Origin of the sequence: Melioribacter sp. Ez-97, from assembly GCF_051488665.1 — a bacterium.
GTDB lineage: Bacteria > Bacteroidota > Ignavibacteria > Ignavibacteriales > Melioribacteraceae > Melioribacter.
Genome location: NZ_JBPSEG010000002.1, coordinates 173015 through 230685 on the forward strand (window position 1 = coordinate 173015; position 57671 = coordinate 230685).

General features: G+C 42.1%; 39 protein-coding genes and 3 tRNA genes (2 of these 42 running past the window's edge). 5 read left to right on the top strand and 37 right to left on the bottom strand.

Translation table 11 applies throughout. The features are described 5' to 3' along the window. Positions 1–711: the 5' end (the start) of a glycogen synthase GlgA gene (gene glgA, locus ACSSWA_RS03115; protein ID WP_437355125.1), read on the bottom strand. Its footprint begins 777 nt before the window's first position; only the first 711 of its 1488 coding nucleotides appear in the window; the start codon lies at positions 709–711; the stop codon falls past the left edge of the window. 123 nt (positions 712–834) lie between these two features. Between glgA and hutI the strand changes: the two genes are divergently transcribed. Genes hutI through ACSSWA_RS03135 form a run of 4 tightly spaced genes read left to right on the top strand, consistent with a single transcriptional unit; the run spans position 835 to position 4973 of the window. After that, positions 835–2085, top strand: coding sequence for an imidazolonepropionase (gene hutI, locus ACSSWA_RS03120; protein WP_437355126.1), 1251 nt, complete (start codon positions 835–837; stop codon positions 2083–2085). 2 nt (positions 2086–2087) lie between these two features. Further along, positions 2088–3104: a glutamate formimidoyltransferase gene (gene ftcD / locus ACSSWA_RS03125; RefSeq protein ID WP_437355127.1), complete on the top strand. Its 1017-nt coding sequence runs from the start codon at positions 2088–2090 to the stop codon at positions 3102–3104. 16 nt (positions 3105–3120) lie between these two features. Beyond that, on the top strand, positions 3121–3750 hold the full coding sequence (locus ACSSWA_RS03130) for a cyclodeaminase/cyclohydrolase family protein (RefSeq protein ID WP_437355128.1): 630 nt from the start codon (positions 3121–3123) through the stop codon (positions 3748–3750). Next, positions 3747–4973, top strand: a complete 1227-nt coding sequence (locus tag ACSSWA_RS03135; RefSeq protein ID WP_437355129.1) for an exo-beta-N-acetylmuramidase NamZ family protein — start codon at positions 3747–3749, stop codon at positions 4971–4973. Before ACSSWA_RS03130 ends, ACSSWA_RS03135 begins: the two co-directional genes overlap by 4 nt. Here the strand turns inward: ACSSWA_RS03135 and ACSSWA_RS03140 are convergent, their stop codons facing one another. The 16 genes from ACSSWA_RS03140 to ACSSWA_RS03215 form a co-directional block, all read right to left on the bottom strand. Further along, positions 4974–6638, bottom strand: a complete 1665-nt coding sequence (locus ACSSWA_RS03140) for an Ig-like domain-containing protein (protein ID WP_437355130.1) — start codon at positions 6636–6638, stop codon at positions 4974–4976. Beyond that, positions 6614–7660, bottom strand: a complete 1047-nt coding sequence (gene mltG / locus ACSSWA_RS03145) for an endolytic transglycosylase MltG (protein WP_437355131.1) — start codon at positions 7658–7660, stop codon at positions 6614–6616. Before mltG ends, ACSSWA_RS03140 begins: the two co-directional genes overlap by 25 nt. Continuing rightward, positions 7660–8739, bottom strand: coding sequence for a tRNA (adenosine(37)-N6)-threonylcarbamoyltransferase complex transferase subunit TsaD (gene tsaD, locus ACSSWA_RS03150; protein WP_437355132.1), 1080 nt, complete (start codon positions 8737–8739; stop codon positions 7660–7662). The genes mltG and tsaD overlap by 1 nt, the downstream gene beginning before the upstream one ends. After that, on the bottom strand, positions 8691–9602 hold the full coding sequence (locus ACSSWA_RS03155) for a proline dehydrogenase family protein (RefSeq protein ID WP_437355133.1): 912 nt from the start codon (positions 9600–9602) through the stop codon (positions 8691–8693). The genes tsaD and ACSSWA_RS03155 overlap by 49 nt, the downstream gene beginning before the upstream one ends. Positions 9603–9612: 10 nt before the next feature. Further along, the gene (gene coaE, locus ACSSWA_RS03160) at positions 9613–10215 is read right to left on the bottom strand and encodes a dephospho-CoA kinase (RefSeq protein WP_437355134.1); all 603 of its coding nucleotides are present in this window, start codon (positions 10213–10215) and stop codon (positions 9613–9615) included. Positions 10216–10292: 77 nt separating this feature from the next. Next, a complete protein-coding gene (gene rny / locus ACSSWA_RS03165) occupies positions 10293–11840 on the bottom strand; it encodes a ribonuclease Y (protein WP_437355135.1) in 1548 nt (515 codons plus the stop codon). Positions 11841–12103: 263 nt separating this feature from the next. Continuing rightward, complete coding sequence (zapA, locus tag ACSSWA_RS03170; protein ID WP_437355136.1) at positions 12104–12403, bottom strand: cell division protein ZapA; 300 nt, start codon at positions 12401–12403, stop codon at positions 12104–12106. A gap of 31 nt (positions 12404–12434) precedes the next feature. Continuing rightward, positions 12435–12743 (bottom strand): hypothetical protein, encoded by a 309-nt coding sequence (locus tag ACSSWA_RS03175; RefSeq protein ID WP_437355137.1) that lies wholly within the window; start codon positions 12741–12743, stop codon positions 12435–12437. After that, positions 12743–15136: a phenylalanine--tRNA ligase subunit beta gene (gene pheT / locus ACSSWA_RS03180; RefSeq protein WP_437355138.1), complete on the bottom strand. Its 2394-nt coding sequence runs from the start codon at positions 15134–15136 to the stop codon at positions 12743–12745. The genes ACSSWA_RS03175 and pheT overlap by 1 nt, the downstream gene beginning before the upstream one ends. 13 nt (positions 15137–15149) lie before the next feature. Then, positions 15150–16139: a phenylalanine--tRNA ligase subunit alpha gene (gene pheS / locus ACSSWA_RS03185; RefSeq protein WP_437355139.1), complete on the bottom strand. Its 990-nt coding sequence runs from the start codon at positions 16137–16139 to the stop codon at positions 15150–15152. A 69-nt stretch (positions 16140–16208) separates the two neighbouring features. After that, positions 16209–16556 (bottom strand): 50S ribosomal protein L20, encoded by a 348-nt coding sequence (gene rplT, locus ACSSWA_RS03190; protein WP_014854749.1) that lies wholly within the window; start codon positions 16554–16556, stop codon positions 16209–16211. A 13-nt stretch (positions 16557–16569) separates the two neighbouring features. After that, positions 16570–16764, bottom strand: a complete 195-nt coding sequence (rpmI, locus tag ACSSWA_RS03195) for a 50S ribosomal protein L35 (RefSeq protein WP_014854750.1) — start codon at positions 16762–16764, stop codon at positions 16570–16572. A 12-nt stretch (positions 16765–16776) separates the two neighbouring features. Next, positions 16777–17283, bottom strand: coding sequence for a translation initiation factor IF-3 (gene infC / locus ACSSWA_RS03200; protein ID WP_437355140.1), 507 nt, complete (start codon positions 17281–17283; stop codon positions 16777–16779). 32 nt (positions 17284–17315) lie between these two features. Then, a complete protein-coding gene (gene thrS, locus ACSSWA_RS03205; RefSeq protein ID WP_437355141.1) occupies positions 17316–19253 on the bottom strand; it encodes a threonine--tRNA ligase in 1938 nt (645 codons plus the stop codon). 43 nt (positions 19254–19296) lie between these two features. Beyond that, positions 19297–19370, bottom strand: a tRNA-Val gene (locus ACSSWA_RS03210). 152 nt (positions 19371–19522) lie between these two features. Further along, positions 19523–19608, bottom strand: a tRNA-Leu gene (locus tag ACSSWA_RS03215). A 175-nt stretch (positions 19609–19783) separates the two neighbouring features. Between ACSSWA_RS03215 and ACSSWA_RS03220 the strand changes: the two genes are divergently transcribed. Beyond that, a tRNA-Ile gene (locus tag ACSSWA_RS03220) sits at positions 19784–19857 on the top strand. A 598-nt stretch (positions 19858–20455) separates the two neighbouring features. Here ACSSWA_RS03220 and ACSSWA_RS03225 read toward each other — a convergent pair. The 20 genes from ACSSWA_RS03225 to ACSSWA_RS03320 all read right to left on the bottom strand — a co-directional run. Further along, positions 20456–21583, bottom strand: coding sequence for a PKD domain-containing protein (locus ACSSWA_RS03225; protein WP_437355142.1), 1128 nt, complete (start codon positions 21581–21583; stop codon positions 20456–20458). A gap of 9 nt (positions 21584–21592) precedes the next feature. Next, positions 21593–23002 carry a glycoside hydrolase family 28 protein gene (locus ACSSWA_RS03230; RefSeq protein ID WP_437355143.1) on the bottom strand — a complete coding sequence of 470 codons (1410 nt, stop codon included), beginning with the start codon at positions 23000–23002 and terminating at the stop codon, positions 21593–21595. 232 nt (positions 23003–23234) lie between these two features. Next, entirely contained in the window at positions 23235–24506 is a 1272-nt protein-coding gene (locus ACSSWA_RS03235; protein WP_437355144.1) for an L-rhamnose isomerase, read from the bottom strand. A 25-nt stretch (positions 24507–24531) separates the two neighbouring features. After that, positions 24532–25572, bottom strand: a complete 1041-nt coding sequence (locus tag ACSSWA_RS03240) for an L-rhamnose/proton symporter RhaT (protein ID WP_437355145.1) — start codon at positions 25570–25572, stop codon at positions 24532–24534. 19 nt (positions 25573–25591) lie between these two features. After that, positions 25592–25906, bottom strand: coding sequence for an L-rhamnose mutarotase (gene rhaM / locus ACSSWA_RS03245; protein ID WP_437355146.1), 315 nt, complete (start codon positions 25904–25906; stop codon positions 25592–25594). A gap of 9 nt (positions 25907–25915) precedes the next feature. Then, entirely contained in the window at positions 25916–27157 is a 1242-nt protein-coding gene (locus ACSSWA_RS03250; RefSeq protein WP_437355147.1) for a glycoside hydrolase family 88/105 protein, read from the bottom strand. Positions 27158–27198: 41 nt separating this feature from the next. Then, the gene (locus ACSSWA_RS03255) at positions 27199–28542 is read right to left on the bottom strand and encodes a hypothetical protein (protein ID WP_437355148.1); all 1344 of its coding nucleotides are present in this window, start codon (positions 28540–28542) and stop codon (positions 27199–27201) included. Between the two features lie 25 nt (positions 28543–28567). After that, positions 28568–31918 carry a DUF6250 domain-containing protein gene (locus ACSSWA_RS03260; RefSeq protein WP_437355149.1) on the bottom strand — a complete coding sequence of 1117 codons (3351 nt, stop codon included), beginning with the start codon at positions 31916–31918 and terminating at the stop codon, positions 28568–28570. 160 nt (positions 31919–32078) lie between these two features. Continuing rightward, entirely contained in the window at positions 32079–32843 is a 765-nt protein-coding gene (locus tag ACSSWA_RS03265) for a polysaccharide deacetylase family protein (protein WP_437355150.1), read from the bottom strand. A gap of 295 nt (positions 32844–33138) precedes the next feature. Next, positions 33139–34617, bottom strand: a complete 1479-nt coding sequence (locus tag ACSSWA_RS03270; RefSeq protein WP_437355151.1) for a glycoside hydrolase family 88 protein — start codon at positions 34615–34617, stop codon at positions 33139–33141. An 81-nt stretch (positions 34618–34698) separates the two neighbouring features. Further along, a complete protein-coding gene (locus ACSSWA_RS03275; RefSeq protein ID WP_437355152.1) occupies positions 34699–37011 on the bottom strand; it encodes a T9SS type A sorting domain-containing protein in 2313 nt (770 codons plus the stop codon). Positions 37012–37104: 93 nt separating this feature from the next. Then, positions 37105–40020 carry an exo-beta-1,4-galactosidase gene (locus tag ACSSWA_RS03280; RefSeq protein WP_437355153.1) on the bottom strand — a complete coding sequence of 972 codons (2916 nt, stop codon included), beginning with the start codon at positions 40018–40020 and terminating at the stop codon, positions 37105–37107. 76 nt (positions 40021–40096) lie between these two features. Further along, a complete protein-coding gene (locus ACSSWA_RS03285; protein WP_437355154.1) occupies positions 40097–42487 on the bottom strand; it encodes a glycosyl hydrolase 115 family protein in 2391 nt (796 codons plus the stop codon). 217 nt (positions 42488–42704) lie between these two features. Beyond that, positions 42705–45569 (bottom strand): glycosyl hydrolase, encoded by a 2865-nt coding sequence (locus tag ACSSWA_RS03290; RefSeq protein WP_437355155.1) that lies wholly within the window; start codon positions 45567–45569, stop codon positions 42705–42707. Between the two features lie 33 nt (positions 45570–45602). Then, entirely contained in the window at positions 45603–47243 is a 1641-nt protein-coding gene (locus ACSSWA_RS03295) for a right-handed parallel beta-helix repeat-containing protein (protein ID WP_437355156.1), read from the bottom strand. 60 nt (positions 47244–47303) lie between these two features. Beyond that, positions 47304–49415, bottom strand: a complete 2112-nt coding sequence (locus ACSSWA_RS03300) for a TIM-barrel domain-containing protein (protein WP_437355157.1) — start codon at positions 49413–49415, stop codon at positions 47304–47306. Between the two features lie 57 nt (positions 49416–49472). Further along, a complete protein-coding gene (locus ACSSWA_RS03305) occupies positions 49473–52526 on the bottom strand; it encodes a T9SS type A sorting domain-containing protein (RefSeq protein WP_437355158.1) in 3054 nt (1017 codons plus the stop codon). A 262-nt stretch (positions 52527–52788) separates the two neighbouring features. Beyond that, complete coding sequence (locus tag ACSSWA_RS03310) at positions 52789–54513, bottom strand: T9SS type A sorting domain-containing protein (protein WP_437355159.1); 1725 nt, start codon at positions 54511–54513, stop codon at positions 52789–52791. A gap of 116 nt (positions 54514–54629) precedes the next feature. Further along, positions 54630–57590 carry a TonB-dependent receptor gene (locus tag ACSSWA_RS03315; RefSeq protein WP_437355160.1) on the bottom strand — a complete coding sequence of 987 codons (2961 nt, stop codon included), beginning with the start codon at positions 57588–57590 and terminating at the stop codon, positions 54630–54632. 41 nt (positions 57591–57631) lie between these two features. Beyond that, positions 57632–57671, bottom strand: partial view of a rhamnulokinase gene (locus tag ACSSWA_RS03320; protein ID WP_437355161.1) — the 3' portion only. 1454 nt of this gene lie beyond the right edge of the window; the window shows 40 of its 1494 coding nt (coding positions 1455–1494); the start codon falls outside the window, past its right edge; it ends in the stop codon at positions 57632–57634.

Consider the following 57671-nt stretch of genomic DNA (forward strand, 5'->3'; position numbering starts at 1 on the left):
TTTTGCGTACGTTTCGCTAACGGTATTAATTTTATCGGCGAATAAAATTCCGCCTTTAAGGAAATTGATTTTTTTATTGTGGAGCAATCCCTTTTCGGTTGCCAATTCATCGGGCAAATCCGTTTTTTCGAACGACGACAACGGAAATTCGCCCTGTTGAAATATATTGTGAATTGTTAGCAGTGTTCTTGTCGAAGAAAATTGCGGTTCGTCTTTGTAAATTGTTTTCATATAAACGGGCACCAGTCCGCTCTGCCAGTCGTTGCAATGAATAACGTCGGGAGTCCAACCGAGTTTAAGCATCAATTCGAATACGGCTTTGGTAAACAAAATAAACCGCTCGTCATTGTCGGGAAAATCTTCTCCTGTAATCGGATCGGCATAAAGGCTGTGGCGATTGCCGAAATATTCCGGATTATCGAGAAAATAAATTTGGACGCGCGCTTTCGGTCCAACTAAAAAGGAAGATCTCAGCGAAAATACGACTTCTTTTCCGGCTATATTAACCGGAATATCCTTTAATCTAACCACCTCGTGAATCTTGAATTTACGTTCGTCGATTGCTCCGTATTTGGGCAGTATGATTCGAACATCGTGACCCATTTCCTGTAAACGCTGCGGCAAAGCAGAAGATACGTCGGCTACTCCGCCTGTTTTTACAAATGGAACTGCTTCGGGGGTTACGAAAAGGATTTTAAACTTTGAAGGCATTTTGGTAAGATCCTTTGTTTTTTATTTTCGAAAAATACGAAATTTTATGCCCTTTAACAAAAAATTAGAAATAGACGACTTTATTCTCTATATTAATTCAAACAAAAAATCAGGTGTTTTTTGATGAAAATCCTCCTTAAAAATCCGGGTCAAATTGTAACCGTCAATACTGCGGGCAGAAACTTCAAAACCGGCAAGTCGATGAACGAACTCGAAATTCTTGAAGACCATTCCGTATATATCGAAAATGGAATAATCAAAGACATTTTGCCGAATTCGTCAGTAAATAAAGTAAAAGCCGATGAAGTAATCGACGCGAGCGATTTATTGGTCTTACCCGGATTCGTAGAATGTCACACACACAGCGCATTTGCGGGAAACCGTTCGAACGAATTCCTGATGCGGCTTTCCGGAAAATCTTACGAAGAGATTGCCGAAGAAGGCGGCGGAATTATTTCGACCGTTAATTCGGTCAGACAGGCTTCGTACGACGAACTGATACGGCTTCTGGCTCCCCGTATTAAGAAATTTATTTCACAGGGAGTTACGACTCTCGAAATCAAAAGCGGTTACGGATTGAGCTATTACGACGAGATCAAACTGTTACAGGTTATAAATTATTACAAAAAGAATTCTCCGATCGACATAATTCCCACATTCCTCGGCGCGCACACTTACCCGCCCGAATATAAAAACGATCACAGGGCATACTTGAAATTAATCGTAGAAGAACTTTTGCCTTATATCCGCAAAAACGATCTGGCGGAGTTTACGGATGTCTTTTGCGAAAAGACTGCATTCAGCCCGGAAGAAACCGATATGATTTTTACGAAAGCTAAAGAACTCGGATTTAAACTCAGACTTCACACAAATCAATTTCACAGTATCGGAGGTATCGAAGTTGCGCTCAAACATTCGGCGCTCTCGGTCGATCATCTGGAAGTAATTAACGAGGAAGAAATCGAAAAAATTGCAAAGTCCGATTTAACCGCTGTACTATTGCCGGGCGTATCGTTCTTCCTTGATTATAATTACGCGCCGGCAAGAAAATTAATCGACCTCAACGCCACAGTAGCGCTGTCGACCGATTTTAATCCGGGCAGCTCGCATATTGCAGATTTCCATCTTATGATGAGTCTGGCGGCATTAAAGATGAAGATGACGGCGGGCGAAATAATTTCAGCTGCGACAATAAACGCAGCCAAAGCCGTCGGAATGAATAAATTTCTCGGCAGTATTGAAATAGGTAAACAGGCAGACTTTGCCCTGATGAACGCAAAGGATATTTCGGAAATAATTTATAACATCGGAAATAATCTCAACGTAATGACAATTAAAAAAGGAAAAATAATTTACAAACGCGAAACGGAGTAATCATGAAAATAATCGAATGCGTTCCAAATTTCAGCGAAGGCAAAAACAAAGAAACATTCGAAGCAATTAAATCGGCAATCGATTCGACAGACGGCGTTAAATTGTTGAATCTCGAGCCGGACGCAGATTATAATCGCGTAGTCGTAACAATGGCAGGCAGCGACGAAGGGATATTGAACGGAGCCGTCAATGCAAGCTTGGCAGCCGCCGAACTTATCGATATGAGAAAACATAAAGGCGAACATCCGAGAATCGGAGCTATCGACGTTGTGCCGTTTATTCCGGTATCCGGCAGCTCTATGGATGAATGCGTCAAAATTTCGGAGATGTATGCTGAAATAATTTCCGCTAAATTAAACGTTCCTGTTTATCTCTACGAGAATTCTGCCCGTAAACCTGAAAGACAAAATCTTGCAAATATCCGGAAAGGAGAATACGAAGGACTGGAAGAAAAATTAAAGGATCCCGAATGGCAGCCGGATTACGGACCGGCGGTTTTTAATCCCAAATTAGGAGCCATCGTAACGGGAGCGCGTTTCTTCCTTATTGCATATAACGTCAATATCGATTCGACGGACTTAGCGTATGCAAAAGAAATTGCCGAAGTATTGAGAGAAAGCGGTTACCCCAAACGGGACGAAAATGGTAATGTTATCAAAAAAGACGGGAAGACCGTAAGGGTTCCCGGCAGTTTAAAATCGGTTAAAGGCATGGGCGTGGCTCTCGAAAAATTTAATCTTACTCAGGTTTCAATGAATCTTACAAACTATAACGTCACTCCGATTCACGTTGCATTCGAAGAAGTTAAAAAAGAAGCTGCACGATTGGGCGTCAAGGTAAAAGGAAGCGAAATTGTCGGTCTCGTGCCGAAAGAAGCGCTTTTAATGGCGGGCAGATTTTATACCGGCAACAAAACCGAAGACGAAAAAGAATTAATAACCGCCGCAGTCGAAAATCTCGGTTTGAACGCTTTAGCTCCTTTCAAACCCGAAGAAAAAATAATCGAATACATGATATAAAAAAGAAGGATTTAATATGGATATCAAAAAAACCGTAGAACAATACCTCAATGAAATTTCGTCGTCGTCTCCCACACCGGGCGGCGGAAATGTATCGGCATTTTGCGGAGCCCTGGCTTCGAGTCTCGGAATAATGGTATGCAATTTAACCATCGGCAAAAAAAAGTACGCTGACGTACAAACTGATATCGAAGAGGCAAAAGAAAAACTTCAGACATATCAAAAAAATTTTTTAATACTCGCAGAAAAAGACAACGAAGCTTTCAACAGAGTTATGGACGCTTTCAAGCTTCCGAAGGAAAATGAAGAACAGACGGAGACGCGTAAAAAAGCGATCCAAGACGCAACGCTCGAAGCCGCGGCAATACCGATGGAGGTTTTGAAAAACTGTTCGGCCGTTTTTATTCACATCAAAACCGTGGCTGAAAAAGGAAACAAGAACTCGATATCGGACGCGGGAGTTGCCGCTACGTTAATAGGAGCGGCGGCTAACGGCGCTTATTTGAATATATTGATCAATGCAAGTTCGCTAGAGAATAAAACAATTGCTCGCGAAATCCTGAAAAGCGCCGACGCGCTGATCGACGATATCAATCATAACGTTAAATTGACAACCAACATTATTAAAGACTCGCTTATTCAATGAAAAAAATATCGTTTCTTTTTTTTCTTTTTATATTAAAATTCGCATGCCCGGCTCAGCATGTTCTGCCGGGCATCGACGTATTAATCAAACACGATTTCGCCCAATTATCCGGTAAAAACGTCGGACTGATTACAAATCCCACGGGCGTCAACAAAGATTTAATTTCAACCGTCGATATTTTCCTGAATAGCGAAAAGATTAATCTGGTTGCCGTTTTTACTCCGGAACACGGATTGTACGGCACGAAAAGCGCAGGCGAATTGGTCGATTCCGAAAGCCACAAAAAAATTAAGGTTTATTCCCTCTACGGCGAGACCAAAAAGCCCACGCGGGAAATGTTGAAAGACATCGACGCGCTTGTATATGATATTCAGGATGTCGGGCTGCGGTCGTACACGTACATATCGACGCTCGGATTGGCAATGGAAGCCGCAGCCGAAAACAATAAGGAGTTCGTTATACTCGACCGCCCCAATCCATTCAACGGCATTAAAACTGAAGGCGCTCTACTGGATACGCTCTTCAAATCTTTCGTCGGTTTTTTTCCTATACCTTATATCTACGGACTGACGCCCGGCGAACTGGGGCGTTTTATCAACGGAGAAATCTTAAAGCCGAAAGGTAAAGAATGTAATCTGAAGGTAATTCCAATGGAAGGCTGGAACCGGGGAATGAGTTTTGAAGATACGGGATTACTGTGGACGCCTACCTCCAATCACGTGCCCGATTCTGAAACGCCCTATTACATGGCAGCCACGGGAATACTCGGCGAACTTAATGTAGTTTCGATCGGGGTGGGATACACGCTGCCCTTCAGAACAATAGCCGCCGGGTGGATCGACCCCGAATTGCTTGCGGCAAGGATGAACGCTCTCAATTTACGCGGCGTTAAATTTCGCCCTATTTCATACAAGCCGTATTACGGCAAATGGAAAGATACCGTTTTAAACGGAGTGCAAATATATATCACTGACAAAGACGCAGCCGAATTATTAAAAATACAATTCTATTTTATGGAAATTCACAATGAACTATATCCGGGAAAAAAACTTTTTTCACTCGCCGATTCTTCGCGAATAAAAATGTTCGACCTGGTGATGGGTACAGACAAAATTCGAAAAGCATTTACAAAAAATTACAAAGTAAACGACATAAAAGAATTACTAAACGAAGGGCTCGATAAATACAAAAAAGATATACGGAAATACCTTATCTACAAATAATTATTTACAATACAAATTCAGATCGCCCACAGGCCAGCGCGCTCTCAAATTCAATGTATCGGGATAATAATTGAATCTTTCGGCAAATTTGAACGGTTTAACGCTGCCGTATGAATAACCGCCGTCCCCGTCCTTGTCGACAAAAAGCCACATTATGTATTTACCGGGAAGCACTTTATTTACCTCAAACTTATTGGCATCCGTTTTTTTCAAATAGCTTTTTCCGGACTCAATACTTTTTAAAACAACATAAATATCCGAAGTATCGGAATTGCAGACGATATTGCCCGATACGGCGGAAAATTCAAGGTCGCTTGCGGTCGTAAAATTAACAGTCAGAACTGAATCGACAGTGTTGCCGGCTATATCGGTAATTTTACCGAGATCGATTTTCATTTCATATTCCGTCGCCTGACGAAGTCTCGATTTTACGATTATGTTAAAAGTTGCATCGTCTATCTTTTCGATCCTGTAAGAAAAAACGTTCCCTTTTTTATCGGAAAGAACCGCAATGCTGTCGGGTAAATTAAATCCTTCATCGAATTTGCATTTAACAACCGGATTTTCGTAATCGATTTTATTTTCCGGATAAGCTCCTTCAATACCGATAAATGCGGGGGCTGTTGTATCGGCTTGCGTGACGGGAGTAATCGGAATTATATCATACTTAGTCAAGTTTCCTTTCAAATCCGGTATATTTTCAGCGACAAGAAAAGTCCTTCCGTTTACGGGCAAAGTATCCTTCAGCGAAATATAAAATTGATTCTTCTTACCCCGCCCCTTATAAAAGAAGCGCGAATAATACTTTTTATTCGTCAGCGAATCGACCAGATAAAAATTACCGGAATTTATTTTTGAACTGTCGACGGCTTCGTTAAATTCTATTAAATATTTATATCTGTCAACGGCTCCGGCATTCGATAGTTTTGGCGGAATCGTGTCTCCCAGAGTCAACATAAAATCGAGATCGTTTACTTCGGTATTTTCGTCGCTTAAAATTACTCTTTTGTATTGAACGCCGTAATAATCGTCGTTAATCTGATATTTCAGATCGTTCAGTTTATCTTTAAGAGCGATAATTCTATATTCGCCGTTTCCCAAACCGAGCAGTGTGTATCGTCCGTTTTTGCCCACCTGGGAAATATAATCGGGTTCTTCAGCGGATATGTCGACCGTATCAGACGCGTCTTTGTAAGCCAGGATCATTACTCCCGAGGGGTCGTCGTCGTAAACTTTTCCGGCTACTTTCCCAATGTCGATCGTATTGCCCGTTGAAAAAGCAAAAGTAAACGGTTCGAGCATTTTATTCCCTTTATTGTAATCCTCCACTTCGGCGCCGATTGTAATTGTATAAGTTGTATTCCTCTTAAGCGTATCTCTAAGCTCGAGGCGTAAAGTTTTGCCGCTCCAGTCGTATTTAAAAGGATATTTCAAAGGCGGCGAAACAAAAATCGCGTTTCGTACGGAGTTTTTATTAATATATTCGCTGAATGTAATCTCAATAGTATTGTCATTAAAATTTGTAGCGCCGGAGGGAGGATAAACTTTTATTACAGACGGCGGCATAGTATCTTCAGGACCGCCGCCGGGCGGCAGTTGATTTGCGCAACTTTGCAATATCATCAACGTTATCATTAATATTAATTGTTTTGACTTCTTCGCCATCGTCTGTATTCCAGTACGTTCCGTTCGTGCTCTCTTTGCGTTGTAGCAAATTTATGCCCGCCGTTGCCGTCGGCGACAAAATAATAAAAATTATGTTTCTCCGGATAAAGAGCCGCCATTATAGCGTCTTTCCCGGGATTATTTATCGGTCCCGGCGGCAATCCCGGATGTTTATATGTGTTATATTCAGACTCAATCTCCAGATCTTTGTAATATACTTTTTTATTCCTTCTGTGACGAATCAAAAATTGAACAGTAGGATCGGCTTGCAGCAGCATTCCCCTCTTCAGGCGGTTATGATAAACGCCCGAAATAGTTTTGAATTCCGAGAAGTCGTTCGATTCAGCGTCGATAATCGAAGCGAGCGTAAGAATTTCATGTTTGTTCATTCCCAATTCTTTCATCCGCTTTTGAATTTCGGGATCGTCAAAAATCGAATCCATTTCCGATTTTAATTTTCTCAATACGGTTTCGGCGTCGCTGTCGGGATAAAAATAATAAGTTTCAGGAAGAAGATAGCCTTGCAGCGATTCGACATCTTCTCCGATTCCGAGCGAGCTGAGGAACGATCTGCTTTTGCTCAGTTCCATCACCTTTGCCGAATCGACGCCCAGTTCCCTTTTCAATAGCGACGCCAGGTCTTTCAACCAAATACCTTCCGGAATTGTTATCTTTACCTGTTCGACCGGACTGCCGTTGATAAAGAGTTCAATCAGGTCGAGATAGCTTAGTCCGTTCGGAATTTTATATTTACCCGCTTTAATTTTTTTGTCAGCGCCGTAGATAAAAGCCGCGGCTTTGATATTGAACTTTCCTTTTATCACCCCTTTCGAATAGAGAGAATCGACCACCTCGTTGAGAGTAGCGCCTCTCGGAATAACCAATTCAACCGGTTCATCCGAATCGAAATAATTAGGCGAGAAGAACGTAAAGACAAGTACCGAGAGCGTAAAAGCAAATACGGCTGCGATAAGATATAATTCGTTGTTCGAAAAGTATTTCTTCGGATTTATTTTTTGCATTACTCCGCGCCCGAGTATTCTTTAAAGAAAGGATTTTCCTTCAAACCGGGATAGGCATTAAAGTCGAAATTAAAACGATAACCGCCTTCGTAAAGTTTCATCCCTCTGTAGGCAATCATTGCGGCGTTATCGCCGCAAAATTCCAATGACGGGACAATAAATTTTATATTGAATCTATTCGCCGTTTCCGCCAAGGCATTCCTCAGATATTTGTTTGCGGCAACTCCTCCGACCAGAGAAAGCGATTTGGGATTAAATTCAGACAAAGCGATTTCCGTCTTCTCTACAAGCGCTCTTACGGCGGCGTCCTGAAATGATGCGGCTACCAACGGGATATCGTCCTCCGGCGCCTTCCCTGCGCCGCCGTATTTTTTTTCGAGAAACCTCAGCACAGCGGTTTTCAATCCGCTGAAAGAAAAATCGTATTTATTTTTGCAACGCGAAACCGGAAAATCGATCAATTCTTCTTTATACATTTCCGCATATTTTTGAATCAACGGTCCGCCGGGATAACCCAGACCGAGCATTTTCGAAACTTTGTCGAAAGCTTCGCCCGCAGCGTCGTCGACTGTAGTTCCGAGTTTTATAATTTCGTAATCGTTATTTACCAACAACAACAAAGTATGTCCGCCCGAGACCACAAGGCAGAGGTAAGGAAACTCGGGTTTCTCTTCCATCAGGAACCCCGAAAATATATGACCCTCGATATGATTGACAGGAATAAACGTTTTACCAAGCGAATACGCCAATCCTTTCCCGAAATTAAGTCCGACCAAAAGAGCTCCAATCAATCCTGGCCCCGCGGTTGCGGTTATTACATCCATATCATCGAGCTTCAAGCCTGTTTTATCGAGAGCTTTTTTGATCAATGGCATTATAATTTGCAAATGCGCGCGGCTCGAGAGTTCGGGCACAACGCCGCCGTAATCGGTATGAAAATCTTGCGACGAAATTAGATTAGCCGTTAATTTCCCGTCTGTTATAACTGCAACTGAAGTTTCGTCGCACGACGTTTCAATACCCAATACATTCATTTCGATACCGTATTTGGCATAAAAATACTCTTTGTTATATACCATGCCACCGTCGGATTTTCCTGCAGGCGTCTGATTGAATAGTTATACCAGTGTTTGCCGAACGGCACGTAAATTCTAATAGCGTCGCCGTTTGAATTTATTCTGTCTCTCAATTTTTCTTTAACTCCGTAGAGCATCTGAAATTCGTATTTGTCTTTGCCTAGATTTTTCTCTTTAATCATCTCATAAGCTTTATTTACCAGGAAATCGTCGTGAGTGGCAATGCCAACGTAGTTCCCGTTGTCGAGCAGATACTCGAGTATTCTCAAAAAGTTTTTACGGATTTCCTCTTTCCCTTTGTAAGCGATTTCCTCCGGCTCAATATAAATTCCTTTGCACAGCCGGTAATTGGCGTCTTTCATCTCCGGATGTTTAATGTCTTCCATAGTCCTTTTTAGATAAGCCTGAATAACGATGCCTACGTTTGAATATTTTTCTTTTAATTTTCTGTAGACGTAAAAAGTGTCGTCCGTGGTGGAAGAATCTTCCATGTCGATTCTTACGAAATTGTTGTAAAGTTTTGCCCTCTCGGCTAATTCGGCAATTTGTTCGTAACAAAATTCCCTGTCGATATTCAGTCCCATTTGAGTTGGTTTAACGGAGATATTCGATTTCAATTTGTGTTTTTCGATGGCGTCCAGAACTTCTAGATATTCTTTTTTTGCCTGAACGGATTCTTCTTTATTTGTAACCGATTCACCGAGAACGTCCATAGTTGCAATAATCCCTTTGGAGTTGAGTTCTTTAACAACTCTTACTCCGTCCACTAAAGATTCGCCGGCGATATAGCGATTTGCAAATTTGCGCACTACTGCTTTTGGCAGCAGCTTCACAAATTCTACAATTGCACGATTGATGGGATTCACTTTTTCACCTTTATGATTGTGTCATTGAAATCAGCTTAAGTACAAAATCCAATTTTTTTTGTAATTCTTCAATTGTCGAATTGTTCTCAATCACAAAATCGGCTCTCTTTTTCTTCTGCTCGTCCTTCATTTGATTTTCCATCCGTATGATTGCTTCATCTTTCGACATTCCTCTTTTCATCGCTCTTTCGATTCGTAATTTTTCCGGTGAATAAATCAGGATTACAAAGTCGAACAGATCTTCCATACCGGCTTCGTACAAAAGCGCCGATTCGACAAATACAATATCATGTTTGCCGAAATATTTTTCAGCCAAATCAAGAGTGGCTTCGATTGTAGGCGGATGCACAATCGAATTAACTTTAGACAACAATTCCTGCGAGTTGAAAATCTTTTCGGCAAGCAGTTCTTTGTTTAATTCACCGTTAATATAAATTTCGTTTCCGAAGAGTCGAATCAATTCATTTTTAATCGAAGGATCGTTTTTCATTAAATCTTTGGCGAGAGCGTCGGAGAGAATAACGGGAAAGCCTTTCGATTCAAAATATTTTCCGGCTGCCGACTTGCCGGCGCCGAGTCCCCCGGTTATGCCAATCAGTAATTTTTCTTTCACAAGAATTCCGGTAATAACTGAAACAATAAAGGCTGCCTTATAATCTCATTGCGCAGATTATAAAGCAGCCGTTGAATTTATTTTGCGTATGCTATTTTTCTTACTTCTCTAATGACAGTCACTTTTATCTGTCCCGGATATTCCATTTCGTCCTGAATTTTCTGGGCAATTTCGTAAGAAAGTCTGTCGGCAAGAGTATCGTCGACGTGGTCGGGTTCTACAACCACTCTCACTTCTCTGCCCGCCTGGATAGCATAAGTTTTGGCGACGCCTTCGAACGATTTTGCAAGGGCTTCGAGGTTTTCAAGACGTTTGACGTAGCTTTCGAGAGGTTCTCTTCTGGCTCCCGGACGCGCGCCGCTGATTGCATCTGCGGCTTGCACCAAAGCAGCTATCGGATGTTCCATTTCGATATCTTCATGGTGACTGCCGACGGCATTAACAACAATCGGATGCTCCCGGTATTTTTTGGTAAGTTCGTATCCGAGAAGAGCATGAGGACCTTCGACGTCGCGATCGATCGTTTTGCCGATATCATGGAGCAATCCTGCGCGTTTTGCCAGATTTACGTCGAAACCGAGTTCCGCAGCCATTATGCCGGTCAAATAAGCCACCTCGATGCTGTGCTGCAGCAAGTTCTGACCGTAACTGGAACGATATTTCATTTTGCCGACGTGCTTAACGAGCTCGGGATGCAAGCCGTGCAGTCCGAGCTGAATAAGCGTATTTTCGCCTTCTTTCTGGATTTCCTCGTCGAGTTCCTGCTCCACTTTGGCGACCACTTCTTCAATGCGCGCCGGATGAATCCTGCCGTCGGCAATAAGACGTTCAAGCGCAATACGAGCCACTTCGCGTCTGAACTGGTCGAAAGCGGATAATATGACTGCTTCCGGAGTATCGTCTACAATTACGTCGACTCCGGTAGCGGCTTCGAAGGCTCGAATGTTTCGTCCTTCGCGACCGATAATACGTCCTTTCATTTCGTCGTTCTGAATTTGAACGACCGAGACCGTCGATTCGACCGAGTGGTCGACGGCAGTCCTTTGAATAGCCTGAATAACAATTTTCTGAGCTTCCTTTTTGGCTTCCACTTTTGCATGGTCTCGGATTTCTTTAATCATCTGAGCCGCGTCGGCTTTGGCTTTGCTTATCATATTTTCCATCAACATTTTCTTAGCCTCTTCCGACGTGAGACCTGCGATTTTTTCGAGTCTTGAATTCTGCTCGACCAATAAACGCGAAAGCTCTTCCTGTTTTTTTTCGATTTCTTCTTTTTGAAGCTGAAGTTGTTTTTCTAAATCCTTTAAAGCCTTTTCTCTTTGATTAACGACGTCGTATTTTTTTTCGAGATTATCTTCCCGGGATTCGAGTTGTTTTTCGTAATTCTGAAGTTTCTGTCTTTTAGTATTAACTTCGTTGTCGAACTCTTGTTTCTTTTTTAACCACTCGTCTTTAACCTCGAGAAGTTTTTCTCTTTTTATATGCTTGGCTTCTTTTTCAGCTTCTTCGACGATTTTTTGAGCTTGTTCTTTTGCAAGTGCAATATTGTTCTTGCCGATTTTTGAATTGACGAACCAACCGAGCAAGAAAGCTGCCACAAATACTATTGCACCAACTAACACCATGTACAACTCCAATTGCATAATACCTCCATAAATAAGAATATAATAGACCGCAGGAGCCGGCGTTGCTTTATAGGAAAAGAACCCTTTCCTAAGCAATGCGGGAAATTGCCCGACGCTTTTTACTTCCACTGTCCCGTCCTAAGACGAGATCCCGGCCGAAACCGGGCGAGGCCTGTAATACACGCCGTGAGTCAATAACCCTTTTAGTTATTATTTGTTAGTTCTTTTTTATAAATCCACCGGCTCTGCGGAAAAACCTTGGATTATGATGGCGAGGATATAAAATTGGACTCGTCTAAAAGAAGCTTTATTTTCTTAATTTTATCGGTAGCCTGGATACTGAATTCCCGGAATTTATTCCTTTCTACGAATAAATCGTAAGCGATATTTAAAGCTGCAATAATTGCTATCGTATCCTTCGGTTGATCGGGCAGTTCTTCCTGCGTTTCTTCCATCATTCTGTTGACATACTCTGCCAGTTCAGCTGCTACTTCCTGATTTTCTACTAAAAGAGAATATTCTTTATCAAATATTTTTACTTTAAGCTTCTTTTTTTCGGCCATTTTATATCGTTTCCATCATCATGCATTATTTTTAAGAACGCAAATGATAGTCAATCCTTTCTATCAATTCGCTTATTTTATTTTTTAATGCTTCCCTTTCCTCCTTGTTTCCACTTACAATTAAATGAGACTCGTTTTCTGAAATTTTACTCAACTTGCTTTCAATATCGGAAATTTTTTTCTTTAATTCACTATTTTCTCTTTCGAGAAGATTTATTTTTTCGTTTAACAACTTATTGGCTTCTACGAGTTCCTGACCTTTTTGCAAAAAATAGTAAATTTCTTTTTCGAGCGATCCCAGCTCCTCGAGAAACATATCGTATTTGTTTAAGTCGGGCATCAACTGCCTCTTAATTTGGCATTAAATTTTTCTTCTACTGCTTTTATGGCTCGCCGGAACTCTTTGTCCACTTCTTCTTCTTTCAACGTCCTGCTCTTATCGTAATATTCAAGCCTGAAAGCAAGACTCTTTTTATTCATACCTAAACTTTCGCTTTGAAAAATATCAAATAACTTAATATGATGCAACAAGTTACTGCTTGCATTCCTTATAACTTTAATTACTTCGCCCGCTTCAATCTCTCTGTCGAGTATGAACGCGAAATCCCTGTATACTTTCGGGAACTTCAACAATTCCTTGAATTCAGGCGCTCCGCGTTCAACCGATTTAATATTGTCGAGGTCGAAAACTGCGACAAATACGTCCTGCTCAATTTCGAAAGGTTTCAGCAATTCGTCGTTCAATTTGCCGGCGCGTACAATTACAGCTTCGTCAATAAGCATTTCCATACCGTATTCGAATTTATCCGAATCGATACGTTTGATTTCATATTCGACGCCGGGTAAATATTTATTCAGAAACGCCGCAGCAAATCCTTTGAGGTCGAAGAAATCGAATTTTCTTTCTTTTTCGTACCATTCGTCTTCAATAGCGTTTCCCGTCAATCCTATTATCAAATGCTCGCTCTCTTTGAAGTCATCGAAAGAATTAATTTCATCGTTGATTCTTTCGAACACTTTTCCGATTTCAAAAAGCTGGAGATTTTTTTCGTTCACTTTGATGTTATTCGAAATAGCCTGCAGCATGCCGGGAATCAACGAGGGTCGCAAATGAGACATCTCCGCGCTTTGCGGATTCAATACGCCGAGCGGATTGCCGTATTCTTTTGCAAGTTCTTCTCTGAGAAGAGAATTTGTCAGTATTTCATAGAAACCGAGGGCGTTTAAAATATTTCTGATTCTGTCGTTGTTTTCCGACTGATCGACTTTTTCTTCGAGAGTAACCGAAATTTTCTCTACTTCGGGTATTTTATCGTAGCCGTAAATTCTGGCTACTTCTTCGATCAAATCGATTTCCCTTTCGATGTCGTGTCTGTAAGAGGGGACTTCCAGATTCACTGATTCGTCCGATTCGTTCACTCCGAAACCAAGATTTACAAATATTTTTTTGACTGTTTCTTTATCGACGTCGTAACCGAGTATTCTTTTAATTCTTGCGTATCTTAATTCGACATTTTTTGTGGGAAACGGTTTGGGATAGGCGTCGATTTCGGATTTGCATACATTGCCGCCCGTAGTCATAGCAATCAACTGAGCAGCGCGCTTTGCCGCCCAAACGGTAATGTTATAGTCGGCTCCTCGTTCAAACCGGTACGACGCGTCAGTCTGCAGTCCCAGTCTTTTTGCCGTTTTTCTTACGGATGAGGGATTAAAGAAAGCGCTTTCGATCAAAATGTTTTTTGTTTCAGGAGTCACTTCCGAATTTTCGCCTCCCATAACGCCTGCAATTGCAACGGATCTTTCCGCATCGCAAATCATCAAATCCGTTTCCGAAAGTATTCTTTCTTTAGAATCGAGCGTTACAAATTTTTCGCCTTCGCGAGCTTTTTTAACCACGATTTTTTTGCCTGCCAATTTATCGAGGTCGAACGCGTGAAGAGGCTGCCCGACTTCGTACAAAACAAAATTCGTTACGTCCACAACGTTATTGATCGGGCGCAGTCCGATACTTTCGATTCTTCTTTTCAGCCACTCCGGCGATTCTTTTATTTCAACATTCAAAACAACTTTTGCAACGTAGCGCGGACAATTTTCAGCGTCGATAATTTCTACCGAAGCATATTCAGATGACTGCCCGTCGGTTTCATCCAATTTAATTTCGGGCATATTTAATTTCCTGTCGAATAATGCCGCCAAATCCCTTGCAATTCCGATATGGCTCAGTGCGTCCGCCCGGTTGGGAGTAATCGCTATATCTAAAACAACGTCGTCCAGATTCATTACTTTCGAAAAAGGCGTTCCCGGCTCGAGCGAAGAATCGAGCACCATAATGCCTTCGTGATTGTCGCTTATTTCAAGTTCTTTTTCCGAGCAGATCATCCCCTCGGAGACTTCGCCGCGTAATTTCACTTTTTCGATCTTTAATCCGTTTGAAGGAATGACGGCGCCTATTTTTGCAAACGGCACTTTTTGTCCTTCGGCTACATTAGGCGCGCCGCAAACCACGCTGTAATCTCGGCTGCCGTCGTTTACGATACAGAGCGAAAGTTTGTCGGCATTCGGATGTTTTCTTCTTTCTTTAACATAGCCGACGACAATATTATCATAAATTTTAGCCTGATCGATTACTTCATCAACTTCAAGTCCGGCATAAGTAAGTTTATCGACAATCTGTTCAACATTAATATCCCGGAGGTCGATATAATCTTTAAGCCAGTTAAGAGAAACTTTCATTTAATCACCCTGATTAGAATTGATTTAAAAAGCGTAAATCGCTGTCGAATAAAATTCTTATATCGTCGATGCCGTATTTTCTCATGGCGGTTCTTTCGATGCCCATGCCGAAAGCATAGCCGACGTATTCTTCGGGATCGATGCCTACATTTTTCAAAACATTCGGGTCGACCATGCCGCAGCCTAAAACCTCGAGCCATCTGCCTTCTTTTCCTTTAGGCTGCCACCAGACGTCCATTTCGGCGCTCGGCTCGGTAAACGGGAAAAAGCTTGTTCTGAATCTGTATTTAACGTCGTGTCCGAAATACTGTTTAATGAAAGAAACGAGTGTGCCTTTCAATTCTGCAAATGTAACGTCTTTATCTACATAGAGACCTTCGACCTGATGAAACAGACAATAGCTCTTGGCGCTTATAGCCTCGTTTCTGAAAACTTTACCCGGCATAATCGCCCTTATCGGCGGTTTCTTTTGACTCATCAATCGGATTTGTACCGGGGATGTATGAGTACGCAGGAGGAATTTATCGTTAATAAAAAAAGTATCCTGCATATCGCGCGCGGGATGGTCTTCCGGAAAATTGAGCGCTTCGAAATTATTATAATCCGACTCTACTTCGGGTCCTTCGTAAACCGAGAAACCGAGCCCTTTGAAAATCGATTTGATTTCGTCGAGAGTTTGCGTAATCAAGTGCTTGCTGCCGATTTGTCTTTCCCTGCCGGGCAATGTAACGTCAACGAAACTTTCCGATTTCTTTTTTTGCGCTTCGAGCCTTTCTTTAAGCTCTTCGAATACAGACTGCGTATAAGTTTTTAATTCGTTGAGAATTTTGCCTACGTTTCTTTTTTCATCGGGCGAAAGTTTTTTGAATTCCTCGAAGAAATTCTGGATAATTCCTTTGCGGCTGAGAAATTTAAGGCGCAGTTCTTCGAGGGATTTGAGGTCGTGGACTTTTGAGACGAGCGAGTCGAATTCTTTTCTGGCTTCAGTAATTTTATCGATCATTGCCTTACCTGAGAATTTAAAAAAATTCCCTTCCGTATCGTAAAATTCGATACGAAAGGGAGGGTAAAATTAATTAATCGCGAATTTAACTATTTCTGAAAAAGCCTGCGGATTTTCCACAGCCAGATTAGCTAACACTTTGCGATTGATAAGAATTCCTTTTTTGTTCAACGCATCTATCAGTCGCGAATAAGTAGTACCGTTTTGACGAGCTGCGGCATTAATACGAACTATCCAGAGCGAACGGAATTCTCTCTTTTTGGCTTTACGATCTCTGTAAGCATATTGCAGACCTTTTTCGACATGGTGCTTTGCGACAGTATAAACTTTACTGCGCGCACCCCAGTAACCTTTGGCCAACTTAAGAATCTTCTTACGTCTTTGTTTCGACGCAACGTGATTTACTGAGCGTGGCATTTCTTTTCCTCTCCTATTGTTGTATCAAAACTTTAATTCGTTTTGAATCGGCTTTCGAAACCAAAGTCGATTTACGCAAATTTCTTTTTCTTTTTCTCGACTTGGAAGTAAGAATATGAGACTTATAAGCTTTGTTGCGTTTGATTTTACCGCTGCCAGTAACTCTGAAAGTTTTAGCGGCTCCTCGATTACTTTTCATTTTTGGCATCTTGTCACCTATCTATTTTTTCTTTTTCCCTTTTTGCGGTGCTAATATGGCATGCATCGCTCTGCCTTCAAACTTGGGTTCCTGCTCAACTTTTGCCACGTCGGACAATTTATCGATAAATTTTCTCAGGAGTTCCTCGCCAATTTCCGTATAAGCCAGTTCACGACCTTTGAAAATAACCGACACTTTAACTTTGTTGCCGTCTTCAATAAATTTAACCGCGTGACGCGCTTTGAACTCGAAATCGTGAGTATCCGTATTCGGATGCAGACGGATTTCTTTTAAAACTGTAACCTGTTGTTTTTTCTTTTGCATTTTTTCGCGTTTTTGCTGCTCGTAAACAAACTTGCCATAATCAATTATTTTACATACAGGCGGTTTAGCCTGCGGAGCAATTTCAACCAAATCCATTCCAGCTTCACGAGCTCTGTTTAATGCTTCTTTGACGGAAACGATTCCGACTTGTTCGCCTTTTTCATCAATTAAACGAATTTCGGGAGCTCTGATTTCTTCGTTCACCCGGTGTTTTACTTGTGCGATATACTACCTCTTTAATTGTGATTAATTCTGTTTTCTATTTCGTTTTGTAATAGTTCAATAAATTCTTCAATCGAGCGGGAGCCCTGGTCGCCGACTTTATGGCGTCTTACGGAAACCGTTCCGCTCTCTTTTTCTTTTTCTCCTACTATCGCCATATAAGGCACTTTATTTGTTTCCCAATCGCGTATTTTATAACCGATTTTTTCGTTTCTTTCGTCGAGATGGGAAATAATTCCCGCATCAAGCAATTTTTTGTGCACTTCCGCGGCATAGTCAAAATAATTTTGAGAAACCGGAATAATTGCAACCTGAACGGGAGCGAGCCATGTCGGGAAAGCTCCCGCATAATGCTCGATCAGAATTCCCATAAACCGTTCGATTGAGCCGAGCAGAGCTCTGTGAACCATAAAAGGTCTGTGCTCTTTTCCGTCTTCGCCGATATAACTCATTTCAAATCGTTCGGGCAGATTAAAATCGAACTGGACGGTGCTCAATTGCCATTCGCGATTAAGCGCGTCTTTAATTTTAATATCGATTTTCGGACCGTAAAATGCTCCGCCGCCTTCGTCCACTTCATAAGTCAGATTTTCTTTTTCGAGAGCATGCTTGAGCGAATTGGTCGCCTTTTCCCAGATTGCGTCGTCTCCAATTGCATCTTCGGGTTTAGTGGAAACATAAAATTTCAAATCCTCGAAACCAAAGGAACGCAGCATATAAATCGAGAAGCGGACAACTTCGATAATTTCGTCTTCAATTTGTTCCTGAGTGCAGAAAATATGTGCGTCGTCCTGAGTAAATCCTCTTACGCGCAAGAGACCGTGCAGTACGCCGCTTTTTTCGTATCGATAAACCGTGCCTAATTCCGCCCACCTGAGCGGCAGATCCCGATAGGAGCGGAGTTTCGATTTATAAATCATTATATGAAACGGGCAGTTCATCGGTTTGACGTAATAATTCTGCTCGTCGATACTCATCGGAGCGTACATATTTTCCTTGTAGAAAGAAAGGTGACCGCTCGTTTCCCAGAGCCAGCCTTTGCCCATATGAGGCGTATACAATAGATCGTATCCGTTTTTAATATGTTCGTTGCGCCAGAAAGTTTCGATTGTATTTCTTATGCGAGCGCCTTTAGGATGCCAGTAAATTAATCCCGCGCCTGCTTCTTCGTGAATGCTGAAGAGGTCGAGCTGTTTGCCCAATTTTCTATGGTCTCTCTTTCTGGCTTCTTCGAGCAATGTAAGGTGGTCTTCGAGCATTTTCTTTTTCGGAAACGAAACGCCGTAAATTCTTTGAAGTTGTTTGTTGTTTTCGTCCCCGCGCCAGTATGATCCCGATACATTCAAAAGCTTAATGTATTTTATCTTTCCTGTACTCGGCAGATGCGGACCCGTGCATAAGTCAACAAAATCGCCTTCTTCATAAATACTGATGACGTCTTTCGAGTCGTCGAGTTCGCTCAAAATTTCGAGTTTATAATTGTCGCCTTTTTTCTTGAAAAATTCGACGGCTTCGTTTTTGCTCAATTCGATTCTCTTAAACGGATTATCCTGTTTGGCAATTTCGAGCATTTTATTTTCGATTTTCTCGAGGTCCGAATCGCTCAACTTGGAATTGATATCGATATCGTAATAGAATCCTGTTTCTACTGCCGGACCGACTCCGAATTTAGCTTCGGGGAAAATCGATTGAATGGCATGCGCCATTAAATGCGATGTGGAATGCCAATAAGTTTCTCTTCCTTCCGGGTCGTTGAAAGTAAGTATTTGCACTTCGGCGTCGTCGTTTATCTGAGTCGATAAATCTTTTACGGCGCCGTTAATTTTGGCAACGAGAGCCTCCTCGGCAAGGCGTTTGGAAATACTTTCAGCTATCTGCATTGCAGTTATGCCTTTCGGAAACTCTTTAACCGAGCCGTCGGGGAATTTAATATTTATTTTATCGTTATTCATAATATTCCTAAACAAAAAAAACGGAGCTAACTCCGATACTGAGTGGGTTCTACAGGACTCGAACCTGTGACCTTCTGCACGTCAAGCAGACGCTCTAGCCAACTGAGCTAAGAACCCATTTAATTTATTTTAACACATAAACTTTTTTTTTCTTGTTGAATAATCAATTTTTTGTAAATATAAAATTATTCCGAACCTGTGACCTACCCGCCAAAGGCGGGTCGCTCTAGCCAACTGAGCTAAGAGCCATTTGATTATAAATAAAGACGTACCGAGGGCCGGACTCGAACCGGCACGGGTGTAAACACCCACAGGATTTTAAGTCCTGTGCGTCTACCAATTCCGCCACCCCGGCAGACATTATGTCAATGAATAATAATCCAAAACGGAATACAAATATAATCTTTTTTTTATCTTTTTTGCAATATATGGTCAAATAATTGAATTTTCATGCGCAATTTTACTTATATTACCGAATCGTATTTGCAAAGAAGCGGTTAAAACATTATTTTTGAACCGCTTTAAATATTGGGCCCATAGCTCAGTTGGTTAGAGCAGCTGACTCATAATCAGCGGGTCGGAGGTTCAAGTCCTTCTGGGCCCACAGAAAAAACTTAAACCCGGCACTTAATTTTGCCGGGTTTTTTGTTTTTGAAAAATCAGCAGTCGGAGGCCCGTCTAAGTCGGGTAAATTCAAGTCCTTCTGGGCCCACACAAAAAAACAAAACCCGGTAACTAAACTATTGCCGGGTTTTTTTGTTTTTGAAAAATCAGCAGTCGGAGGCCCGTCTGTGTCGGGTAAATTCAAGTCCTTCTGGGCCCACAGAAAAAACAAAACCCGGTAACTAAACTATTGCCGGGTTTTTTGTTTTTGAAAAATCAGCAGTCGGAGGCCCGTCTATGTCGGGTAAATTCAAGTCCTTCTGGGCCCACAGAAAAAATTAAAACCCGGTAACTAAACTATTGCCGGGTTTTTTTGTTTTTGAAAAATCAGCTGTCGGAGGCCCGTCTGTGTCGGGTAAATTCAAGTCCTTCTGAAGTTTACGGAAAAATCTGCAGACCGTTTTCGTAGTCGCCTGTTTTTCTGTTTTGAAATTAATATAATAAAAAACCTCGCTCCGTTTTTCTAAGCGAGGTTCCCTTTGTTACAATTTATGAAAACGTATTACTTTTAATCCGAATTAAGTATTCGACGTATAAACTTATTTAAAAGAGACGTCCCAGACTTTAGTTAATTCGTCCTTGCTGTCAGGTCCTTCCACATAGAGCGTAACGTTGTAATCTCCCCCCTTTTTATATTGATAAACCGGATTTTGCTCCAATGAATAGTTGCCGTCCCCGAAATCCCATTTCCACTTTTTTATATTCCCGATCGACAGATCGCGGAAAGCAACTTTTCTTTTTTCAAAGTCGATTACATTAAAATCCCAGTCTGCTTTGATTTTGGGAAGATACTCCGGCAACAAAGGCATTAATTTAAAAAGACATAAATAAGATGCGTTGCCGTACATTGTGTGTTCGCGCGAAAGATTCCAGAAGCCGTTATGTCCGCTTGAAGCGGAATCATCATAGTCGATAACCGCCCACGATAATCCGATCATTTTATTCTCCTCGAGCTTCGATTCTACCGATCGCGAAGGTCCGTCGGCAGAAGCATAATCGAATAGAGTTATGTAAAACTCAAGAGTCAACTTGCCCGAATCGCCTGTCTTATTAAAATCATATTTACAAGCGGAAAGAGCGTACGGGAAATCTTTTATCCAGGGTTGAACGCCCCACACCATGCACCAGTCCTTGTTGCCCGGAGGAGTAAATATATGATAATTCTGAGCATGCACTCCGTGAATTAACCAATGCTCGTCTTCAGGCTTAATTCTCGGATCAAGTTTTACTCTCTCTTCCCCAACAGCCCTTGCCGTCCATACTTTGTGATGAATATGATCTACCAGCGGACCGCCCGATAAATCGCCGTCGACGACTACCTCGAAGATGTCGTTATGATGATCGCGGCGGGAAAAGTTCCAGAAGTCGTCATACGCTTCATACAGAAAATAGAGACGATTTAAACCTTTAACCCATCCGACTTTCACTTTTACATCGAGATTCTTCAAGTCGATTTTATCCTGCTTTCCCGAATCTTCCCACAATTGATCGATGCCTATTGCAAATGAATCCGGCACAATTGACCAATCTCGCCCATCGCCGTCAATTACAGGAATTTTATTGCGCGGAAATTGAAAAACCGAAAAGATTGTATCCTGCCGCATCTGACAGAAGTCTTGCGACGCAAATAAGAATAATAAAATTATTAATCCTGTAATTCTCTTCATTTCTTTATCCTATAAAAATAAGATGTCATCAAACCTGTTTTGATTGGCTGAACTTCCGTTAAACGATTTTATCCTTACATTTTCGGAATTTTCAATCTTAATTGCATTTGTAAAGTATTCAGGCAGGTTATCGCCCCATTTAACAGAAGTGTTAAATATGGAAACATTTTTGGCGTGCCTTATACTTACGCCGGGATTGTCCCTATATTCTATCGGGTCGTAAACTTTTGTAGGCCGATTGTCGAATAATCCGCCGCGATATTTTGTCCATCTGTCGAATTTAACGGAAACATTTTCGAGCGTAACGTTTTCAATAACGCTCTCTTTCGTGCCGTTAATTCTGATGCTGTTTTCGGCTTTCCCGAACACATTTTTCACTGTCACATTCCTGATTTTACCCGATTTTGTTTCTGGATTTCTCGGTATTGCCGTAAATGATATAGCCTCGCCGCGTCCCCACCACGGGTCGGAATGATATCTCGATATAAACTCAATATTGCTGAAAACAATATCGCTTACTATACCGTTATCTCTCAGCTGGATATTAATTCCCCGACAACTCGATTTAATTTTGCAATTTTCAAAAACCACGTTGTTTATATCGCTCGTAGTTTCCGTGCCGATTTTAACTCCCGAATCCTGAGTTTCGAGGATGCAATCGTAAACACGGATATCAGAAGACTGACCGTAGTCTTTGTCTTGTTTTGTGGCTTTAACAACAATAGCGTCGTCACCGCATACTATATCGCAGTTTTTAATTTCCACTTTTCTGCAGTGGTCCGGATCGACTCCGTCGCAATTGGGTACGTCGAGATAATTTCTAACCCGGATTCCATCTACAAGAACATTTTCGCAGCCGAGCATATGTACGCCCCATTCGGGAGCTCTGCTGAATGAAAAATCTTTTAACTGCATGTTCCTGCATTCTTTCAAAATAAACATTTTCGGGCGCCATTTGTTGGGGACCCACCATTCGTTTTCTTCTTCGTAATGGGACATAAATTCCGTAGCTCGTCCTTCAATATTGCCGTACCCCGAAATTGTCAATCCCTCCGCTCCTTCCGCATAAAAGACCGCAGAATTTCTGTAATGGGACTGATTTGTGCTTATTATCAGTTCGGCGCCCTGATCGATAAAAAATTCGACTCCGCTTTTCAAAACAATTGTGCCCGTCAAGAATTTGTATCCTTCCGGTATAATAACTCTTGCGTTTCCGCCATCGGCATGCGCTCTGTCAATCGCATTTTGAATGGCTTTGGTATCCAACGTTTTACCGTCGCCTTCAGCGCCGAATTTAAGAACATTATATTCTTTTCCGCCGACTCCTTTTGGCGTAAAGATAAACGGACTCAATGAAGGCGATACAGCCGTCAGTGCAACGGCTCCCGCTGTTTTTATTATAGCGTCGCGACGTTTCATAGATTTTCCTCTTTTAATTTTCACATTGTTTACTGAATGCAAAAAAGCCGAATAAAAAAGAGCGGAATATTATAAACCGTATTAATTCCCGAAAATTCGGTCTGTTAACCGAAGATGAATTTTTTATTCGACCGAATGAATGTTTTGATTGATTCTTGGGAGACTTAGAACAGATTAAAACAGGAAAAATTATTTTGCAGTTTATAACAAGCCGCTCTTTAAAGACGAATTATCAGCTTCTCTTGCTGAGTACTTCTTTTTCGTATTCTTCAATTACATTAATATAATCTTCCCCGACGGGAACGTCGTTGACAAGGCAGTAATAGTCGTAAACGGCTCCGAAGGGTTTGGTTCTCAGCAGTTCAAGCAAAGCGAGGCGTTCGAAATATTGTCCGTTTTCTTCATACTCCCTCAATCTGTCAGTCGGTTCAAGCAAAGCGAACAGGAACGCAAGTTGAGTGGCTCTCGTACCGACTACATACGCCCCGATTCTGTTCATACTGCCGTCGAAGAAATCGAGACCGACATAAATTCGTTTTAAAGCGTTTGCTCTTACTATTTCCTCGGCGATTAATTTAACTTCGTCGTTAAATATTACCACATGGTCGCTGTCCCAGCGTACGCCGCGACTGATATGAAGGAGCAATTCGTCTACAAACAGAAGCAACGAAGAAATTTTATCGCCTATTTGTTCGGTCGGATGAAAGTGCCCGCTGTCAATGCAAATCAGTTTGTTATTCTTAACCGCATAACCGGTATAAAATTCGTGCGAACCGACGACCATCGATTCCGAACCGATGCCGAAGAGTTTGCTTTCGAGCGAGTCCCTTAGATATTCCTTTGGAAATTCCGTTTTGAATATTTCGTCCAGGGATTCTTTCAGCAAAGCGCGGTGTGCGGCTCTGTCTACCGGAATGTCTTTGGAACCGTCGGGGATCCAGATATTATTAACAGACGGTTTGCCGAGTTGTTTGCCAATTTCGGCTGCAATTTCCCGCGTGCGTTTGACGTGCTCGATCCAGAATTTTCTGTGTTTTTCATTTTTGCTTGCCAAAGTAAAACCGTCGTCGGCATAGGGATGCGAAAAGCAGGTTGGATTGAAATCGATACCGATATCGAGTTTCTTCGCCCAGTCGACCCAGCTTTGAAAATGTTTTATTTCAATCTCGTCGCGGTCTACTTTTTCTCCCTGAAAATCTCCGTAGATAGCGTGCAAGTTCAAACGTTGTTTGCCGGGCAGCAAACTCATAACTTTTTCGATATCTGCGCGCAATTGTTCAATTGTGCGGGCTTTACCCGGATAATTGCCCGTTACCTGAATCCCGCCGCCGCTTAGTTCCGAGTCGGGAGTTTCGAATCCGCCCACGTCGTCCGCCTGCCAGCAGTGGAGACTAATATTCACATCTTCCATTTTTTTAATAGCTTCGTCGGTATCAACACCTAACTCAGCATACGCTTCTTTGGCAATTTGATATGCCTGTTCAACAGCTTTTGGATTTTTCATGTAATCCTCCGTATTTCTATATGAATTATAATTTGATTACAAAAGTAGAAAGAATTAAAATGACCAAACCGACGACCAGAGTGGCAACGGTTTTGGCGCCGGCATTTTTCCATTCTTTAAGCAATAAACCCCAAACATTACTGAAGAGAATGTTAAGCGCCATTAAAATACTCCAGCCGAAAACGAACATTTCTTCGGGCAGCTTGCTTTGTCCCATCCCGAAAAAGAAGAACTGTAAATACCATAGAGTTCCGCCCAGAAGGCTAAATAGCAGATTGTTTAACAAAACCTGTTTATTGACTTTCACATAATCGCTGAAAGTTTTGTTTTGATAATTGAGGTACATACAATAGACAAAATTCGTAACGAATCCTCCGAACATAACAATAATATAAACCGGATTAACGACGAAGAGAGGATCGGTTCCGTACGAAGCGGCGACTTTTTGAATTGCATAACCCGCGTCGATAACTCCGGGAATACCGTTAATACCGAAATTAAAGCAAGCGCTCATTAAACCCGAAAGGACGGCAATAAGCAATCCCTTTTTAAGAGCGAAGTCTTTTATGGCTTCCCTTCTGGCTTCTTCCGGCATATTGCGCGAACGAAGAACTCCCGCATATCCCACAATGGCAATACCTGCAACGCAAAGAGCCACTCCCAATAAAATCAATCTTCCTTCATAAGTGGTAAATAAATTCCTTCCCGATACAAAAGGCGGAATTAAAGTTCCCAAAGCGGCGGTAAATCCGAGGGCAACCGATTGACCGAGACCTACTCCCAGGTATCTCATACTCAATCCGAACGTCAAGCCGCCGACTCCCCAAAGGGCGCCGAATATAAATGCAGCCCATACAGCGTCGCTCGGGGAATTTTTTAAAACGTCCAGGAGATTCGGGACTGTGAAATATGCGAATATCCAGGGAGCCAGAATCCACGATACAACCCCCTGGACAATCCAGTACGATTCCCACGACCATTCTTTGATTTTTTTAATCGGCACGTAAAAGCTGGCGGCGCAAATACTGCCGAATGCTATAAGTATAATGCTCATTAATGAATCCATATGATTTATCCTTTATTTATTAGTCCATATGAAATACCATTTCCAGAGGAACAGTAACGGGAGAGTTATCGGGATTCGTTTCCATTATGTCGGCCATGTACTTCCACCATTTTTGCACAATCGGATTCGAGCCCAAATCCTGCGACGAAGAATCGCCGACAAGTTTTTGTACGGCAAATAGCGTATTGGTTTCTTCATCCAGGAATATCGAGTAGTCTCTTACTCCGCTTTCAAGCAGAAGTGTTTTAAGTTCCGGCCAGATGGCGTCGTGTCTCTTTTTATATTCTTCTTTGAATCCGGGTTTGAGTTTCATTTTGAAAGCAAATGTTTTCATAATTTCCCCCTATTTCAAATTCTTTTTCAATTTAATTACCTCAATGCCCGCGTCGATTACCGAGCCGATTCCGTGTTTTTCGTTTAACCTGGCGGGACGTTCGTAATAGAAAACGAGATTGTCTTCAATGCCCGTGCCCACGCAAATGTCTTTTACCTGACCGTCGGATCTGATTTTCAATTTTTTCAAACCTTCCCATCCTTTAAGCGCAATCGAAGCGTAACGTTTATCGATCCATCCCTGATTGACGGCGCGAGCAATTGAATAGACGAACATTGCAGAACATGAAGATTCAAGATAAGAATCGTTTTTATCGAGCAATTGATGCCACAGTCCTTCGGGGCTCTGATATTTGGCAATGCCGAGAATCTGTCTTTCGAGGTCTTTTCTAACATCTTCCCTGCCGGGATAATCTTCGGGTAAAATATTCAACAAATGAACTTTAGCCATCATTACCCAGCCGTTGCATCTTCCCCAATGTGCAACGCCGTTTCGTTCTACATCGGTATAATAACAGTGCCAGTAGAGTTCTTTGTTTTCATCCCATAAATACTTTGAAAAGTTTTTTATCTGAAGAATTGCATCGTCCCAGTATTTTGTATCGCCTGAGAACTTGCCCATTCTTGCCAAGAACGGAACGCTCATATAAAGGTCGTCCGCCCACAGAGTCATTTCGTGGGGGAATCTTCTGACCAGAGTTCCGTCTTCGAGTCGTTCCTGTCCTTCAGACATATGCCGCGCGGCGTCTTCGATATATTTTTTGTAATCGTCGCGTTTGACAAATTCATAAACGTCCATCATGCTTGCGCCCATTGCGCCGCAGTCGTCAAGCTCGCGCATCGTCCATAATTGTCCGAACGGGAAATGATAATGGGGTCCGTCTTTTTCTTTATCGTACCTTTCCTGGAAATATTTATAATTGTCCATACCGAATGCAACGTGTCTGGCGGCATAGTCGGCATATTTTTTATCGCCGGTGAAATCAGAAATGTTAATTAAAGCCATATTAATAACGCCGTTTGTGTAATGCCATTCTCCGAAAGGAGTAATAAATCTCAATTTTGCGTCTGCCGGCGCATCCTTTGTCGACTGATAAATTTTTCCTGTGTTAACGTCCTTAAAACCGAGAACGCCGTTTTCGACAATATAGTCGGCGACTTTTCTGATAATTTTTTCGTCTTCTTTAAAATTCTGGGCGAGCGCCAGCGTACTGATAAATAAAATAAGCGTAAAAATAATTGCTCGTTTCACAGCTTTCTCCTTTAATTTATTATTGAAATAGGTAAAAGTTTTCAGTCATTTTTTCCGAGCCAATCATCCGGAATCGGTATAATACAAAGGTTCATTGATTTCCCGTCTTCGGACAGCATAGCCGACTGGATAAGAATTTTAGTTCCGTCCGGGCTAAACGAAGGATGGGGATGATCTGCCGAAGTGGTTTTATGTCCGGCAGAGAGCAATTTCATTTCATGAGATTGTCTGTCAATTAAATAAATTTCACGGGCAAAATTATCGCCTGCGGCAAATCGTCCGTCCGGCGAACCGGCGACATGCCAGAAACCGCTGCCATACGGTATTTGCCCTTCTATCATCATTTCGCGCGTATTAATATTTACAATCGCCAAACCCGTCGGTTTTTCCCGCGTGCCGCAATTTCCCCATTCGGCTTCCTGCCCTGGGCTTTCGGAATTATCTTCGTTTGGAATCCCATCATTAACGCCCGGAATTTTTCTGTGCCCCAGTATTGCGAAAGCGACTTCTTCGGGAGTTATTACGACTTCGTGAGTAACCCATTCGTAAGGAGCTTCGGGATATAAAGGTCTTAAGCCCGTTCCGTCCGAGTTTACAATCCAAGTGCGTTGCGGGGATTTTCCACCCGTCTCCCAGCAAAATACGATTTGACCCGGCGTCCACGGATTGCTTTGAATATGCCCGACCTGAAAAGGAACTGAAACGACATATTTAATTTCTCCGGTCTTTACGTTAATACCCGCAATGCCTCCGGGACCCGCTCCCATATTGCGGGGCCCAAAATTTTTTTCAATCTTTACGCCTACCGGCAGATATTGCATAGCTTTTTCTTTACCGACGCGAAACCATAGCCATTCTTCATTAGCGTCAAAAGCAAGCTCGCCGTTGGCTCCGTATTCCGCCGGTATAATGCCGCAAACTCTTTGATAATATGATGCTTCTTTCAAAGCGCCTTTTTCGCTGTCTTGAAATAGCTTATCCAGATTGACTTCTATTATTTCCCTTGGGCTGTTATTATCATAAAATCTTTTCATATAATAGAGCTTCATCGATTTCCTTGCCACAATCAGCGTTCCTCTGTATCCTCCTTCCGTAACCTGTACAATATCGCCGCTTTTTTCATTAACCGCCATAGCTTCGCCTCTAACTCTTCTGGATCTGAAGATAATCCAGTTTCCGTCGGAAGTCCACTGATTGTGAGTGGGATATATTTTGGAATCGCCCGACTGAGAGCTTGTCAAAAAAATTAATTTAACTCCTGTAACGGGATCGATTACCACTTTGCGTTCCGGAGGAAATCTTTTCCCGATTTGTGAAATTATTTCCGAATCAAACGCCCCGCTTATTACAAGAGCTAAAATCATTAATATAATTTTTGTTTTCACAATTTATTTCCAATATTATTAAAAATTATTTCAAACGGTATACTTTGAAATCGTCTATTTCCTGATGTGATTTAACCGTACGGAATCCGAAATATCCTTCCGTCAAGGGGTTGTCGTCTTTAAACGTGAAATACAAATCGCCGTCGACGTAAAGGCTTGTCGTTCCATTGTAAACTATAATCTGAATAAAATACGTTTTATTCGGTTGGAGAAGATGTTTTTCGTCGCGATAGTCGTAAATAAGAGCGCGCTCGCCGTTCCCCCGGTATTTCCGAAATCGCGTAGTGGTATTGCTGTTTCCTCCGATACCCGCATAATAAAGACTCAACGAGTCGTACGACGAGAATGTGCCGTCTCGCGTGAACAAATAATCGTTCCTCGGGTCTGTTGCCATCCAGAATTGATTTAAGTCGGACAGTCTGTCGTTGTAGCCTTTGTCAATAATTACTTTTCTTTTATACTCGATTAACAAATTTCCGCTCAATTTTTCTTTGAACCATACGGTAGCTCCATGCTCCACATCTATAACCATTTTTCCGTTTTTTATTTCGACTTTTGAAAACGGCGATTTTTTCGTTTCGGTTATCCAACGTCCGAAATCATTTTCGAAGTCATCTTCGTACAACAGTTCGCCTATTCTGTATTGTTCAGTACAAAGGCTGTCCCTGAAGTTTTGTATAATCTCTTCGGGAATATTATCACCTACGAGTTCAAGCAATTCGATTGCATTCAGGCACCATTGCGCCGTATTGTTAGTGGAAACTCCCCTCACTTCATAAACCGGCTGCAAACTTTGAACACTGTCGAATTTTGTCATTTTGAAAACCGTATGATAATACCTTGGTTTTGCGTTAAGAAATTCGTTCCATGCCCGGGCTGCAAAAGCAGTATCTCCGGAAACTTTAGCGTACCAAGCGGGCAATCTTGCATACCAGGAGCCGGGATTTCCAAGTTCTACTTTTCTACCGAATTCTTTTTCGATTTCAGAAACCGGAGCTCCGTACAGTTTACAGAATTGATTCCACAGTTTATTCCATTTTTCGTTCTTCAATAAATTAGTTAATTCGAAAGCTACTTCAGGGCCTCCCATCAGAACCGAAAGATGCGCCGAACCGATATCGTCTTCATGCAGCCGATAAAGCTTGTAAGTATTAGGGTCATATCTGAAAGCGGCGTCTTTTCCCGAAAAGAAACCGTACGGCATTTCATAAAGACTGTTTACTCCCTGCATAATTCTGTTGCGATATGTCGTATCCCCCGTTCTTTCCCATTCCGTCATCCAGTTGCCTACAAGAGCAAGCCAGTCGGGTCCGACGCGTACATGCGTAGGATAATCGCTCTTTTCGAGAATCAAACGCAACGGATCGGTTTTACCTATCGCTTCGTTGGCAGCCTCCGTTACTTCATGCATTAAATCGCCCGTTCTTTCGTCGGTAGTCAGATAATAGTAAAATCGATTTAAAGCAGCTTGAGAAATGCGCACTTCTTTGGCGCCGCATCCCCAATGAACGACGTTATGGCGGCTGCCCAATCCTTTGAAAGGTCCGAGATGATAAACATCCACTTCGCTGTTATGGCGAGTCATTGCTTCGGCCATTCGGAATATGTCGCTATTTCCGGTTCTCAAGAAGCTGTACCAGAGCCACATATTGGGCATCAATTCTGTATTTGCCCAGGCATATCCCCCCATATCGTATCTCCACGTATGCCTGCGGCGGTCGTAGCTGTGTTGAATATCCCCGTAATGCCAGAACCCGTACCAGTGGCGCTGCTCTACTTCCAGTTGGTAATACTTGAAAGCGTTTTCGAGTTGGTTCTCGAGCCAGCATTTAACATTATTGCTCCTGTCCGGCAAACTCCAAACGCCGAATACAGGGATGCTATGCAGATATTCCGGCGCAGCCACCAACAAAGGCGGTTGATTAACCGTTTTAACCATTTTGTGAAGAGTTTCATAATCGGGCACATTGTCGGAGGCAAATATTACCAATTCGGTAGTACGTCCGACGCCGGTAGCAGAGCTGAATCCGGGTTGAACGTCTTCATAGCTTGCAAGAAGATTATGCCCCCATGCTAAAGTGTCGTAGTGTCGCATATCCATTTCGTTTGCATCCGGAGGCCAGAGCCAGGCTTTCAAACGCGCGGTGTCTTGTATGACGTCAGATATTTCAAAAGCGGAAGGAAATGACTGCCAGAAATCGCGTAAACATACCGTCAATCCGCCTGAAACGTCGCCGACAAAAGCAAGACCGCTAGCCCGATGACCGTATCCGGCTTCAATCCACGCGCTTTTATCGTTTGTCCTTTTCAATATTCTGAATCCGTCCGCTTCGAGCTGCGTCAATTTATAATCATTCCACGAAGCCCAGTTGTCAATTAAAAACCGTTGTTGTTGTGAAAGCGAATCCGGTTCGGGAATTCGCAAACCTCTCAATTGTCTGTAGTAAAAATCTTCCCGGCGGTCCAAAGGATATCTTCCGCTCAAAGGCTGACACGGTTCGTCCCATAATCTGCCGTCGTCCCCGGCAAAACGGATATGGCGGTTGTACAGTTGTTCGTTTAAAGGAACGTCAAAAACCAGACCCAATCCGCGTATAAAATCTTTTTGCTGATCGCCGTCATAAATAATCGTATGAATCATACGGATAGATTGTTGACCTGCATAAAAATAGAGTCGAACAATAAACGGCAGCCAGCTTCTGGCGCCCGACTCGGAGAAATGTTTGCCTTCTATTTTAATTACCGCCCTTACCGGTCCGTTTTGCTCGATCGTAACATTATCAATATTACCGATAAATTTTTCTTTTGCGGGTTGTATTCCGGCTTCGGCGTCCGGTTCATTCTGTAAAATACAAACCATTTTTACGCCGGACGATATTTCTTTCCCGTCCATTTTAATAAAACGAATAAGATTTCCTCCGCGCTTGGGAATATCGCACTCTAAGGCGCCTGTGTTGACAATTATATCATTGCCCGTTTCTGTTACTTCCACTTTTGTTTTAAACTGACTAGCATCGGCTGCTTTTACAGCTTTGAGTTGAAATACGTCTCCCGAGCTCGTATCGACAACCGTACTGAAGCCGATCCATTTTAAAGAACCGTCCGGCCAATAAGCCAAAGGCCAGGATTGAACGGGCAAAGATTTCCCTTGAAAATCCTCTAATAAAAATTTCGTAGATGGATTAATTTTGCCTTCGGGAAAGGGCGCTCCCCAACTTACGCCTGCCGGTAATTCAGGAGACTTTTTGCCCAACCATGTTAATTTAACAGCATGAATGTTTTGTGCATAAATCGATAATTGAAGGATGTCAAAAACAATTATAATAACTAATGTTATAATCGAATTAATTTTGTTTAAAAACCGATTGCCAATCATATTTTTGTCCTGTAATTAAATAAGCTATAAATAATGATGTATTCAGAATGTAACTTATTAACGACTCTGACTGAAGTAAGATATTAATATGCAGGCGATTAAACTTTTTTGATAATTCAATTTACTTTTAGGATTGAACAATTAATTAGATTAATTTTTTCTAATTCAGATATTTTTCCAGATCGCGCAAAGCTATTACAATAAAATTATGATCGTGCATGTATTCAACATAACTTTTGAAAAGTTCAGGCGAGGTCGTGACCCACGGATGCGCATAATCAGGAATGCCATGAACAGTAAAAACTATAATATCGCCAGCCTTTGCGCTCTTAAGAATATTCATTACTCGATGTTGTGCTTCATTATTAATTCCAGTTGTGCTAAAACTTGGAATTAATAATGGATTGTCATTTAATGGATTATATTTTCTATTACCGCCGACACGAGCATATTTGTAACCCATTTCATTTAAAACCTCCAACGCTATATTACTTGTGTCATATCCCGGATAGGCAAACGATATGGGCTTTTGAATTCCATACTCTTTACATTTGGCTTCAATATAACCTAACTGTTCATACATTTCCTGTTTACTCATTTGATTAACATGTTTGTGTGTACGCGTATGGTTGCCGATTTCAAATCCCATTTGGTTGAGTTCTGTTATTTGGTCCCATGACATGTATTTTGAAGAATCTGCAGGAACTTCTAATGGGAATTCACAAATAAAAAAGGTAGCTCCGAAACCATATTTACTTAAAAGAGGCGCGGCATAAGTATAATGAGTAATAGAAGCGTCGTCAAACGTTAAAACAATAACGGGATTATTTATCTTCTCTTTTTCTTTATCTACCGCTTCTATATTATCACATTCATGAAATAATAATATTACACTCAAAAATATTGTGAAGAGAAATCTTTTCATTACCCCATTTTATATTAAAAGTTAATAATCGTTTTTAACTAATTTATCTTTGGTAATAAATCATCCGTATTTTGTTTTTTATAAAACGTAATTGCGTGCGGCCTTTCTAGTCAAAAAATTCCTCGATAATCGAAAAATCATTTGGATTGAATTTGTCTGAACAACATGTATTTTGTCAAACTACATAACAATTGTCTTACGGCGGGTTGTTCTTCCGAATCGCTTGAATGTCTTTGTTGAAATCATAAATTCCGATTTTCCAGTTGACGTCAAACAACACAACATATCGGCAAGCTTATTTAACGACAATCATTTTCTTAGATTCCGTGAACAGCGCCGTTTCTTTATTTTGAGCCGTAATTCTATAAAAATAAATTCCGCCGCTTAGATTCGAAGCGTCGAACACTACTGTATAATAACCGGCTTCTTTATATTCATTAACTAACTCAGTAATTTCGCGGCCAAGTAAATCGTACACTTTAATATTTATTTTTGAAGCAGAAGGTAAGGTATAATTTATTTGCGTACTTGGGTTAAACGGGTTCGGGTAATTTTGATACAACTGAAATTCGGCGGGTACAGAACTACTTTTGTTTTCCGGCGGTACACCGGTAGTTCCGCCTGCCATTTTATAAATTTCGCTTCCGGCAAGCAGGAAGGCTCCTAACCCATAATCTTCAAAGTTTGGAGCTTTATCATAGGTAACGGGTTGCCCGTCGGATGGTTGTTTACCGGTGCTTTGAACGTATCCCAAAAATCCGTTTTCGTGGAGCGCGTCATTGGTTAATGCATTCCAACCCTTTTTTGCCGCTTCTTTATAAACGGGGTCTGTTAACAATCCTTTATTCACGCCCCATGCCAAGCCGAATGTAAAGAATGCGGTACCGGATGTTTCTTTACCGCCGAATTCGCCTGGGTCATGCAAGCTTACGTTCCAGAAACCGTCTTCGCGTTGAACCGCTATGAGCGCCTCGGCCATTTCTTTAAATGTTGTTTCATATTCGTCTCTGTGCGGAGCGTTATAGGGCATCACATCCAAAACACGCGCTAGCGCCGCAAGAACCCAGCCGTTGCCTCTCGACCAATAGGTATCTTCGCCGTTCGGCGAAGTGTGAGGAGGATCGAAATCTTTATCGCGCCACCAAAGATGGTCGATTTTATTATATAATCCCGAATCCCCTTCTTCCGTCTTGGTATGCATATACATCCGATACATCCGATTAAAGTAGACAGTATCGTTGTAGATTGCGCCGAGTTTTGCAAACACCGGCATCGCCATATGCAATGCGTCAATCCACCACCAATCATCAACTTTATTGCTGTTTATCATTCCATCGATAACTTTTTTAATTTTTTCAATCCTTTCCGGTTGAGGATCTATCTGGTAAAGTTCGATATATGTTTGACCGCACGCCTGGTTATCCGCATTGCGTGTTGTTGTGCCTCCGTAAGCCGGTTCCCAATTGTGGCTTTCCGCCCATTGAACCGCATAATCATAAAATTTCTTGTCGGGTTTAATTCCGTACAACGCCATTAAACCCTCGTAATACGTAGCGCGGGTCCAGATATTGCTCGGGCGTCTTTTATCCGTAACAATATCCGCTCCCGGGTCAGGCCATTTCTTCATAAAGTATTCATTAGCCAGCAGCATTTTTTCCAGGACCGGATTTTTATCTACCGGGTTTTGAGCATTAACTTTTGTTACGTTTAATAATGCTGCCGTTATAAGACAACTGATTATTCCGGTAATCTTAAATCCATAATAATTTTTCATAAAAGGTTCTTTGAGTTAATAGAATTTCAAAAAGGCTGTGCCTCTTTCAAAAGACACAGCCTTGAATAAGTGAGAGGCTACTCACTTCAGGAGCATAAGTTTCTTAACGCTAACAAAATCATTCGCTTCGATACGATAGAAGTAGACACCGGAAGCCAAATCAGAAGCGTTGAACTGAACAGTATGGTAACCGGCGGTATATTCTCCGTTAACCAGATTGGCTACCAATCTGCCCAGGAGGTCATAAACTGCAATCTTAACGTTGCTTTTTTCCGGCAGCGAGAATTTAATGGTTGTAGTCGGATTGAAAGGATTCGGATAATTCTGTTCGAGCGAATAAGAGACCGGCAAAGATTTTTCTTCTTCAACCGAAACCGGTTCCGGCACTTTGCCAAGATTTACCATACGAGCTACTTCATTCAGGTAAACCTGTTTTGCGCCTTCAGTAAAATTATAATAATTGAATAATGCGGCATCCCCGCCGGTTGCATAAGCGTGGTCGTTTCCGTTCCCGATTAATGAACGATATCCGGCAGGCATATCTCCAGCTCCGTCATAGAATTCGACCCACGGTTCCCAGCGTACAAAGAGGACATTTGACGTGGCTGCATCCCTGGCAAGCACAATACCGTTGCCGGCGTCTGTGGCTTCCAGGAAATCATAAGGAGAAGTTACCCAATACATTGTGCTGTCGCTCGATAACGTAACGCCTGCGAATACCGGATCGTCCGGCATTTCGATTTTGGCTACTATGGTATCTCCTGCCGTATCAAATGACGTTGTAGTGCCGGTAGGCAGCCAATTCAATCTGTTGTTGCGCGCCGCCCATAAATGCAATAAAAGGACAGGCGACGTAATATTATTCCAGGCTGTTTTATGCGAGCCGCCAAAATCGCCGCTTGTTCCCGAACGTCCTATTATCACAAGGTCGACTGAATTCAGCGTATCGACTAATCCTTCGGAAGCCGTTTCGAGCGATGCCGAATAAAGAGTGTAAACTTTATAGCCCTGCTCCAAAAGTTCGTCGATAAAAGGTTTGTCGGCGCTTAGATTTGTATTCGGATCGACAACGCTTTCTTTGCTTATAAATGCAATTGTTTTTCCGAGTCCTACGGGTCTCGGCGGAGCCTCGGGCAAATTGACCATTCGCTCGACTTCATTCAGATATACCTGTTTGGCTTCGGGAGTAAAATTGTAGTAATTAAAAGGACCCGCATGGTCGTTGCCGTTACCGATTAACGTACGATATCCTGCGGGATAATCCCCAGCGCCGTCATAAAATTCCACCCAGGGATCCCATCGAACGAACAACACATTCGAGGTTCCGGCTTCGCGAGCCAATACCGTTCCGTTTCCTCCGTCGGTAGTCGCCATAAAATCGTAAGGAGAGACTACCCAATTCATAGTGCTGTCTTCAGCCAGCGTTATTGCACTGAATACCGGATCGTCCGGCAATTCTATTTTTGCCTTAATAGTATCCCCCGCATCGTCGTATGATGTGGTTGTTCCCGTCGGCAGCCAATTCAAACGATTGTTGCGAGCCGCCCAAAGATGCAGCAACATAATCGGAGCTTTAATGTTATTCCAGGCTTCCTTGTGACTTCCCCCGAAATCTCCGCTGCTACCTGAACGTCCTATAATTACAAGGTCGGCTGAGTTCAAACTGTCCAGTAGACCTTGAGACGCTGTTTCAAGAGAATTCGTATAAACGGTAAATACTTCATAGCCTGCTGAAACCAGGTCGTCGATAAACGGTTTATCCGCATTCTCGTATGTCTCAGGATCAATTTTATCCGGAAGACTTACAAAAGCGATTACTTTGGGCAGCCATTCCGTATTTACATTGGGATCGAAACTTTCGCTCGATGTAATAATTATATGATCCAGCAAGGCATTCGGCTCGCGTCCGAAAAAGTCGATTGAATGAACGCCGGCAGAATCGATTACAATCGGAGTATTCCCTTTATGCCACGACCATGATCCTCTCGGTTGCCCTGAGACCTGCCCGGCTACAACACCGTCAACGCCGTAGAAGAAAGAATCGCTGTGATCATCCGGGAAGAAAACATAAGCCCATACATAATGCGTTCCCGTATCGACAAAATTTACATTGTACGATAATTTGATATTGATTGTTTCGGCGTTGCTTGTGCTTCCGTCGCCTTTAGCCATATAAGCTTTCATATAGCCTTCGCCCATAAAGCCCTCAACGGAATCTTCCAGCGCAAAAACGTCGCCGTCTTTTGCATCCAGACCGGGTCTGTATGCGTCATATTTTTCCGCCGGAATTACAACCAGTCCGAGCGAGTCGCTCTTCTGTACAAATTGCGCATTCAGATTACTCAAGAACAGTAAAGCAAATGCCGCCAATAGGTATTTGATCTTATACTTCATCACCCCTCCTAAATTATTATTGATTAAAATGAGTTTGGAAATCGGAGAATCAGAAAAACTTTTTAATAACTTTAAGCAAAACAGGTTAGAAAGCTATTTAATTTTCGGTCTTAAATCGTCCGTGGATTGTTTTGTATGAAAGTCTATTGCAGGCGGTCGTTCTTTCTTTTCGAAGAGTTCCGCAATTGTTGCATAATCAATTTTGTATTTCGGATTAAATTCATTCGACAGCATATATTTCGTCAGACTATAGAGCAACTGTTTTGCCGCAGGTCGTTCATCTAAATTCGATTGTAAGTCTGCGCTGCAAACCATAATTTTTCCTTCTCCGACTCGGGCTTCGAAAAGTAAGGCTAAACGTCGATTCAAAAACCATGTATCGATCGGTTGTATCAGTGGTTTAAATTCCGGCGGAAACAACTCAAGATTCATTACCTGCTGACGGTTTAGAATTTCCCACCATTGCAAATTGCTGTGGAATTCTGTGGGGAAATCCGAAAATGCCGGATGTTCGGGATTACACAAAATGCCCAGAGTATGCGGCGGACGCATCTTAAACCACGATGTATTCCAAAATACCGGATTCAAATACTGAATTACATCTTTGCCGTGTTCTACTTTGCCGGCGGCATGTAAAAATACTTTTCCGCCGTTCTTTAGCGCCGAATAGGCTTTTTCATCGAGTTCATTACAAAAATAAATTTCATGCATATCGAGCGCCGGAAGTTCAGCCGGATAAACCCAGAAATCCCAGCAATTTGTATAATTGGCTACCGAAACCGATAAAGTCATTTTTTGAGCCTTTGTAATTTGCGAAAGAGGCAAATCGATGGAACCAAGCTTTATACAATTGTCGAGCGGTATGTCGCGCTCACTTAAAGAACCTTGAGCAACTATGTTTCCTGCGGATTCGGTTATCTTCCAATGCGCCGCAATATTTTTCAGCGGATGCGCGCCGAAATTAAAAACTTCCAGTTCAGCTTCAAAATTCTCATTATTCATAAAAACAAATTTCGGTAATCGCGCAAGAGGAACTGTCTGTCCGAAAAATCGTTTGAACTCATGGGCGGTTATATAACCCTTTTCTTCCCAGAATGCATTGAGCACACCTACGAGCGCAGTTCCCTGCCCCGGATAATCATTTAAAGCAAGCAATTGTATTCCTGCCAGATTACGAGTACGCAAAGCGGCTTCGATTTCAAATTTGTAGCACAAAGCCTGCAGTTTTCCCGACGCCATCAAAAAATCTTCCGCTTGTTCCCCCATATGATTCTTTGTTAATACTTCCCGGAACAATTCGAAATTCTTTGCTTTGTAGACGCCCGTATACTTATCAATTTCCTTGAAATCCGGATACGCGCAATGCTGCCCCATTTCGTGCACTACGTAGGGAACTGTGTATTGTTCAATTTTATTAGAATAATCGAACTTACTTTCGGGACGGTTTTTCCAGAGAAGTCCGCGCGGTTCCGATCTGACGATAAATTGACTCTCCGGAACGAGAGGCCAACTTTTTCCGATTGACGCGCTCGTATAAACTCTGCGGTTGTCTTTCTCTTTCCAGTGATTGACAAGTTTGCCCAGGTATTCCGCTTGATTCCGCCCCGCCGGTTCATTGCCGTATGCCATCATACAAAATGAAGGATGGTTGCCGTAAGCGTCTAAAATACGATCGGTTTCATCGTAAATATATTGATCGATCGGCTTGCCGTCTCCTAAACTTGTTCCGTGATTAGCCCAACTGGGACCTTCAATCTGTAAATAAAATCCCAATTTGTCCGCGGCGGAAAATGCCGCTTCAGGAGGGCACCAGGAATGAAAACGCATATGGTTCAAACCGAAATCTTTACATATTTTGAAAATCCTTTCCCACGATTCTTCGTCTGTCGGCGGATAACCTGTTTTGGGAAAAACACAATTCTCAACAGTCCCTCTTAAAAAAACGGGACGATTGTTAACGCTAAAACGGGTTCCGTCAATTGAAAACGAACGCATTCCAAATTGAATTACACTCTCATCGGTATTTCCGGATTCATCCGTCACGACCGCAGTCATCTTATAAAGAGCTGGATTAAATTCATCCCAGAATTGAACATTTTTGCCCATCGGATAAATTATTTCAATCTGCGATTTTCCTTTTTCGGCGATTATTTCCTGACTCAAAGGTTCAACTGTATGCTCTACCGGCGAATTAAATGATTTTGCTCGAAGCGTTATTCTTGCTACCTCACTTTTATCTAAAATGTTATCGATAATTATTACCGCTTTTACGGATTTCTCTTCGATATTCGGATAAAGTTTGATAACGTCAAAAGAAACGGGCGGTCCGGATTTAAGACAAATATCGCCAATTATTCCGTTCCAGTTGCCTTGTGTTTGATCCGTAATGCTGTGCGAATCCGGGCCGACGTTTATTTCTTTAATCCGATTATCAACTCTGATAGAAATAATATGATTGCCCGGCGTTAATAATTTTGATAAATCGTAGCGATGGGGCGTTGAAAGACTGTTCCGCATTCCGACTTTTATGCTGTCGATCCACACAGTTGTTTCCCAATGAGGACGCTCCAGAAACAATTCAATCTTTCGCCCTTTCCAATCGGCAGGAATATAGACATCGCGCTGATACCATGCCGCTCCAATATAATGTTTGTTTGGCGTGAGCCAGAATGGAAATTTAAGGTTATCTTTTTTTCTGTACTTTGCCATCTCCGGTCTAAAATACCATGAACTGTCGTATATGCTGCCGGTCCACTTTGTGTCAACAGAGAGTTCGTCGCCTTTGTTGTTATCTCTCATAGAACCGGGCAGAGTTACATAATCCTTTAATTTTTTTCCGTACCAGTTTAGTTTGATTCCTACGTCGTCCCGATCAATTTGAAAACGCCACTTACCCTTTAAAAAAATTGCGTCGTCCCCGGTTGTTTTTGCAAAATGTAATTTTCCGGGAAAAGACAAAAAGGCAAAAACTAATAAAACACTCGCACAAATTTTAGATATATTATTCATAATTTATAAATGTATAGATGATACTTGCCGTTTCATTCAAAAGTGATCAACCAGAAAGAATAATGACTTCACAAATTCAGTAAATAATAATTTTGCTGATTGCTAAGCCGGGATCGAGGAGAGACAGCTGCAAATCGATCGAGCTGTCTTCATTAAGAGTGAATTCGGTTTTCGCACTGGAAAAACCCCGCAGCACATTCTTGCTCCATTCATCGCTTTTAGAGGGCGTATTTACATCGACAATATCGACAAGGCGACCGTTTATCGATACTGCGGTACGAAGTCCGCGCGTTTCATTAATTGAATGTGTAGGCAGGCAAATCAATTCAACGGTACGTCTGCCTTTGGGAAGATTCAATCTAATAGAAGCGTCCGGAGCCTGTAAAGCGCCTACTTCGTTGTAGAGCCGCCCGTTAAAGTTTTTCCACGACAGACTCACACCGTCTGCTCCCAATCCCGGTAGGAGGCACAATCTTGTTGAATCATATTTTAAATCTTTGACGGAAATTGCAATAATCGGTTTTTGTTTTTTTGCCGACGACATAATTTTATCATTATATAAATTTGAATCCGGCATGCCAAACACTGGTCGATTGCGCGGATTCATTGACATTATTCCGTTCCATTTACCGCCGGAAATTTTTTTGTTATAGATATCCGTTAACTCCTTAATTTTCTCGTATGCCATTTTCGACTTATTAAAATTACCCAATCGAGCATAGAAATGTTTTTCGTTCATATATGCGGCTCCGAGTACGGGATAAACAATCAATTGGAAATACGCGTCCCGTAGTCTCTCCGGCAACCGGTCATTCAGCTTTAGCGTTTCATTCACTATCTCTTTATATGCCGTTATTCTCTCGCGCATTTCTTCTTCCGTAAAATTGAGTTTATCAATATGTTCGGGTTTACCGGAAGCCGCCAGGCGATAATACCCGTTTTTAATTCTAGCAATGGCGCCGGCATATTTATTTCCGAAATTTATAGCAGCCCATTTCTCCGGGAATTTTTCCGCATCCGCAGGCTGCCATGATTTTATATCCCAAGCCAGATTCATTGCAAATTCGATTTCCATTTCCGCAGGTTTAATATCGCCGACATTAAAAACCCATAAGCGGTCGGCCCCGTTTTCATAAGCTTTACTCATTTCAAATGAAATAAGCGCAGGCGAAGTGGAGCACAACCATAAATAATCTTCCGGAGCTCCCCAGTACGATAAATGATAATAGACTCCGCTACCCCCGCTTCGTTTTTGTTCCTCAAGCGTAGGGAGTTTACGAATATAACCGTGATTGTCGTCAGCCCATACGATTGTTACGTCGTCCGGGACTTGAACTCCGGCGTAATAAAGATTAAGCACTTCTTTATAAGGACAAAATATTTGAGGAATTTCGGAGGGCGCTTTCTTGAAATGTTCGGAAAGAAGCCGCCTTTGGTCTGCGATTACTTTGTTCAAAAGCTCAACTTTGTCTTTCGTATTGTCGGGACCGGGCATGCCGCTGTCGTGAATTCCGCGCATCCCAATTGTAAAGACTGCTTCAAGATTCAGAGCCGCTACTTCCTCAATCCTGTCTTCCCAATATTTTTTAATTTCATCCGAGTTAGTGTCGTAACGCCATTCTCCGGGTTGTTTTCCGTACTCCGTCACAAAATTATTTTTCCATTCGTCCACGTTATTTCTGAGCATCGGTTCGGCGTGACTCGAGCCGACTACAATACTATATTTTTTAGCGGTTTGCGGATTCGATTTGTAATAGAAAAACGCTTTAGTGCAAGGGTGCATGGCAGGCCATATGAAATTTGCTTTGAGTCTCAGCATCAGTTCAAATATCAAAGCGTATGTTTTGGGTCCTATATCTTTGATATCCGTATCTATATTGTCAGCAGCCCACGGCTGCAGACCCCAGTCTTCGTCGTTCAGAAAAATGCTTCGATATTTTACCGAAGGCGGTCCCATTACAATATTATCAATCTCAATCGAAAGCTCCTTTCGTTTTTCGGGTAGAAGGTCAGCCCAGAAGACCCAGGGCGAAACGCCAAGAAGTTTTGACAATTCGAATATTCCGTAAGCCGTACCCCGCGGATCGCTGCCGCATATTACGAGCGCGCCGGTAATGCCAGGCAGAGGATTGTCTATTATTTCTATTTTAAAACTTTCCCATTTGCCTTTTATCGTATCGACAGAAAGTTTCCCTTCCCGTATCATCCGATCAATAAATTTAGATTTGCCTATTGTGCCAACAATAATCGCAGAAGGCAAATTAATGTTTAGATCATTATGGATTTCAGGTGCGACGTCCGTAAGCAAGCTTATATCTTTTGCCAGCGCCCGTGCGGATATACCGACCACTTCGGCGTCGTTACTGTCAACAATTACAGGAGCAACAAAATTATCCCTGACAATATGGAATTCTTTCTTGCCGTTCTTTTTTATAACTGCATCCGCCCTGCCTAAGCTTGAAATCATAATTACGGTTAAGAGAATTAATACGGAAGTCAGACTCGGCTTTTTCATTTAATGCATATAATTGTTTTTTTGATGCTCAACTATAATTGAGATGCTTTGCCGTGTGAAGAATTTTTGAAGAGTACAAAAGATGATAATCTTAAACAGTTGTCTATACCGCTTAAAAGATCAGTAATTCGAAATATGAACCGGCAGTATCAACATAAATTTGTAAAATCTATTTTACGCTTACGCCTATTAACCTCACCGGGCCGATTAAACCGGACTCGAGGGGTTCCCAATTTTTTGCCGTGAACAATCCGTTTTCATCCAGATTTTTTCTTTCTCTGGCGGCAAAGTTTATATTATAAAATTTTTTGTAATTGATTCCGTTCTTATCCATGTATATAATCCTGTTAGCCATCAGATTTGTTACGCGAACTTCGAGGATATTTTCATCCTTCAATTTATTTTTGTCAATTATAACATGGAATTCGGGTCCAATTAGAGTTGTAATCTTTTCGCCGTTGAGATAAACTTCGGCAGAGCTGCATACTTTGCCCAGCTCGATCATAATTGCGTCCGAACCGAACCCCGGATTGGCAAAAGCGATTGAATAGCTCGCCGTACCGGAGAACCATTTCAAATCATCGGAATATTCGGTCCACGATTTCAAATTGTTCGTCTTGAATGAATCGGGTAATACAGGGCCTCCATTAATAAACTTGATTTGCCATTCCCCGTTCAACGTAAGCGTATCCCCCGCGGATTTATAAAACTTATATTCTTCCGTATTTTGATCTCCAGGATACCATTGCAAAATGAGAGTTTCGCCTTTTTTAATATCGAGATAAACGCCGGCATAATTATCATCGATAATTTTGATTTTTGCTTTCCCGTATTTCCTATTCATCGGATCGAACAAAATTGCGCTGTTTCCTCCTTTGCGAATTCTAATCCAGCCGTCGACATCCTTTTCGCTCCAATTACTTATAAAATAGCAGAGTCCGTCTTCCCGCATTACCCTGTTAAACCATAAACCTTCGTCGGCTAAATTTTCGGGATATACATTAATAACACCCAGAACTTTTGATAAGCTGTCGGCTACAATAAATTTTCCTTTGCCTAATTTGGAAATTCCGTATCCTTCTTCCGGCTGCAAGTTAACTTCGCTCAATTGCTTTTTGAAAACTTCCCTGTTTTCATTTAGGTTTTGCAGCCCCGGAACGTCTTTGGGCAGGTTATTGCTGAATATAACCGTCGCTCCTTCTTCCGCCAATTCAATTAGTTTTTTTAACGTATTCAACGGCATGTAATCGGTCCCCGGCACGACAATTACTTTGTAACTTACACTATTGCCTGCGACAATTTTATTATTTTCAACCGTCAGATTATGTAATAGCCTGTCGGAGACGAAATCGAATTGGTAACCCTCATTTAAAAAATATTCGCTTAGTCGTTCCAGGTCTTTCGTCAGTTCGTCCCGATGAGTTCCAAGATGTTTCAAAAGCGTTCCGTCTCTTTTAGCCCAGATATCATACACCGGATAGTAGAGTAAAATTTCGTTATCAGGTTTGGAGGATTGCAAGAATGACTGACAAACGGATACGTACTCGTTGACCGCACTCAGGTCTTTCCACCAGGTATTTGTCGGAGCAAAATGAACGGAAGCATAGAAAAGTCGCCCGGGCCATCCTTCCGAAAACGGAGAATACGGAGTTCCGTGATAGACAAGATGATTAACGCCGTTTGCTAAATAACGATCGAAATTTTTCTTTGCGTCGGATAATGTTGAAAGGAAATGTTCGTTAAGCCATGTCGCCGCTTCGGCGGATACCAATTTTTTACCCGCAACATGCCCCGCCGACGATGCCAATTTAATTCGCAACGGGGAATCGCCTTCGGTTTCCGGAATATCGCTTGCGGCATAAAGGTCGAGCACGTTTGCAGGCGAGCCATGCGCCTGATTGCGTACGACTGCATTATAATTACGCGACCAATTTTTCCATACTTTTGTAAAGCGTTCCAGCAACAAATCGGAAATTGTTTCCCTGTAATCAGAGATTACTCGCGAGTTCATCTCTTCGGTATCTTCGCCGAACAGCGCGGGCAAATAATTCCTAAGATCGTACCCTCTCAATCTTTTGAATTCTTCGAACATAAGCGGAGTCCAATCCGCCTCGCCTATTGCGTCGTCCACTTCGTAAGAATCGTTAAAAAACGCTCTTATACCGTCGAGTTTATTCCCTTTTGCATTGTTATCAAATTGCGCTAAAAAATGTTTGATTGCTTTTTCAGAAAAATGGTCTATTACGTTGCCTTCCCCTCCTCTGCCGGCTCTTTCGACCATTTTACCGTGCCATCCCTGAAAAACAGCATAAAGTTTCCATTGCCCTTCGGGCGCAGTCCAGTTCAATTTGCCGTCTATCTCTACTTTATCCGTTAGATTGACCTTTTCGCCTTTATCGTTATAAGCCATCAGAGCGACTAAAGGAAGACTTCTTTTGAACCGCACCTGATCGAGCGCAAGTTCTTGAAGATTTGGATTGGCGCTTATAGGATATTTTATCTCCGATATATCAACTTTACGCCTCACGGCTCTTACAAGCGGTTCCTGAACAAACTCGATCTTTTCTTTTAACTTCTCGCCCGAATTCAATTTATAAACTTTATAACGAACATTTTTACAAGCGTCCTCGTCAGAAATCCACGGACCGCCGAAAGGCCAGCCTGAAGCGTTTGCCACGTCGACACCGAGTCCCAATTCCTTGCCTATATTCAAAGTATGCTCAAGCATATCCATCCAGCGCGGAGTCAAAAACTTAATATCTTTGTCTTCATAACCTTTGACGCCGTAGATAGCAGTAACTTCAACGCCACCGAAGCCTGCTTTACTCAATTCTTCCATATTTGATTTCAGATCGTCTTTTGTAACGGCGCTGCCGTGCCACCACCATCTCGTCCACGGCTTTGTAATGTTATTTACTTCAGGCCATAAATTCTCCTGCCCGTTATTTATTACATTGCAGGACAAAAATGTAATTGCGACCGTTAACAAAATGAAAAGATATCCGAACCGAGAAATAATCTTTATCTTTGCCATATCAAATCTGTTTTTATGAAAAGATAATGATTACTATTTCAATAAAGTCATCTGTTTTACGACTGAATTATCGTTTATTTTCAATTTATAAAAATACACTCCGCTTGCCAGTCCTTCCCCGTCGAAGGTTAATTTATAGCTGCCCCTTTCCTGGAATCCGCTAACGAGCGTAGCTATCTTCTGACCCGATGAATTAAATACGGCGAGATTAACAACCGCAGGCTCGCTTAATTCATATAATATATTGGTTACAGGATTAAAAGGATTTGGATAATTCTGATATAAATTAAAATTGCGGGGCGAATTAATTTCATTTAGGTTGACGGAAGTAATAAAGCCCGATTCGATCGCGCCAAGGTCGGGAGCGTTACCGAGAAACGGGAATCCGATATCCGTTCCTGCGTCGACTACTTTACTGCCTTGAGCAGGACTCATAAAATCAATATCGGGCAAACTGCCGTCTTCCTTTCGCGGAGACGCTAATAAATCTATATCGACGCTCTTAAAATCGGCATCCTCGAGAGATAAGTTTAACTGCCATGAGTTGGTTACAAGTATATTCCTGGCGGTATCGATATAGGCAATGTGTTTATTGCCGAATCCTTTCTGATAGCTCAAATTATTTTTCAAAACATGGTCGTATCCGTCGCCGTCAATATTATCAGCGTCCTCGCGGCTCGGTCGATTCAGCATATTAAAATTAGTAGTGTTCTGATAAGCGGAATTATTATACCAGTAATTCCCAGACAGATGATGATTGGCATAAAATCCATTCGCCTTATTTTTTGCCGCTATGCAAAACTGAATTGTATGCATCGGAACCGGATTGGGAATTCTGTCCGCGGTGTCGTGTGCAAAGCCGCCGGCTTTAAAACCGTTGCCGTCACCGAGGCTTTGAAACGAAGTTGAATATCCGTTATAAAAAGCCCAGCAGCTGTCGAAGACCACAGACGCGTCGGCGCGAATTATGTCGAAACCGTCGTCGCTGTTGAACCACGCACGACAACCTTTAAACACATTACCCGTTCCGCTTGCGTCGGGATGGCATCCGAAACCGTCCGTATTACCGCCAAGCCCGTCCTCCGATACGTTATCCCAATTCCTGTAGGAATCGCAATTGAGAAATAAATTATTTCCTCCTTTATAATGCCTCAATCCCGTTCCCACATTATCGTGCATGCTTATTTGTTCGAATATATTATTACTGCCCCTGCTGTAAATGCAATACGATTCCGTATGAGATGTTATTGTAACCTGGATGCCCGTCATTTCTATTCCTTTGATGTGGATATAATTTCCGACGACGTAGATACCCACGACTCTTTGATTCGCCGGTTTTACATCGGAAAAATCGAACACAGGGGTTTCGCCCGGGTAAGCCCAATATTTGATTGTCTTTCCTTCGGTTCCGCTTTTATCCAGATACGTAACGCATGCAAAAAGATTCGACACAACTCTCGAAATCTGATCCTCTCTTACTTTGTAAAGACCGCCGCGTATATAAACAGTATCCCCGGCTTTGACTAATTCCTGCGCTTTCCGGAGGGATTCGAGCGGCCGGTCGATAGTGCCGGGATTTGAATCACTGCCGTCAGGAGCTACATAAATCTGAGCGCTAATGTTAATCGTTGTACTTATTATGACAAACAAAACGAATATTAATTTTCTATACACAGCAACCTCTTATTAGCTGATTATATCTTTCTCCGAATAAATGGTAACCGAAGAATAATGTTATTTTAATTGCCAATTTTCTTTTGATTCAAGTTCCGTAAGGTCAAATTTAATTTTAGTTCTTTCGACGGATTCTTTATACAACTCATTTAAATCCGGCAGCTGCAGCTTCGCGCCTTTGCGTATGAAAAAAGGCGTTTTATAATCGGGAGCTTCGACTTCAATGTATTGACCTCCTTTGTACTCTTTTTTATCCCATTGATCGATCCATACTTCGCCTTCGGGCAAATAAATTTTCTTTTTTGTTTTGCCTTCTTCCCAAACTATAGATACCAGGATGTCGCCGCCGAATTTGTACGTGGTCCAATCCTCCCAGCTTTCCTTCTGTTCGGGATATTCGAGGAACAGAGGTCTTATAACGGGCATACCGGTTTCATTTGCTATTTTAGCGTGGTCATAAATATAATCTACAAGAAACATTCTCAATTTTGTATAGAACCTCCAGACAGCCAGCAGTTCGTGGTCGAATGACGGTTCGTAATTCATATCCCAAAAAACGCGGTTGTTTGTCGGTCCCACTTCCATAAGAGGAGAAAAACATGCAAATCCGAGCCAACGTTTGGTAGTTTCCCGATTGATATTTTTCGGATATCCTCCTGCGTCTGATGTCCAAATCGGATAGCCCATTACTGCGCATCTTTGGGCGCCGATTATTACCGACCTGAGTCCTTCGGGAGGATTACCCGTATCGCCCGCCCACATTCCGCCGTAACGGGCGCTGCCGGTATATTGAGCCCGGGGAAACAGTATAAAATCGTCTCCCAAAATAGGTTGAACCGCATCGAATGTTGCTTTAACATATTGTCGCGGATAATCGTTATAATTTTCTCTGTAACTTGTGCCGATTGACGTAAAGAGATTTAATGAATCCAGGAGCTTTTCGCCGTCGGCTCTGTCGAGTTTAAATCCTTTAACGCCAATTTTAGCCAATTTAGCCGGACCGTTTTCGCCCCACCATTTACACGCTTCTTCATTTGTAAAATCGATTAATGCTTGTCTTGCATTTCTCCATATATTACTTTCCAGTTCATAACCTCTGGCGGCGGCTGTATCCGCCATTTTTCCCATAACAAACGGACCTATCCATAACATTGTTTTAATATTTTTCGAGTCGAGCCATTTAACCATTTTCTCGAAATTAGGCAGTCTATGGTAGTCGATTTCGTAATCGTCAAAGCCTCTCACGCCGGGTCCCCATGGTCTGTCGATCCAATAAGCGGTGCATGGAATATCATAAGCAGCCATTAATAAAATTTCTTCCGTTATCTGAGAATTATAAGGAGAATTTACTTTTGTGCCGTCGTAATATTTATCGTTGTTAAAATGCTCATCCCGCCAGCGCCAGGGCCCGAACGCCCATTTGGGAGGCACAAACGACGGACCGGTTTCAAGTGCGTGGCGTTTGACAAGCTCCGCCGGAGATTCATCCATCATCAACGAAAAAGAAAATTGAGGACCTTCGAACGATATTTGAACCATATCTTCATATTCTTTGCAAAAATCGATAACACCCGGCCATGTTCCTTTTACAAATAGGGCATAATTGCCGGAAGAAATATAAAACGGAGCGTAAGCCGAAACCGTCGGTTTCAATTTCACGTCTATTCTTTGTCCGCGCAAATCCATGCTTTCTTTAATGCCTTTAGCCCACGATTTTTCCTGAGGTCCGTCTACTACTCTTTCAAAAATGCCGGTAAAGTATTCGCCGGGTTCGGCTTTTGTGTTAATAACCCAGGCAGATGCTTTATTGTTTTTATCTGTCAAACTGAAATCAAACTGTATTTCTTTTTCCGATACTTTTGTAACCAATATCACAGTATCGGAGCCGGTCTTCCATACATACTCAAATTTATTTTCGGAAGACTTTTTGATTTCGGGAATTCCCTTAAGCCAATTAACCTTACCGTCCCTTATGAAGCCGACGGCGCCCAATGTGTCCGCTGCGGTAATCAATATATTATGACCATAGCTGTTTTCGATTTCAAACGACGTGAAAGATTCTTCGTTATTCAGAATGGTCAACCTGCCAGGATTGCTGCAAGCAGTTAAACCGATAAACAGGAGTAATGCAAATGAATAAAGCAGCGGATTTAATCTTATGTTGATATTCATACTAGCGCCTTTAATTTATGCCTCAATTAATTTTTCAGTTAAAAAGAAATTATAAATTTATCTCAGCAGAATCATCTTTTTCGTCGAAATAAAATTGCCTGCCGACAGCCGATAAAAGTAGACGCCGCTGGGCAAATTATCCGCATTGAATTCAATCACGTAATTTCCGGGCTCTTTCTGTTCATTTACAAGAGTAGCAACCTGGCGTCCCAGAGCGTCATAAACTCTCAGCAGAACGTGAATTCTCGACTCGCCCGACTTACTCATTGCCGGAATAGAATAGCTGATAATTGTAGACGGATTAAAAGGATTCGGATAATTCTGGTAGAGCAAATATTCCGTCGGTAATTCCGATGCCGTTTCGACGGACGTCAGAGGAGTCGATTTAATAATTATTTCATCAAGGTTTCCAAAGTCGGAACCGGTGGCAGAGAAACGAATTGTATTGTCATAACCAGAATTCAAATTTACTTCGACGCTATCCAACACATAATTAGTCCAATCGCCCGTACCTTTCATGGTAAGATTCATCGCCTGACCGTTAACTGTTAAACTTCCGGTCCTGTCGGTATTTCCCAATGCATACCGGAATAAAAGCGCGCGGGGTCCGCCGCCGAAACCGGGCATATTGGTAAATTCTACAGAGCTGTTGCCGGCGTCAAAATTTGTAAATGCTGTTCCGTGATATCCCAGATGGTTATTTTCGACAAATACGGTACCGATTAAATTGGCGTCCTCGGATTGAAATACAAACGAATCAGCCGGGGTAATTTGTATTATATCCGTATGAAAAGACTCGGCGTTATTCGTATCGGTAACAGTTAAAGTGTAATAATACGTTTTACCTTTGATTAAATTTTTATCCGTATACGAAGATGAATTTTTATCCGCCTCGAACTTGACAGGTTCGGACATATCGCTCGATTCCGACCTGTAAATATTAACATGGGAGATTAAATCAAAATCGTCATACTCCCAGAGCAGCAAACAAGAATTATTATCGTAACGATATGATACCCCGGCGGGAGCGTCCGGCCTTAATGTGGGCGTTACGGCAATAATATCCGACAAATCGGATTTGTTTCCGTCCGTATCGTACGCTCTCAAAGCATAATAATAGGTCGTATCGTAAGTAACGTTAGTGTCGAGATAAGAAGTTACATTTCCCAAGTCGAGCGAGTCTGTAAAATTATTCGGAGCTTTACCTTTGTAAAGGATATAACCTGCAAGATCTGCTTCCGCGTTCAAATCCCATTCTAACAGCACAGAATCTCCTAATGATACTCCTTTTAAATTCATCGGTTTGGAAGGCGGTTTTAAGCTGTCGGGAATCAGCATACTCTTACCGATAAAATAGCTCGTGTGAGGAGGTTGATTATAACCGACGTTCTGCCAGGCAATTGCCAGGCGGTATTGCCTGTCGTGCATTAAAGTGACAAGTCTGTAATCGGTTTTAATATTTGTCGTATAAATTCTTAACGAGTTATTGTCGTTCGTACGCCAGATAACTTCCTCGCGCCAATCCCCGAATAAATCGGCTTGCAAAGAAGGAGTAGCTTTTGAGCCGTTATTCGAAGAACATCCGTTTGCCAGCAGCAAAACCGGATTATTACTGCCGTTGTATTTACGTATATTGTTATTATCGAGAAGTTCGCGTTCGAGGTCTCCGTCCCACCAGATAACAAAGTTGGAAGAAGGGGGATTGGGACCAACCCGAAGATTTGAGGCGCTTCTTAAACCGTCGGTACCGCCCCAGCATTCCATTCCGTCATACGAATCGTCCAGATTCGCAGAAACGCCTCTGCCGACATCGCCGGGACCAGTGCCCCAAATTATTTCCCCGGTTTTACCGTCGAGCAAAGCCGAACCGACTTGCGCATATTCGTGAATGCCCCAGACTTCCAATCCGGGTCGATTCGGATCGATATCGGAAACGTGTAAAGCGTCGCCGTGCCCCAGCCCTGAATTCCACAAGCCGGTGCCGTCGTCGTCAACAGCCATAGCTCCGTAAACAATTTCGTCTTTGCCGTCGCCGTCCAGATCTGCCACGCTTAAATTATGATTGCCCTGCCCGGCATATGAAGGATATCCGTTGTTAGTATCGAAAATCCAGCGGGAGGACAATTGCCCGTCACGCCAATCCCAGGCTGCCAGTACCGTGCGAGTATAATAGCCTCGGCACATTACAACGCTCGGACGCTCGCCGTCGAGATAAGCAATGCAAGCCAAGAAACGATCGACTCTGTTTCCGTACGAATCGCCCCATAAACTAACGTTGCCTCTCGGCGGAAGATAATCGGTTGTCGCCAGCGCTCTGCCTGTCATACCGTCAAAAATCGTAAAGTACTCCGGTCCCGATAATATATAACCGTTTGAGTTCCTGTAATCTGCGTTCGGATCGCCAATTAGGTTGCCTTCTCCGTCAATAGCACCGTCGGCGGTTTTACAAGCAAGTTCAGCTCGTCCGTCGCCGTCCAAATCGTAAACCATAAATTGCGTATAATGCGCCCCGGCGCGTATATTCCTCCCCAGATCAATACGCCAGAGAAGAGTTCCGTCCAATTCAATACCGTCGAGATAAACATTTCCAGTATAGCCGCTTTGAGAATTATCTTTCGAATTTGACGGGTCCCATTTTAACACTATTTCATATTGACCGTCGCCGTCAAGGTCTGCAACACTTGCATCGTTGGGACTGTAAGTAAAATCAACGCCGTCGGGTGTTCTTCCTCCCGGAGGACGTTGCAGCGGAATTGTTTTATAAATGTTTTCCCACGGCGATATTTCTTCCGATGCTTCTAATTCGACTCCGCCTATTACAGGCACGATTTTATATTTATCGTTTAACGTGCCTGCAGCATCGATAAAATTCGTAGACGATTCGACCGGTTCATCGTTTATTTTTGTATTCCCCCTGTAGATATTAAACTTTATGGTGTCCGGGTCGTCTGCTAACAAACGCCACCCGATATAAATCCCCCCGTTTTCAGCCGGAATGGCTACGACTCCCCTATCCAGATTTTCGTGATGAAAAGATTGTCCGATAATGTTAATCGACGCGCCTGTCAGAACAATATTTACATATAAGATGACCCTCATTAAAAATTTCATTTACATTCTCCCGCTAACTTTTTACAAATTGATACATCCGATTTGCTTACAGAATTAGTTGAGTATTGATACTGGAAAGCTCAAGAAGATTAGCTTTTCCAAAATAAGTAGTAATAGTTAATATTTAGAAGATTCACGGCTATGATGTTGAAAGATTTTTCTCAATAGAGTTTATAAGTATTCAAGCGCTTTTAATATAATTAGTGGTCAATCCGAAATTAGATTGACCACTAATCCAATAAGTAAAAGAAAACGAGCTACATTATTTCAGAAGCATCATTTTATTGGAGGCAACAAAGTTTTTGCCGTTAACGCCTTTGGCGGTAATAGTATAGATATAAATACCGCTGCTAAGATTGGAAGCGTTGAAATGGAGTGAATGGTTTCCGGCCGAAAGCGCTTTCTCGGTCATTTCGAATACTTTTTGACCTAAAACATTGTAAACGGTCATGGTAACGACGGATTGTTCCGGAAGACCGAAACGAATTGTAGTAGTGGGATTGAATGGATTAGGATAGTTATTGCCAAGATAATAATCGTTGGGGACATTATTATCGTACTGTTCAACCGAGACAAGATTATCCTTCGTAATGAAAGCGGAAAGACTGTCGCCGGGAATATAAACATATTTAGCGTTAGTCATCGAGTCTCTCAAAGCTGCAAGATATTGATCGCGGTTTGCAAGGTATGTGGCTTTTTTATCCGGGAACCAGTTCAAGTCTCCAAGCGGAAGTCCGTCAGTGCCGCCGGTAAGCAAAGTATCGTTTTGATAACTCAAGTCGAATTTCGGAGGCCAATTCAGCATAGGTTGTCCGTCGGCGTCATAATCTACAACCAATTCCACTCTCCAGTCAGGCCAGGTATCTTCTTTCAACCAATAGTATTTGTCCCAGGCTAACATGCCTTCGAGATTGCTGGTGTTATTTACGAACATAGGATCAAACTGCCAATAATTTTTTCCTACTGTAAAGTTATCGTCTTCAGTTATGGTAGTATCTACGCCTTTAGGCCACAAGTAACACATGATAACTTTATCGGAATCATTTTCAAAATTAGGATTAATTACGCTATCCCAGAATTCGGGGAAAGCCGGATCGAGATAGAAAGCGTTCATACCCTGATAGAGCGAAATGGAATCGAGTTTTTCAGCAATTTCATAATGATGATCCCACGTTGTAAAAGGAGCTTCATAATGGTTTGTTCTCAATGTGCGTCCTCTGTAGCTCCAATTATAATAGATATTGTTTGCCTGCAAAGCTTCGTACCAATGTAATTCGTGTCCGTTCACCTGCATATTTAGGTAAGTGTTATGAACTTCAATTTCCTTGGATGTGAAGAAATTGCCGCCGTTTCCAAACAATCTGCCTGTATTGACAGATGTGTTGTTTTCATAAATAAAGTTTTCAACTCCGGCATCTATACGAAGCACCATACCGTTGAACGGCGAACTGGCTTTACGAACCATATTGATAAAAAGACAGTTTGTAACGCTGATAGTATCGGCATAAGCCTGATTTCTCAAAGTAAACCATTGGATTTCGCCAAAAGCGCAATTGTCATAAATTATCTTATGTCCGCCCTGATTGACAATGAAAGCTCCTACAAGTTCACCGTTGGGAAGATTTCCGTCAACAATTACATTTTTAATAGTAACGCTTCCTCCAGCTTTAATATGGATCATATCCCTGGCTGAACCGTCTGCTGCGGGAATTTGCAGGAAGACAGGCGGAGCCGTTTGATTTTTGATCCAGGTATTATCAGGTCCTAAAATGACGAGGTCGAAATCGACATCCAGTGTGCCGTCGAAAGCATAGATTTGACCGCTCTCCGCTAAATAGACTGTTTTAGCAGGATCGTGAGATCCGTCAGCAAGAGTATCTGCCGCAATTTGAACATTTACGAACTGATTCGGGTCCAGTACCGTTTGAGCAGACAGATACGAAACAAATACAAAAAAGACCATAAAAGGTAAGACTAACCTTTTCATAGATTCCTCCTAGTTTTATTATGGATTAAATTAATGGGGAATATTGGTAGTGTTTTTAATTGAGCGGTAAAAAAAATTATCACCTCCTTTTTACGAGCTAAAAAGATTTATTTTAATTAGAATGAATATCGGACGCCCAGATCTGCGGTTGTACCGTAATATTCTACACCCGACAGTTTTTCAAGAACGCTTACAAATTGGCGGTCCGGTCTGTTTGTAATGTTATTAATATTCAAATATACTTGCAGACCTTTGAGCCAGGGTAATTTCTGATATGCCGTAAAGTCCCATCTGGAATAAGGAGCGGTATACGAATCAAGTTCCTGATAAACGGTGTGCGCGCTTCTAAGGACGTTATCTGTGTACTGGAATGATAATCTCGCCGAAAAATCGCCGATATCATAACCGATTGTTAAGTTCAATATATCATTCGGCTGATTGATTAATCTGCCCGAACGGGTTGTATCTATATAGGTATACTTTTTAAAGATTCCGCTTCCGATTGCGACGCTCTTGAAGTAAGGATAACGCGTTTCGGAGTTGATGTGCGTATAGTTAATATTCAATACGAGTCCTTTTAAGAACGAAGGCAAAAACCAGAAATGCGTTTGCCAATCGAGCTCAATTCCCCGCACGTAAGATTTTTCTTCAAGATTTGTCCAGGTGTAAACGGTTGTTCTTTGATTCGGAGTCAGAGGATATCTGTAATTGATCTTCGAAGCGTCTTTCGTAAAATAAGTAATCGGCACTATTAGATTTTCTATTTCTTTATAAAATAACCCCGCCGTAAAGAGTCCGATATAATTATCATAAACAGAGACATATACGTCATAATTTTGAGTAATGGCAGACTTAAGATAAGGATTGCCCATACGCAGCACAGGATCGCCGTAAGTGTCGATAAAGAGATAAGGAGAAACGGCTCTGTAGTCGGGATAAATTATACTTTTTGTGCTTGCCAAACGGATATCGAGCCAATTGGTCGGTTTTATACGAAGTAATATCTGAGGAAACCAGTTATCGTCTTTTGTGGAATCCCAATGCACTTCTTTATAATCATAATAATATTCGCCCGGAGTAGTCAAGCGACCAAATACATAGGTCGAATCGGCAGTGTAATCGAAGCCGTACTTTTCATATCGTAATCCGGGTAGAAGTGTAATATATTTCCCGATTTTCATTTCTGTCATAAAATAAAAAGCGTAAAAATTTCTCGTATAATTATAATCGTACTGAGTAGATCCCAGCGGGTCGGGCAGATAGTAACCGTATTCTTTTGCAAGGTCGGCTAAACGATGCATTTTCCAGATCGATACTTTATTGTAGAATACATTGCTGCCGATTCCTTCTTCGCCGGACAGAAAATCGCCGATATCGTAATCCGGATCGGCAAACAGCGATGCTTTAAGACCGTTATCTTCTTTGGAAATGCCAAGGTCTGTCCATATTACGTCTCGCAGTAAAGTATTGAAATCCAATGCAAGACCGCCGCGGTCTACATCAATATACCACGCCGTTTCATCATTCTTTCGTGTATTTCTTTCATACTTTCCGCCTAATTTCAAATCGCCGGAAATGTAACTGAAAAAGTTATACGGAATTTTCACGTTAAAGATTGCAGACTGAGCGGTTTCGTCAATATCTCGTTTTAAAGTATTTACATTATTTACAATTTTATCCTGTCCCAGAACCTGCAAGTGATTCAGCAAAACGCTGGGCGAAACCTGATTTTCTTTGCCGGCAATAACAGAATCGGGAACCCAGCCCTGAACGCCGCCGGATCTTGTCCTCATATCGAGCGTTAAATCGCCGGGGTGACGCTGAGTCGTAATGGAATTCGAAAGGGAAAAATCCATATTCATATTTAAGAATTCAAACTCGCCCTGCAATGCGTTGCTTATTACGGTATTCGTAAATTCTCTGTCGGTAGCATATCCTCTCCAATCGTAGGACGTTGTAAAATAATTTCTTTGTTGTATTTGATGTTCTTTCAGACTTCCGATAAAATTATTTAACAACAATGTTCCGTTCGAAAACTGATAATCGAATACCAAACTGCCGCCGTATCTTTTTCTGTCTCTAACGTCGTCGTAGATATTGACGTCGTTAAGCAATGTAGGAATTAGTCCTTCATTAGTAATCGATTCAACATTTGTAGTATAAGAAGCGCTCAAGCGGTCTGAATTCCTGTTATAATTATCGATATAAGCAGAGAGCTGAATACCCAGTTTATTATCGAATACCCGATTACTTACGAGAGCCGCGATACGATAATTTCCGTAAGGATTATCATTTGCAAGCGATGCATATCCTCCCTGCACCGATACATTAGAATGCAACCCTTCGCGGGCTTTGCTGATTCTTAGATTGACCGTTCCGCCTACTGCGTCGGCGTCCATATCAGCCGTAAGAACTTTTGTAACTTCAATGCCCGAGAGAATATTGGGCGCAATCATATTCAGGTCGACGCTGCGGTTTTCGCGGTCCGTCGATTGAAGTCGAACGCCGTTTACCATCATAACGTTATATTGAGGAGACAAACCGCGGATGGTAACCTTTTGACCTTCGCCGCCGCTGCGAATCAACGATATACCGGGCAGGCGAGCTACAGATTCAGCGGCATTTACATCCGGTATGTCTTTGATGCGGTCGGACGAAACTATGTTTTTAATGGTATTTGCCGACAACTGCTGGTTAATCGCCTCCATTTGACCTTCCGCCTGAGCGGTAATTACAACTTCCCCCGTTTCCAGCGCCACGTATTCGAGTTCGACATCCAGTTCAATTGTCTTACCGGCAACTACAGTTACGGGAATTCTCTCGTCCTTGTAACCGAGATATTTAACCACCAAAGTATAATTACCGGGCGGTACGCTTCGGATATAATATTCTCCTTCAAACGAAGCGGCAGCGCCGATACTCGTGCCTTCCAATAACACATTCGCTCCGGGCAGAACTTCTCCCGTTTCTTTATCCAGCACTTTGCCTCGTATTCTGCCAGAGCCTTGAGCCAGAATAAAACCCGACATAAACAAAATCAGAATCGCGCACTTGAGTATTATCTTACTTACTTTCATAACTCAACTCCCTTTTTATTAGAGAATTATTTAATGTATGTTTAATTGAACTTCGATCTCACGATTTTATTATACAGTTCT

Excerpts from the sequence above, each read along its gene's own strand:
- ftcD (WP_437355127.1), top strand. The coding sequence starts at position 2,088 with ATGAAAATAATCGAATGCGTTCCAAATTTCAGCGAAGGCAAAAACAAA.
- ACSSWA_RS03260 (WP_437355149.1), bottom strand. The coding sequence starts at position 31,918 with ATGATTGGCAATCGGTTTTTAAACAAAATTAATTCGATTATAACATTA.
- ACSSWA_RS03240 (WP_437355145.1), bottom strand. The coding sequence starts at position 25,572 with ATGGATTCATTAATGAGCATTATACTTATAGCATTCGGCAGTATTTGC.
- mltG (WP_437355131.1), bottom strand. The coding sequence starts at position 7,660 with ATGCAAAAAATAAATCCGAAGAAATACTTTTCGAACAACGAATTATAT.
- hutI (WP_437355126.1), top strand. The coding sequence starts at position 835 with ATGAAAATCCTCCTTAAAAATCCGGGTCAAATTGTAACCGTCAATACT.
- ACSSWA_RS03275 (WP_437355152.1), bottom strand. The coding sequence starts at position 37,011 with ATGAAGTATAAGATCAAATACCTATTGGCGGCATTTGCTTTACTGTTC.
- ACSSWA_RS03265 (WP_437355150.1), bottom strand. The coding sequence starts at position 32,843 with ATGAAAAGATTTCTCTTCACAATATTTTTGAGTGTAATATTATTATTT.
- thrS (WP_437355141.1), bottom strand. The coding sequence starts at position 19,253 with ATGAATAACGATAAAATAAATATTAAATTCCCCGACGGCTCGGTTAAA.
- rny (WP_437355135.1), bottom strand. The coding sequence starts at position 11,840 with ATGGTGTTAGTTGGTGCAATAGTATTTGTGGCAGCTTTCTTGCTCGGT.
- ACSSWA_RS03270 (WP_437355151.1), bottom strand. The coding sequence starts at position 34,617 with ATGAAAAATTATTATGGATTTAAGATTACCGGAATAATCAGTTGTCTT.
- ACSSWA_RS03300 (WP_437355157.1), bottom strand. The coding sequence starts at position 49,415 with ATGAATATCAACATAAGATTAAATCCGCTGCTTTATTCATTTGCATTA.
- pheT (WP_437355138.1), bottom strand. The coding sequence starts at position 15,136 with ATGAAAGTTTCTCTTAACTGGCTTAAAGATTATATCGACCTCCGGGAT.
- rhaM (WP_437355146.1), bottom strand. The coding sequence starts at position 25,906 with ATGAAAACATTTGCTTTCAAAATGAAACTCAAACCCGGATTCAAAGAA.
- ACSSWA_RS03315 (WP_437355160.1), bottom strand. The coding sequence starts at position 57,590 with ATGAAAGTAAGTAAGATAATACTCAAGTGCGCGATTCTGATTTTGTTT.
- tsaD (WP_437355132.1), bottom strand. The coding sequence starts at position 8,739 with ATGGTATATAACAAAGAGTATTTTTATGCCAAATACGGTATCGAAATG.
- ACSSWA_RS03140 (WP_437355130.1), bottom strand. The coding sequence starts at position 6,638 with ATGGCGAAGAAGTCAAAACAATTAATATTAATGATAACGTTGATGATA.
- ACSSWA_RS03285 (WP_437355154.1), bottom strand. The coding sequence starts at position 42,487 with ATGATTTCAAGCTTAGGCAGGGCGGATGCAGTTATAAAAAAGAACGGC.
- ACSSWA_RS03310 (WP_437355159.1), bottom strand. The coding sequence starts at position 54,513 with ATGAAAAGGTTAGTCTTACCTTTTATGGTCTTTTTTGTATTTGTTTCG.
- pheS (WP_437355139.1), bottom strand. The coding sequence starts at position 16,139 with ATGATCGATAAAATTACTGAAGCCAGAAAAGAATTCGACTCGCTCGTC.
- ACSSWA_RS03280 (WP_437355153.1), bottom strand. The coding sequence starts at position 40,020 with ATGAATAATATATCTAAAATTTGTGCGAGTGTTTTATTAGTTTTTGCC.
- ACSSWA_RS03175 (WP_437355137.1), bottom strand. The coding sequence starts at position 12,743 with ATGCCCGACTTAAACAAATACGATATGTTTCTCGAGGAGCTGGGATCG.
- ACSSWA_RS03225 (WP_437355142.1), bottom strand. The coding sequence starts at position 21,583 with ATGAAGAGAATTACAGGATTAATAATTTTATTATTCTTATTTGCGTCG.
- rpmI (WP_014854750.1), bottom strand. The coding sequence starts at position 16,764 with ATGCCAAAAATGAAAAGTAATCGAGGAGCCGCTAAAACTTTCAGAGTT.
- ACSSWA_RS03235 (WP_437355144.1), bottom strand. The coding sequence starts at position 24,506 with ATGAAAAATCCAAAAGCTGTTGAACAGGCATATCAAATTGCCAAAGAA.
- ACSSWA_RS03305 (WP_437355158.1), bottom strand. The coding sequence starts at position 52,526 with ATGAAATTTTTAATGAGGGTCATCTTATATGTAAATATTGTTCTGACA.
- ACSSWA_RS03230 (WP_437355143.1), bottom strand. The coding sequence starts at position 23,002 with ATGAAACGTCGCGACGCTATAATAAAAACAGCGGGAGCCGTTGCACTG.
- ACSSWA_RS03135 (WP_437355129.1), top strand. The coding sequence starts at position 3,747 with ATGAAAAAAATATCGTTTCTTTTTTTTCTTTTTATATTAAAATTCGCA.
- ACSSWA_RS03290 (WP_437355155.1), bottom strand. The coding sequence starts at position 45,569 with ATGGCAAAGATAAAGATTATTTCTCGGTTCGGATATCTTTTCATTTTG.
- rplT (WP_014854749.1), bottom strand. The coding sequence starts at position 16,556 with ATGCCACGCTCAGTAAATCACGTTGCGTCGAAACAAAGACGTAAGAAG.
- ACSSWA_RS03130 (WP_437355128.1), top strand. The coding sequence starts at position 3,121 with ATGGATATCAAAAAAACCGTAGAACAATACCTCAATGAAATTTCGTCG.
- zapA (WP_437355136.1), bottom strand. The coding sequence starts at position 12,403 with ATGGCCGAAAAAAAGAAGCTTAAAGTAAAAATATTTGATAAAGAATAT.